This is a genomic window from Saccharopolyspora erythraea NRRL 2338 (genome assembly GCF_000062885.1).
GTDB classification, from domain to species: Bacteria; Actinomycetota; Actinomycetes; order Mycobacteriales; family Pseudonocardiaceae; genus Saccharopolyspora_D; species Saccharopolyspora_D erythraea.
In genome coordinates this window covers 2,345,752-2,402,406 of record NC_009142.1, presented here as the reverse complement: position 1 = coordinate 2,402,406, position 56,655 = coordinate 2,345,752, and the positions used below count along the sequence as shown (strand labels likewise).

52 protein-coding genes and 1 pseudogene (2 of these 53 cut by a window edge) are annotated in these 56,655 nt (G+C 71.8%); 21 read left to right on the top strand and 32 right to left on the bottom strand.

Annotated elements, in window-relative coordinates; genetic code table 11:
- Positions 1 to 357: the end of a serine hydrolase domain-containing protein gene (locus SACE_RS10815; protein WP_009942911.1), read on the top strand. The gene continues 876 nt to the left of window position 1, outside the view; the window shows 357 of its 1,233 coding nt (coding positions 877–1,233); its start codon lies off the left edge, out of view; it ends in the stop codon at positions 355 to 357.
- 218 nt (positions 358 to 575) lie between these two features.
- Here SACE_RS10815 and SACE_RS10810 read toward each other — a convergent pair whose 3' ends face one another.
- The 9 genes from SACE_RS10810 to SACE_RS10770 all read right to left on the bottom strand — a co-directional run bounded on the left by SACE_RS10810 (position 576) and on the right by SACE_RS10770 (position 9,149).
- Positions 576 to 1,958: an ADP-ribosylglycohydrolase family protein gene (locus SACE_RS10810; protein WP_231849970.1), complete on the bottom strand. Its 1,383-nt coding sequence runs from the start codon at positions 1,956 to 1,958 to the stop codon at positions 576 to 578.
- Positions 1,955 to 4,312 carry a putative T7SS-secreted protein gene (locus tag SACE_RS10805; RefSeq protein WP_009942913.1) on the bottom strand — a complete coding sequence of 786 codons (2,358 nt, stop codon included), beginning with the start codon at positions 4,310 to 4,312 and terminating at the stop codon, positions 1,955 to 1,957. The genes SACE_RS10810 and SACE_RS10805 overlap by 4 nt, the downstream gene beginning before the upstream one ends.
- A gap of 38 nt (positions 4,313 to 4,350) precedes the next feature.
- On the bottom strand, positions 4,351 to 4,713 hold the full coding sequence (locus tag SACE_RS10800) for a hypothetical protein (protein WP_009942915.1): 363 nt from the start codon (positions 4,711 to 4,713) through the stop codon (positions 4,351 to 4,353).
- Positions 4,713 to 5,219, bottom strand: a complete 507-nt coding sequence (locus tag SACE_RS10795; RefSeq protein WP_011873600.1) for an SseB family protein — start codon at positions 5,217 to 5,219, stop codon at positions 4,713 to 4,715. Before SACE_RS10795 ends, SACE_RS10800 begins: the two co-directional genes overlap by 1 nt.
- Positions 5,220 to 5,360: 141 nt before the next feature.
- Positions 5,361 to 5,876, bottom strand: coding sequence for an ATP-binding cassette domain-containing protein (locus SACE_RS10790; protein WP_009942917.1), 516 nt, complete (start codon positions 5,874 to 5,876; stop codon positions 5,361 to 5,363).
- A 28-nt stretch (positions 5,877 to 5,904) separates the two neighbouring features.
- Positions 5,905 to 6,747, bottom strand: coding sequence for an SDR family oxidoreductase (locus SACE_RS10785; RefSeq protein ID WP_009942918.1), 843 nt, complete (start codon positions 6,745 to 6,747; stop codon positions 5,905 to 5,907).
- 21 nt (positions 6,748 to 6,768) lie between these two features.
- Positions 6,769 to 7,812, bottom strand: coding sequence for an MBL fold metallo-hydrolase (locus SACE_RS10780; protein ID WP_009942919.1), 1,044 nt, complete (start codon positions 7,810 to 7,812; stop codon positions 6,769 to 6,771).
- Complete coding sequence (locus SACE_RS10775) at positions 7,782 to 8,576, bottom strand: SCO1664 family protein (RefSeq protein ID WP_009942920.1); 795 nt, start codon at positions 8,574 to 8,576, stop codon at positions 7,782 to 7,784. The genes SACE_RS10780 and SACE_RS10775 overlap by 31 nt, the downstream gene beginning before the upstream one ends.
- Positions 8,577 to 8,582: 6 nt before the next feature.
- Positions 8,583 to 9,149: a DUF3090 domain-containing protein gene (locus SACE_RS10770; RefSeq protein WP_009942921.1), complete on the bottom strand. Its 567-nt coding sequence runs from the start codon at positions 9,147 to 9,149 to the stop codon at positions 8,583 to 8,585.
- A gap of 249 nt (positions 9,150 to 9,398) precedes the next feature.
- Here SACE_RS10770 and SACE_RS10765 point away from each other — a divergent pair, with 249 nt between their 5' ends.
- On the top strand, positions 9,399 to 10,331 hold the full coding sequence (locus SACE_RS10765) for a S66 peptidase family protein (RefSeq protein ID WP_011873597.1): 933 nt from the start codon (positions 9,399 to 9,401) through the stop codon (positions 10,329 to 10,331).
- A gap of 20 nt (positions 10,332 to 10,351) precedes the next feature.
- Here the strand turns inward: SACE_RS10765 and SACE_RS10760 are convergent, their stop codons facing one another.
- Positions 10,352 to 10,936: a CGNR zinc finger domain-containing protein gene (locus tag SACE_RS10760; RefSeq protein WP_009942923.1), complete on the bottom strand. Its 585-nt coding sequence runs from the start codon at positions 10,934 to 10,936 to the stop codon at positions 10,352 to 10,354.
- A 90-nt stretch (positions 10,937 to 11,026) separates the two neighbouring features.
- Here SACE_RS10760 and SACE_RS10755 point away from each other — a divergent pair, with 90 nt between their 5' ends.
- The 4 genes and pseudogenes from SACE_RS10755 to SACE_RS39090 all read left to right on the top strand — a co-directional run.
- Positions 11,027 to 11,881: an alpha/beta fold hydrolase gene (locus SACE_RS10755; protein WP_009942924.1), complete on the top strand. Its 855-nt coding sequence runs from the start codon at positions 11,027 to 11,029 to the stop codon at positions 11,879 to 11,881.
- Positions 11,882 to 11,920: 39 nt separating this feature from the next.
- Positions 11,921 to 12,553 carry a nucleoside/nucleotide kinase family protein gene (locus tag SACE_RS10750; protein WP_009942925.1) on the top strand — a complete coding sequence of 211 codons (633 nt, stop codon included), beginning with the start codon at positions 11,921 to 11,923 and terminating at the stop codon, positions 12,551 to 12,553.
- Positions 12,550 to 12,777, top strand: coding sequence for a hypothetical protein (locus SACE_RS36205; protein WP_143538109.1), 228 nt, complete (start codon positions 12,550 to 12,552; stop codon positions 12,775 to 12,777). The genes SACE_RS10750 and SACE_RS36205 overlap by 4 nt, the downstream gene beginning before the upstream one ends.
- Positions 12,774 to 12,935: pseudogene (locus tag SACE_RS39090) on the top strand (type II toxin-antitoxin system PemK/MazF family toxin); the annotation flags it as partial. The gene SACE_RS36205 and the pseudogene SACE_RS39090, both read left to right, overlap by 4 nt.
- 188 nt (positions 12,936 to 13,123) lie before the next feature.
- On the opposite strand, the gene SACE_RS10745 reads toward SACE_RS39090, so the two are convergent.
- The 6 genes from SACE_RS10745 to SACE_RS10720 form a co-directional block, all read right to left on the bottom strand.
- The gene (locus tag SACE_RS10745) at positions 13,124 to 14,722 is read right to left on the bottom strand and encodes a dipeptide ABC transporter ATP-binding protein (protein WP_009942927.1); all 1,599 of its coding nucleotides are present in this window, start codon (positions 14,720 to 14,722) and stop codon (positions 13,124 to 13,126) included.
- Positions 14,719 to 15,615: an ABC transporter permease gene (locus SACE_RS10740; RefSeq protein WP_009942928.1), complete on the bottom strand. Its 897-nt coding sequence runs from the start codon at positions 15,613 to 15,615 to the stop codon at positions 14,719 to 14,721. Before SACE_RS10740 ends, SACE_RS10745 begins: the two co-directional genes overlap by 4 nt.
- Entirely contained in the window at positions 15,612 to 16,649 is a 1,038-nt protein-coding gene (locus tag SACE_RS10735; protein ID WP_009942929.1) for an ABC transporter permease, read from the bottom strand. The genes SACE_RS10740 and SACE_RS10735 overlap by 4 nt, the downstream gene beginning before the upstream one ends.
- 3 nt (positions 16,650 to 16,652) lie before the next feature.
- Complete coding sequence (locus SACE_RS10730) at positions 16,653 to 18,446, bottom strand: ABC transporter substrate-binding protein (RefSeq protein ID WP_009942930.1); 1,794 nt, start codon at positions 18,444 to 18,446, stop codon at positions 16,653 to 16,655.
- A gap of 240 nt (positions 18,447 to 18,686) precedes the next feature.
- Positions 18,687 to 19,403, bottom strand: coding sequence for an Imm1 family immunity protein (locus SACE_RS10725; RefSeq protein ID WP_009942931.1), 717 nt, complete (start codon positions 19,401 to 19,403; stop codon positions 18,687 to 18,689).
- Positions 19,404 to 19,599: 196 nt separating this feature from the next.
- On the bottom strand, positions 19,600 to 20,223 hold the full coding sequence (locus tag SACE_RS10720) for a TetR/AcrR family transcriptional regulator (protein WP_009942932.1): 624 nt from the start codon (positions 20,221 to 20,223) through the stop codon (positions 19,600 to 19,602).
- Between the two features lie 152 nt (positions 20,224 to 20,375).
- Here SACE_RS10720 and SACE_RS10715 point away from each other — a divergent pair, with 152 nt between their 5' ends.
- Positions 20,376 to 21,116, top strand: a complete 741-nt coding sequence (locus tag SACE_RS10715) for an SIS domain-containing protein (RefSeq protein ID WP_009942933.1) — start codon at positions 20,376 to 20,378, stop codon at positions 21,114 to 21,116.
- 61 nt (positions 21,117 to 21,177) lie between these two features.
- Here the strand turns inward: SACE_RS10715 and SACE_RS10710 are convergent, their stop codons facing one another.
- From SACE_RS10710 to SACE_RS10690, 5 genes are all read right to left on the bottom strand, one after another.
- Positions 21,178 to 21,984, bottom strand: coding sequence for an enoyl-CoA hydratase/isomerase family protein (locus SACE_RS10710; protein WP_011873594.1), 807 nt, complete (start codon positions 21,982 to 21,984; stop codon positions 21,178 to 21,180).
- A gap of 159 nt (positions 21,985 to 22,143) precedes the next feature.
- Positions 22,144 to 22,353: a helix-turn-helix domain-containing protein gene (locus tag SACE_RS10705; protein WP_009942935.1), complete on the bottom strand. Its 210-nt coding sequence runs from the start codon at positions 22,351 to 22,353 to the stop codon at positions 22,144 to 22,146.
- A 224-nt stretch (positions 22,354 to 22,577) separates the two neighbouring features.
- The gene (locus SACE_RS10700) at positions 22,578 to 24,206 is read right to left on the bottom strand and encodes an ABC-F family ATP-binding cassette domain-containing protein (RefSeq protein ID WP_009942936.1); all 1,629 of its coding nucleotides are present in this window, start codon (positions 24,204 to 24,206) and stop codon (positions 22,578 to 22,580) included.
- Between the two features lie 575 nt (positions 24,207 to 24,781).
- Positions 24,782 to 25,456 carry an acVLRF1 family peptidyl-tRNA hydrolase gene (locus SACE_RS10695; protein ID WP_011873593.1) on the bottom strand — a complete coding sequence of 225 codons (675 nt, stop codon included), beginning with the start codon at positions 25,454 to 25,456 and terminating at the stop codon, positions 24,782 to 24,784.
- Complete coding sequence (locus SACE_RS10690) at positions 25,446 to 27,026, bottom strand: deoxyguanosinetriphosphate triphosphohydrolase family protein (RefSeq protein WP_009942938.1); 1,581 nt, start codon at positions 27,024 to 27,026, stop codon at positions 25,446 to 25,448. The genes SACE_RS10695 and SACE_RS10690 overlap by 11 nt, the downstream gene beginning before the upstream one ends.
- Before the next feature lie 64 nt (positions 27,027 to 27,090).
- On the opposite strand from SACE_RS10690, the gene SACE_RS10685 reads away from it, so the two are divergent.
- The 5 genes from SACE_RS10685 to add all read left to right on the top strand — a co-directional run bounded on the left by SACE_RS10685 (position 27,091) and on the right by add (position 35,929).
- The gene (locus tag SACE_RS10685; RefSeq protein WP_231849969.1) at positions 27,091 to 28,293 is read left to right on the top strand and encodes a lycopene cyclase family protein; all 1,203 of its coding nucleotides are present in this window, start codon (positions 27,091 to 27,093) and stop codon (positions 28,291 to 28,293) included.
- Between the two features lie 646 nt (positions 28,294 to 28,939).
- Complete coding sequence (locus SACE_RS10680) at positions 28,940 to 30,736, top strand: GGDEF domain-containing protein (RefSeq protein WP_009942940.1); 1,797 nt, start codon at positions 28,940 to 28,942, stop codon at positions 30,734 to 30,736.
- Between the two features lie 527 nt (positions 30,737 to 31,263).
- Entirely contained in the window at positions 31,264 to 33,666 is a 2,403-nt protein-coding gene (locus tag SACE_RS10675; RefSeq protein ID WP_011873591.1) for a GH92 family glycosyl hydrolase, read from the top strand.
- Positions 33,667 to 33,755: 89 nt separating this feature from the next.
- On the top strand, positions 33,756 to 34,634 hold the full coding sequence (locus SACE_RS10670; RefSeq protein ID WP_011873590.1) for an MOSC domain-containing protein: 879 nt from the start codon (positions 33,756 to 33,758) through the stop codon (positions 34,632 to 34,634).
- A 233-nt stretch (positions 34,635 to 34,867) separates the two neighbouring features.
- On the top strand, positions 34,868 to 35,929 hold the full coding sequence (add, locus tag SACE_RS10665; protein WP_009942942.1) for an adenosine deaminase: 1,062 nt from the start codon (positions 34,868 to 34,870) through the stop codon (positions 35,927 to 35,929).
- Positions 35,930 to 36,163: 234 nt separating this feature from the next.
- Here the strand turns inward: add and SACE_RS10660 are convergent, their stop codons facing one another.
- The 7 genes from SACE_RS10660 to SACE_RS10630 all read right to left on the bottom strand — a co-directional run bounded on the left by SACE_RS10660 (position 36,164) and on the right by SACE_RS10630 (position 42,689).
- The gene (locus SACE_RS10660; RefSeq protein ID WP_425328973.1) at positions 36,164 to 36,517 is read right to left on the bottom strand and encodes a metal-sulfur cluster assembly factor; all 354 of its coding nucleotides are present in this window, start codon (positions 36,515 to 36,517) and stop codon (positions 36,164 to 36,166) included.
- Between the two features lie 92 nt (positions 36,518 to 36,609).
- A complete protein-coding gene (gene sufU, locus SACE_RS10655) occupies positions 36,610 to 37,068 on the bottom strand; it encodes a Fe-S cluster assembly sulfur transfer protein SufU (RefSeq protein WP_009942944.1) in 459 nt (152 codons plus the stop codon).
- Between the two features lie 10 nt (positions 37,069 to 37,078).
- Positions 37,079 to 38,401, bottom strand: a complete 1,323-nt coding sequence (locus SACE_RS10650) for a cysteine desulfurase (RefSeq protein ID WP_009942945.1) — start codon at positions 38,399 to 38,401, stop codon at positions 37,079 to 37,081.
- A complete protein-coding gene (gene sufC / locus SACE_RS10645) occupies positions 38,398 to 39,171 on the bottom strand; it encodes a Fe-S cluster assembly ATPase SufC (RefSeq protein ID WP_009942946.1) in 774 nt (257 codons plus the stop codon). The genes SACE_RS10650 and sufC overlap by 4 nt, the downstream gene beginning before the upstream one ends.
- A gap of 47 nt (positions 39,172 to 39,218) precedes the next feature.
- The gene (gene sufD / locus SACE_RS10640; protein WP_009942947.1) at positions 39,219 to 40,409 is read right to left on the bottom strand and encodes a Fe-S cluster assembly protein SufD; all 1,191 of its coding nucleotides are present in this window, start codon (positions 40,407 to 40,409) and stop codon (positions 39,219 to 39,221) included.
- 1 nt (position 40,410) lies between these two features.
- Positions 40,411 to 41,874, bottom strand: a complete 1,464-nt coding sequence (gene sufB / locus SACE_RS10635; RefSeq protein WP_009942948.1) for a Fe-S cluster assembly protein SufB — start codon at positions 41,872 to 41,874, stop codon at positions 40,411 to 40,413.
- Positions 41,871 to 42,689, bottom strand: coding sequence for a helix-turn-helix transcriptional regulator (locus SACE_RS10630; RefSeq protein WP_009942949.1), 819 nt, complete (start codon positions 42,687 to 42,689; stop codon positions 41,871 to 41,873). The genes sufB and SACE_RS10630 overlap by 4 nt, the downstream gene beginning before the upstream one ends.
- Before the next feature lie 179 nt (positions 42,690 to 42,868).
- Between SACE_RS10630 and mptB the strand changes: the two genes are divergently transcribed.
- The 5 genes from mptB (at position 42,869) to SACE_RS10605 (ending at position 48,104) form a co-directional block, all read left to right on the top strand.
- Positions 42,869 to 44,455 carry a polyprenol phosphomannose-dependent alpha 1,6 mannosyltransferase MptB gene (mptB, locus tag SACE_RS10625; protein WP_011873588.1) on the top strand — a complete coding sequence of 529 codons (1,587 nt, stop codon included), beginning with the start codon at positions 42,869 to 42,871 and terminating at the stop codon, positions 44,453 to 44,455.
- 11 nt (positions 44,456 to 44,466) lie between these two features.
- Complete coding sequence (locus SACE_RS10620; protein ID WP_011873587.1) at positions 44,467 to 45,402, top strand: ABC transporter ATP-binding protein; 936 nt, start codon at positions 44,467 to 44,469, stop codon at positions 45,400 to 45,402.
- Positions 45,403 to 45,479: 77 nt separating this feature from the next.
- Positions 45,480 to 46,196 carry an ABC transporter permease gene (locus SACE_RS10615; RefSeq protein WP_011873586.1) on the top strand — a complete coding sequence of 239 codons (717 nt, stop codon included), beginning with the start codon at positions 45,480 to 45,482 and terminating at the stop codon, positions 46,194 to 46,196.
- A gap of 29 nt (positions 46,197 to 46,225) precedes the next feature.
- Positions 46,226 to 47,077: an SCO6745 family protein gene (locus tag SACE_RS10610; protein WP_009942953.1), complete on the top strand. Its 852-nt coding sequence runs from the start codon at positions 46,226 to 46,228 to the stop codon at positions 47,075 to 47,077.
- 67 nt (positions 47,078 to 47,144) lie between these two features.
- Positions 47,145 to 48,104 (top strand): COX15/CtaA family protein, encoded by a 960-nt coding sequence (locus tag SACE_RS10605; protein ID WP_269453535.1) that lies wholly within the window; start codon positions 47,145 to 47,147, stop codon positions 48,102 to 48,104.
- 19 nt (positions 48,105 to 48,123) lie between these two features.
- Here SACE_RS10605 and SACE_RS10600 read toward each other — a convergent pair whose 3' ends face one another.
- The 3 genes from SACE_RS10600 to SACE_RS10590 form a co-directional block, all read right to left on the bottom strand.
- The gene (locus SACE_RS10600) at positions 48,124 to 48,618 is read right to left on the bottom strand and encodes a GbsR/MarR family transcriptional regulator (RefSeq protein WP_009942955.1); all 495 of its coding nucleotides are present in this window, start codon (positions 48,616 to 48,618) and stop codon (positions 48,124 to 48,126) included.
- Between the two features lie 441 nt (positions 48,619 to 49,059).
- Entirely contained in the window at positions 49,060 to 49,941 is an 882-nt protein-coding gene (locus tag SACE_RS10595; protein ID WP_009942956.1) for an ATP-grasp domain-containing protein, read from the bottom strand.
- Positions 49,938 to 50,252 (bottom strand): hypothetical protein, encoded by a 315-nt coding sequence (locus SACE_RS10590; RefSeq protein ID WP_009942957.1) that lies wholly within the window; start codon positions 50,250 to 50,252, stop codon positions 49,938 to 49,940. The genes SACE_RS10595 and SACE_RS10590 overlap by 4 nt, the downstream gene beginning before the upstream one ends.
- 141 nt (positions 50,253 to 50,393) lie before the next feature.
- Here SACE_RS10590 and SACE_RS10585 point away from each other — a divergent pair, with 141 nt between their 5' ends.
- The 3 genes from SACE_RS10585 (at position 50,394) to SACE_RS10575 (ending at position 53,414) form a co-directional block, all read left to right on the top strand.
- A complete protein-coding gene (locus SACE_RS10585; RefSeq protein WP_009942958.1) occupies positions 50,394 to 51,362 on the top strand; it encodes a quinone oxidoreductase family protein in 969 nt (322 codons plus the stop codon).
- Positions 51,363 to 51,555: 193 nt separating this feature from the next.
- Complete coding sequence (locus tag SACE_RS10580) at positions 51,556 to 52,005, top strand: hypothetical protein (protein WP_009942959.1); 450 nt, start codon at positions 51,556 to 51,558, stop codon at positions 52,003 to 52,005.
- Positions 52,006 to 52,025: 20 nt separating this feature from the next.
- Positions 52,026 to 53,414, top strand: coding sequence for an MFS transporter (locus SACE_RS10575; RefSeq protein WP_009942960.1), 1,389 nt, complete (start codon positions 52,026 to 52,028; stop codon positions 53,412 to 53,414).
- On the opposite strand, the gene SACE_RS10570 is transcribed toward SACE_RS10575, so the two are convergent.
- A complete protein-coding gene (locus tag SACE_RS10570; RefSeq protein ID WP_009942961.1) occupies positions 53,411 to 54,385 on the bottom strand; it encodes a heme o synthase in 975 nt (324 codons plus the stop codon). The genes SACE_RS10575 and SACE_RS10570 overlap by 4 nt on opposite strands.
- Positions 54,386 to 54,838: 453 nt before the next feature.
- On the opposite strand from SACE_RS10570, the gene tkt reads away from it, so the two are divergent.
- On the top strand, positions 54,839 to 56,655 hold the 5' portion of the coding sequence (gene tkt, locus SACE_RS10565; protein WP_021341286.1) for a transketolase. 283 nt of this gene lie beyond the right edge of the window; the window shows 1,817 of its 2,100 coding nt (coding positions 1–1,817); its start codon is at positions 54,839 to 54,841; the stop codon falls past the right edge of the window.

Sequence of the window (56,655 nt, the reverse complement as noted above, 5' to 3'; positions counted from 1 at the left end):
CGCGGCGGCGAGCTCGACGGCGCCCGCGTGATCGGCAGCCGCACCCTGCGGTACATGACCCGCAACCACCTGCCGGGCGGCGTCGACCTGGAGTCCATCGCCCTCGGCTCGTTCTCGGAGGTCGCCAACGCGGGCAAGGGCTTCGGCCTCGGCTTCGCCGTGATCGACGACCCGGCGGCGGCGAAGGTGCTGTCGTCGGCAGGCGAGTTCTCGTGGGGCGGAGCCGCCAGCACCGCCTTCTGGGTCGACCCGGCCGAGGAGCTCACCGTGCTGTTCCTGACCCAGCTCCTGCCCTCCAGCACCCACCCCATCCGCCCCCAGCTCCACCAGCTCGTGTACCAGGCATTGGTGGACTGAGACCGTTGCCGGTGCGGGCGGGCGGCTCGCCCCCGCTGTGCGCTCAGGCTTTGCCTTCTGGGCCGTCCTTCTCGACGGCATCGCCGGCACTTCCCTGGTGGTAGGCGCCGGCGCGAAGCCTGGGTCTCGGGACACCTGAGACACGGCGGGGCGTTGGCCGGGCGACCGCCCCGCTGTCGTCAGCGACCTCGTGGTCGCCGACCACCGCTGAGCCGCGGTCACCACCCTGGGTACCGGCGGAACCACGACTCGTCGCGAGGCGGGTTCGTGCTGTACTCGGCGATCTCGTCCTCGGCCAAGGTGTCGACGACGTCGGCGAGCGGCGCAGCGGCACGCAGGTCGGCCGGTATCGCCCGCACTCCGCACTCCGCCCCGATGAGCAGCCCGGTGACCGCCCCCACGACCGAGCGGTGCGCCGAGTAGTTCATGGCCAGTTGCAACGCCTCGCGCACGTAGTCGCTGGCCATCGCGCAGTAGAGAGCGAGCCCGAGCGCTTCGGCACCGTCGCTTCCGCCGTCTGGGAACGGCTTCCGCATGTCCTGGCGCGAGGCGGGAACCCAGTACTCCTGGTTCATGGTCAGCGCCAGATCGATCTTGCGCAGCACCCGCTCGGCCCCGCGGTGTCGCCGTAAAATCTCCTGGGCCGCGGTGATGCAGTCGTAGAAGGGCTGGTCGCGAATCTGCTGGTGCAGGATCACCGCGAGGGCACCGGCCGCCAAGCAGTCGTCCCGGCTGGTGTGCGTGAGCGCGGCGATGTTCGCCGCGCCGTAGAAGGCCGGGTCGGCGTCGTTCGAACACGCCGCCAGACCCGCGACCCTGGGCAGCACTGCGGAGCCGCGCGCTCGGGCCGTCGGTCGGCGCAATGACGACAGCTCGCCGGTGTCGGCGAAACGCTCCAGCTCGACGACCGTCGCCGGATCAGCGGCACCGTCCCTGTACAGGATCTCGGTGGCCACCAACCACCCGTCGGGCTGCGGTGCATGCGCGGCGTACGGGCCACCGCTGACGTTCCACCCCTGTCCCGTGGGGAAGCGCTGGGTGTGGAGCCAGCGCTGCATGGCGTGCTGGATCACGGGCGTGGGTGGTCCCGACTCCCCACGCATCCGAACGCCCAGCCTGATCAGCCCTTCCATGGTGAAGGCCATCAGCTGTGTGACCGCGGACGACCCACCCACGTCGTTCCCGAGGACGTACTCGGTGAGCACCTTGTCGCCCTTCAACTCCAGGTCCGGCGACCAGGGCAGCTCGTATACCGCCCCGGTATCGACCGCACGGCCCAGCGCATCCCCGGCCTCCGCTGCCAAGAGCGCACCGCGGAACCGCTCCTGGTACTCCGGCTCGGGAAGCGGCTGGCGAGTGTCCGGGTCGTAACCGAAGATCTCCTCCGCTCGACGATCGAAGTCGATCTGGGCCTCCAACGGGGCGTCCATGTCCACGTAGTGGAGGTTGTAGTCGCTGCCCTCTTTCCGGCCTTGTGGTTGGAACTGCGCTTGGTGTTCGTTGCGCTTGGTCCAGTCGGCGTGCCAACGGGAGAGCTTGCCGCTGAGCCGGCTACGAAGCGCCTTGGGCATACCCTTCGGTGCGACCCGTTCATCCCTCACAGCTTCTTCACCCCATGCCACATGACGTTTTCTCTACCCGACGGGTCCTGCAACACGTCCTTGCCAGGCCATCGCAGATCGCGTGACTCCCCGGGTTTCAGCCCCTCGGGCCGACCGAGGTTGCTGATCTCCCACGGTGTGGGGAACTTGTCCGAGCCTTCGTGGAATCGCGTCTCGATCTCGCGCGCACTGCGCAGCAGCTTCTCTTGGTGGTCGATCGCCTTCGAAAGGACACCGTGCTCCGCATCCGGCTGTCTCAACTGGTCATGGAGACCTGCGAGGTCCCGCTCCGCACGCGCGATCTCGTCGTGCAACCTCGGCAGGATGTGCTGGACGGCTTGCGCGTGGTTGGCGAACTCGTACCCTTGCCTCGCCCACGCGTAGCTGCCGACATCGATGTTGGCCTGGAGGCGGATCTCCTCGACCCCGGACTTGCGGTACCAGTCCTCAAGCTTCCCGTTGAACTCGCCGGCGAAGCCCGAACCGCGGAGCTCGGGGTCGTGGATCTCCAGCTTGTTGTGGGTCACCGACAAGCCGCCGTCGTCGAGCCTGTAGAAGTCCCGGATCGCTGTTCCCGCAGGCTGTCCGTTCGCATCGAGGATGTCGGCGACCATGCGGTACGAACCCGCGTTGCCGCTGACCTCCTTCACCGCGACGGTGAGGTCTCCGTACTGGCCGTCGAGCGCTTCCCTGAACGTGTGCAGAGCGCGTCCCTCGTCGAACGGTGCCCCTGGTTCCGGGAACAGCTCGTCGACACCTGGCCGATCGCCGTCGCCGCGCGGCGACGGGTCGTCACGACCGTGCCCGGGTGGATCATCGTGGCCGTCGTGGTGGCCCGGCTGGTCCGGTCCGTTCTCGTGGTCGCCGTTCCGGTGGGTCGGCACCTCGGGTTCGGGAATCCGGTCGAGTGGGTCGGTGGTCGGTGTGGTTGGCCGTTCGTGCGGTCCCGAAGGAGTGTTGTCGAAATCGCCCTGCCAAGGCGATGTGCGGTCGACTTTCTCGGCGTAACGGGGTGCCTGTTCGACGACCTCCTGGGCGCTGCCCATCGGGCCGAAGCCGCCGTCCGGGCGGGTCGGGTAGCTGGGTTCCGGCTGCCCCCAGGACGGTGTGGTGTCCGGGGGTGCGTGGTGTGCCGTGGAGGGCGGCAGGTCGTTGTAGTCGCCCCACGGTGTGGTCGGTGACGACGGCTGCTGTGGGGACGGTGCTTGCTGCCGCGGCTGCGCGGAGGGATGCTCCGGACGCGGCTGTTGCTGCGGCGCGGGCGGCTCCGGACGAGGCTGCGGCGCCGGCGGTTGCGGGCGCGGTGGGGGCTCGGGCGTGTGCCGGGGGACCCCGTCGACCCGGCCCGCCGTCTTGCCCAGGTCGCCCGCGACGTCGCCGACCTTGCCCACGCTGCGGCCCACGCGGCTGGCGATGCCCGCGCCGCCGACGATCGACCCGACCGCATCCGGCACCATCTCCCCGGCCGCGCGCAGCGGGTCGTTCTTCCAGCCCTCGACGTTGAGCATCGTCTTGCCGACCTGGTAGCCGAATCCCGCCGGGTCGGTGGCGGCCGCCTTGACCAGGCCGTCGACCTGGGCGTTGAACTGCGCGAACTCCTGTGGGTGGGTCATGGTCCACGCCGGGTTGCCGTAGGTGGTCATGAAGCCCACCGCGCCGACGACCGTGGTGCCGAGGCCGACCACCGCATCGACCGCGCCACCGACCAGCGAACCGACGCCCGCGCCCAGACCTTGCACCAAGTCCTCGGCGTTGGCGGCCAGCTGTGCCAGCATCCCCGGCTCCGCCGGCGCGGCCTCCATCGCACGCCCGACGATCCGCGCCGCCCGCAGATCCGCATCGGCCACCGCGGCCTTCGCCGCGGCGATCTCCCGTTCGGCCTGGGCCCGCGCCTGCGCACCCGGATCGGAGCACTCCGGCGGCGCCGCACCGGCACCGGGATCGGCGTTGTAGCGCTCCACTGCCGCGTTGTGCGCCAGACGCGCCTTCTCACTCTCGGCGTTGGCCCGATCCAGCGCCTGCTTGGCCTGCTCCGCCCGCGCCTTGGCATCGGCCAGCACCCGCGCGTAGTCCTGCACCGCCGTACCCGCCTCGGTGTGCGCGTCCGCAGCGGCCAGCCACCGCGGCGGCAGCGTGGCCGTCAGGTACTCCCGCGCGGCGTCGGCGGCCTTGCCCTCCCAACCACCGGCATCGATGCGCTTGAAACCCTCGCCGGCCTTCTCGAACGCCGCGCCCAGCTTCATCAGGTGCGCCGCCAACTCCTCGGCTACCGCCGGATCACCCGGGATCAGGTCCTCCTCGACCAGACCGGTGACCTGCCCCAGGTACTTCAGCTCGCTACCGAGCGAGTTCATGTCCTCTGAGAATGAGGACGTGTTCGTCCACGCCACCTTCAGCCCTGCCTCGCCTGGTGCACGCCCCCGAGAGCACGGATCGCCGCCTGATCAGTGGCCAGGTACTCCGCACGGACCTCGGCCAGCGCATCCGCCGCCGCCACACCGTCCTCGACGAGGAAGCGCGTCCCCCAGCTCCACTTGTCGGCGAACCCGATCAGCATCGCAGGCAACATGCCGCCGCTGCCGATCCGCGGAGCGTTGTCCATGCACTCCTGGACCAGGCCGTGCCCTGAGGCACCCATCGCGTCGCCGATCCCGCCGCCACCGGACATCTCCGCCAGCTCCTTGACCGCATCCCGCACACCCTGCTCGGCCGTGCGCATCGCCTGCAGATCCGCGGCGAAAAACCCGTACCCCATCAGCCCTTCCCCCCACGCGCGGCCGCGCCCACCGCGGGCACCACCAGGTCGCGTTCCACCGCGACCGACTCCGGGGCCAACCCCGCGAACGGCGGCATCGCCACGACGTGCTCACTGCCCGGATCCAGCACCAGGCCCGTGCCGGCGGGCAACTGCGGCCACACCTCGTCCAGCAGCTCAGCACCGCTGAGCCTGCCGTAACGCAGCCTGTCCCCGCCCCGCTGCGCAGAGCGGAAGAAAGCGGCCATGCGCGGCAACGACGAGAACACCAACGCCCACCCCATGCCTTCCGCGCTCACCACCGCCAGCTCCGGCGCGGCTCCGGCACCGGTCAGCTCGACGAAGACGATCGACTCCCGCAACACGCGCGGGATCTCACCCATGGCGAGCTCACCAGCACGCACCTCGGCCAACGCCAGCGCCAGCGACTCATCCACATCGGACGATGGGCCGACCAGCCCATCGTCCGGCAAAATTCCCGCGAAGGTCAGCACGCGACCACTCACCAGGCCCTCCCCCCGGAACACCTTCTGTCGCCTTTGTCGGGGAGGGACTTTAACCATCACTCGGAGATGCGCAGGCAGTGATCAACGAAACACCACCCGTGATCACCGTCTCACCCGATCGCCAGCGGGCGAGGTACAACCTCACGCCGCGGCGCGGGTGCGGGCGCTCCAGCGGCCGTCGGGGGTGGGGTTGATCAGCACCGGGTGGTCGAAGCAGGCGCTGATGCGGTCGGTCGTCAGGACGTCGTCGACGGGACCTGCCGCGAGGCGTTCGCCCTCGCGCAGCAGGAGGGCGTGGGTGGTGGTCGCCGGGAGTTCCTCCAGGTGGTGGGTCACCAGAACCGTTGCCAGGTCGGGGTGTTGGCGCCGCAGGGTGTCCAGGCTGGACACGAGCTGCTCGCGTGCCGCGAGGTCGAGGCCGGTCGCGGGTTCGTCGAGCAGCAGGAGCCGCGGCCACGGCATGAGCGCCCGCGCGATGAGGGCCCGGCCGCGTTCGCCCTGGGACAGGGTCGGCCACCGGGCGTCGGCTCGGGCGCTCATGCCCAGCATCGGCATCTTCTCCCCCGCCGCCCAGCGACCTTCGGCGAGCAGTTCGCGAAGGGCCCGCTCGACTTCGGGGACCACCGGTCCGCGCCGCAACCGCCGCGACTCCACCACCGCACCTCCTGATCATGCCGGTGCGACGCTAGCAGAAGTCCTCAGACGTCTGAGGTGTTCCCCTGGGGCGCCAGCGCCCGAAGCCGCCCTCGGTGTTGATCACCTGGCCGGTGATCCACCCGGCCTCGTCGGTCGCCAGCCACGCGATCAGCCGGGCGGGGTCGTCGGGCTCGCCGTAGCGGCCGGACGGGAACATCGGCCGCACGTACTCCCAGTCGCGTTCGCCCAGGTAGCCGGTGTCCACAGGGCCCGGATTGACGGTGTTGAGCGTGATTCGCGCGTCGGCGAGCTGGTCGGCCAGCGTCGTGGTGATCTCGGCGAGCGCGCCCTTGGCCGCCGCGTAGGCGACCTCCCCCGGCATCGGCCCGAGGCGCTGCCCGGAGGTCATGAAGACGATCCGGCCGCCGTCGCGCCCGTCGTGCGCGGCGGCGAACGCCTGCGCGAGCAGGACCGAGGACCGGGTGTTGACGGCCCAGTGCAGGTCCAGCATCGCCGCGTCCAGCTCGCCCAGCGCCCCGTCCGAACCGCTGAGCGCGTGGTTGCACACCAGGACGTCGACGTGGCCGAACTCGGCTGCCGCGGCGTCGAGCACCCGTCGCGGCTGCTCCGGTTCGGCGAGGTCGGCGTCAAGGTGAGCGAGGCGTGCGCCGTCGGTGAGCTCGTCGGCGACCCCGGCCACTACGGCGTCGATGTCGTCGGCGCCCCACGGCTGTTCGACGTCGTGGGCGCGGTAGTGGTGCAGGAACACGTTCGCGCCGTAGGCGGCGAGACGGCGCGCGATCGCATGGCCGATGCCCCGCCGCCGGCTGACACCGGTGACCAGGGCCGTGCGGCCGCGCAGCGGAAGTGGATCTCGTCGGAGTCCGGACATCGGCACAGGATGCCCGAACCGCTACGCGGGCAGCACTCGCGTTTCGCCGATGGCGAGGTCCCACAGCTCCGCGGGGTCGCGACCGGCCTCGCGCCACGCGGCGCGGAACCGGGTCAGCGGTTCCAGCACCGGCTCGCTGGTCAGGGCGAAGGTTCCCCAGTGCATCCCGGCGGCGCGCGCGGCCCCGAGGTCTGCCACCGCGCGGACGGCCTCCTCCGGGTCCATGTGCACCGGACGCATGAACCAGCGCGGCGCGTAGGCGCCGATCGGCACCATCGCCACGTCGATGCCCGGCAGCCGGCGGCCGATCTCGGCGAAGTGCGGGCCGTAGCCGCTGTCGCCCGCGTGGTAGAGGCGGCGCCCGTCCGGTCCGGTGATCACCCAGCCGCCCCAGAGGCTGCGGCAGGTGTCGCGCACGCCGCGCCTGCTCCAGTGCTGGGCGGGCACGAAGTCGAAGGTCAGCCCCGCGACCTCGGCGGTCTCCCACCAGTCGAGCTCGACGACCTCGCTGAAGCGCCGGCGGCGGAACCAGTCGCCGAGTCCGGCCGGGACCAGCACGGGCGTCGAGCTCGGCAGCCTCGCGATGGTCGGCGCGTCGAGGTGGTCGTAGTGGTTGTGGCTGATCACCACGGCGTCCACCGGCTGGGAGTCCTCCTCGTCGCCGTAGTCGCCCGGAACACTCGCGGTTCCGGCGGGCAGGTCGCCGAAGGCCACGCCGGGTGGGGTCAGCCTCCTCGGCACACCGGGAATCCGCGTCGACCACACCGGGTCGGTGAGCACCGAGACGCCTCCCGTGCGCACCAGGTAGGTGGCGTGCCCGACCCAGGTCAGCGCGGTGTCGGTGGACCGCACCGGCTGGAGACCGGTGCGCAGGACCGGGATGCGGTCGGCATCGCCCAGCGGCGCCCGCGACGGCACGCTCCACATCAGCCGCATGACGTCGCGGAAGCGCGGCAGCGGCGCGGCGAGGCGGTCGGCGAAGCTCGGGGGCCACTCGCGGGCGGGATGCGGCGCCGGGCGGACCGGACCGGACATCAGAACGCCGGCCAGGGAATCGCGGGCCATTCCCCGGACGGGGCCGGGAAGACGCCGGCTTCCAGCAGCTGGTCGATGCGCTGCACCACCGCCTGCACTTCCTTCGGCGTGATGTGCTCGGCGAGGTCCTGGGCCAGCGGGCCCTCCAGCAGGGCGCGCAGCTCGCTGAGGCGTCCGACCTCGGCATCGGGCAGGTCCTGCCCGATCCAGCCCCACAGCACCGTCCGCAGCTTGTCGTCGGCGTTGAGGCTCACCCCGTGGTCGACACCGAACACGCGGCCGTCCGGGGTGTGCAGGATGTGCCCGCCCTTGCGGTCGGCGTTGTTGATCACCGCGTCCAGCACCGCCATGCCGCGCAGCGAGTCGTGGTCGGCGTGGGCCAGCACCACCGGCGATCCGTGGTGGTCCTGCGCCCGCAGCACGGGCAGCCAGCCGTCGGGCACCTCGCCGGGGGCGACGATGTCGACGAGCTCGGAGTCCTCCTCCGTGTCGATCCACAGCTGCACCATGCCCGGCCCGAACGGCCCGTCGCGCAGGATCGTCGGCGGCACCAGCCCCCACCCGCCGGACTCCGACAGCAGGTGAGAGGCGATCTCCCGGCCGGCGAGCGTGCCGTCGGGGAAGTCCCACAGCGGGCGCTCGCCGCGAACCGGCTTGTAGACGCACTCGGCCGCCAGCCCGTCGAGCTCGATGCCGCAGAACAGCGTCGCGTTCGACGCCTCGACCAGCCGTCCCTGCACCTCGATCCGGCCCCGCCGCAACAGCTCACGAGCACCGGCCCCCTCGGCGGGCACCGGAGGCTATTCCTCGTCCGAGCGGCGGTAGCCGTTCTGGCGCGGGCAGATGTGCCCGGCGGGGTCCAGCGGCTCCGCGCACAGCGGACACGGCTTGCGACCGGCGTTGATGACCCGCTCGGCGCGTTCGGCGAAGGCCCGCGCGTGCCCGGGGCTGAGGAAGACCCGCACCGCGTCGGGGCCCTCCTCGGTGTCGTCGAGCACCACCGACTCGTCTATCTCCTCGTCGGTGACGGCCAGCAGCTCGACCACCACCGCCTCGGTCTCGGCGTCCCAGCCCAGGCCCATCGTGCCGACGCGGAACTCCTCCTCCACCGGCACCTGCAGCGGGTCGGTGTCGAGCAGTTCCTCGGGCGGTTCGGCGGGCAGCTCGGCGTCGAAGCGCCTGCGCACCTCGTCCAGGAGGGCGCCGATGCGTTCGGCCAGGACCGAGACCTGCTGCTTCTCCAGCTGCACGCTGACGGTGCGGACGTCCTCGGACGCCTGGAGGTAGAAAACGCGTTCGCCGGGCTCACCGACCGTTCCTGCTACGAACCGGTCGGGCTGGCGGAAGACGTGGATGACACGAGCCATGACACCTCCGACACTAGGCCACGGGGGTGGGTGCGTGCGCGGCCGTCCCCCGTTTTCCACGTCACCGGCGCCGCCCGGCGCGGTCGGCCGCATCCATCGCAACGCCGCTTGCTGGGAGATCATGCCCCTGGGCGGGCGACCGGGCGTGTTCGCCCATCGCGAACAGATCTCTTCTCCGGCGCGTCCGGGCCGCTGCGGATACCCTCACCGGCAGTGGTCAAGATCGCGCCGCCCGGACGGAGCACCGCCATGAGCATGCGTGAACTACGCCGCCCGCACCGCCTAGGCCCCGGCGACGCGGTCGCGGTGGTCGCCCCGGCGGGGCCGGTGCCCGCGGAACCGCTCGAGGCGGGCCTCGCGCAGCTCCAGGAGTGGGGCCTGCGGGTCGTGGTCGGCAAGCACGTGCGGGAGCGGCACCCGCGGCTGGACTACCTCGCTGGCGCCGACGCCGACCGCGCCGCCGACCTCCAGCAGGCGTGGTGCGACCCCGAGGTGCGCGCCGTGCTGTGCGCGCGCGGCGGCTACGGCAGCACGCGGATCCTCGACCACCTGGACTGGGACCGGATGAGCGCGGCGGGACCGAAGGTGCTGGTCGGCTCCAGCGACGTCACGGCGCTGCACCAGGCGTTCGCCACCCAGCTCGGCCTGGTCACCGTATTCGGCCCGATGCCCGCGACCGGGGCCTTCACCGACGACCCGGCCGCTCGCGAGCACCTGCGCAGAACGCTGTTCGAGCCCCAGTCCGTGACGATCGTGACCCGCTCCGGCGCGGACGCGCTGGTGCCCGGCCGGGCGCGCGGGGTGACCTACGGCGGGAACCTGAGCCTGGTTGCGAGCGCGCTCGGCGCCCCCGACGCGCCCACACCGCCCGAGCGCGGCCTTGCGCTGCTGGAAGACGTCACCGAGGACCCGTACCGGCTCGACAGATACCTGACGCAGCTGCTGCGGGCGGGCTGGTTCGACCGCGCCGGCGGCATCGCGCTGGGCTCGTGGACCGGCTGCGGGCCGCTGGAGGAGGTCCGCGCGGTCATGTCGGACCGCCTCGGTCCGCTGGGCATCCCGATCGTGTGGGAGCTCGGCTTCGGGCACTGCGACGCCCAGCGCACCATCCCGCTCGGCGTGGCCGCCGAGCTCGACACCGACGCGCGCCGACTCAGCATCCTGCAGCCCGCGCTGCTGTGACGCCCGTTCCTCCTGGCTGGTCAGGGCAGCGCTTTGCGGCGGGCGTAGTGCTGGCGGGCCTTCTCCCGGTTGCCGCAGCGGCGCATCGAGCACCACTGGCGGTTGCCGGCGGGTGAGCCGTCGAGGAACCGGATGCCGCAGCGGCCGGCCGCGCAGACGCGGACCGCGGGCGGCGGGTCCGTCGCGAGCAGGTCGACGGCGTCGGCGGCCAGCGCACCGAGCGCGGCCAGCACCGGGTCCACCGGTGGCGGAGCCCAGGACACCACCGCGCCGTCGCCGTCCTGGCGGATCTGCCGGGCGGCCAGGTGGCTGTGGCGCGCGGTGCGGTTGATCAGGTCGATGTCGGAAGGTTCGAGCCGCGCGCCGGATGCGCGGGCCCGCGCCGCGCGGTCGACCGCTTCGCGCAGCTCCAGCGCTGTGCGCAGGTGCGCCGACGACGGCCGCGCGGAGCCACCGGGCTCCGCCCCGAGCAGACCCGCCACGGCGAGCCACTCAGCGAGTTCGTCCGGCCCCAACAGCAACTCGCGCCCGTCGCGGTAGCGGTCGCGGTAGGTGTTGACCAGGTCGAGGCAGCGGCGACCGCCGTCCCACACCCACTCGTCCATCTCGCGCGCCTTCCCCGAAGCCGTTGTCATTGTCCAGCCCGCACGACGCGGTTACGATTCTAACCCTCTTTGGGAGTTAGGAGACCGTCGATGCAGGTCAGCGAAGAGGTCGCGAGCGTGAACGGGCTGCGCATGCACTACCGGCGCGCAGGCGAGGGGCCCGGGCTCGTGCTGCTGCACGGATGGCCGCAGACGGGGCACTGCTGGCGGCGGGTCGTGCCCGAGCTCGCCCGCACCCACACCGTGATCGCCCCTGACCTGCGCGGGTACGGCCGCACCGACAAGCCGCGCGGCGGCTACGACAAGCGGACCATGGCCGCCGACGTGTCGGCGCTGGTCGAGGCCCTCGGGTTCACCTCCGTCCAGGTCGTCGGCCACGACCGGGGTGCCCGCGTCGCCCACCGCTGGGGCCTGGACCGGCCCGGGCAGGTGGAACGGCTCGCCGTCCTGGACATCGTGCCGACCAGGGAGATGTGGCGGCGGCTGGACGCCGACCTCGCTCCCGGCTACTGGCACTGGCTGTTCCACCTCCAGCCGGATCTCCCCGAGCGGCTCGCGGGCGCCGACGTCGCGGGCTACCTGGGGCACTTCTTCGAGCACTGGACCTACAACCGGCACGGCCTGGAACCGGCGGCTGTCGAGGAGTACGTGCGGGCGTTCTCCGTTCCCGGCGCGCTGCGCGCCGGGTTCGACGACTACCGGGCGTCGTTCCCGCTCGACGCCGAGCACGACGACGCCGACGCCGCGGCCGGCCGTCGGCTGCCGATGCCGGTGCTGGCGCTGTGGGGCTCGACCGGTCTTCCGGCACGGCTGCCGATGCTCGACATCTGGCGCGACTACGCCGACGACGTGCGCGGCACCGGGATCGCCGAGTGCGGGCACTTCCTGGCCGAGGAGCGGCCGGAGGAGGTTCTGCGGCACCTGCGGGAGTTCCTGACGTCCTAGGGTGGGCGGTGGTCGAAGTCGCCGCGGAAGGGTCGTCGGATGCGTGTCCGTCCGGTAACGCCGGAGCTGCTGGTCTCGGAGCTGGTCGAGCGCATCGAGAAGTCGTCGGCGCGCTGGACCCGGGTCGCGGTCGACGGCGCGCCCGAGGCCGGGACCGGCGAGCTCGCCGACGCGCTGGTCGAGCCGCTGCGGGTGGCGGGCCGGGACGTGGCGCGGGTCCGCATGGCCGACTACCTGCGTCCGGCGTCGCTGCGGCTGGAGCGCGGCCGCGAGGACCCGGACTCCTACTACGAGTCGTGGTTCGACCTGGACGGGCTGCGCCGCGAGGTGCTGAACCCCTTGGCGGAAGGCGGGAACGGCGAGGTGCTGCCCGCCCTGTGGGACGCCGGGGCGGACCGCTCGCCCCGGCTCGACCGGGTGCGCCTGGCCGAGCGCGGCGTGGCCGTGGTGGACGGTCCCCTGTTGCTGGGCGCCGGACTGCCCTTCGACTTCACGGCGCACCTGTGGCTGCCTCCGGCCGCGCTGGAACGCCGGACGCCCGACGCGCGGCGCTGGACGCTGCCCGCGTACCGGCGCTACACCGACGAGGTCGGCCCGGAGCGGCTGGCGGACGTCCTCGTCCGCGTCGACCGCCCAGGGCGCCCCGCCATCGTCGACAGCCTCGACGGGTGAGCGAGGCGGAACCGCGAGCTGCGTATTGCGGAATGTATTACACCGGCACCATGGCGACACTGAACGTCCGAACGGACCAAGCCAAGGAGACCGCCCTCAAGGCACTTGCAGGAGAGCACCGCACTCGTTCGGAGGCGGTTCGATACGCGCTGCTGCGAACGTACCGGGAACTTCTGCTCGAACAGGCCGAGGTCACGAACAACAGGGCCACCGCTACGCCGTGATCATCCAGTCCGACCGGTTCTCCGCCAGCACTGCGGCAGTCGCGCTCACTTCGACGAGCGCAGGAGCGGCCATCTACCGCCCGGAGTTCGAACTCGATGGCACCAAAACACGCATCCTCACCGACCAGATCCATTCGGTCTCCCCCAACCGGTTCGGCGAGTTCAACGGGTCGCTGGAAGCTGACGAACTCGCCGATCTTGATCGTGCTCTCATGCTGCGCTTCGGCCTGATCCGACCGCATAAGAACACCGAGCCGGACCCGACTCGCGCGCACAGCGCCACCCGATCCACTGTGGAAACACTGCGCCGGAGGACGCCGACGCCGCACGGAACCCGGGGGGAGCCTCAGCCCGCGGCTTCGCGGCGGATGGCGGGCACCGCCGACAGCAGCGTCCTGGTGTACTCGTGCTCGGGGTCCAGCAGCACCTGCTCGACGTCTCCGACCTCGACGATCTCGCCCTGGTACATCACCGCCACCCGGTCGGCGATGTTCCACGCCAGGCCCAGGTCGTGGGTGATGACCAGCGTCGAAAGGCCGCGCTCGACGCGCAGGCGCAGCAGCAGGGCCAGGATCTCGCCGCGCACGGTCGCGTCCAGCGACGCCACCGGTTCGTCGGCGACCAGCACGCGCGGCTGGAGCACCAGGGCACCGGCGATGACCACGCGCTGGCGCTGACCTCCGGAGAGCTCGTGCGGCAGGCGGGAGAAGAACTTCTCCGCGGGCCGCAGCTCGGCCGCCTCCAGCGCCTGGGCGACCAGTTCCCGCTCGTCGCCCTCGATCCCGTGGATGCGCAGTCCCTCGGCGACCGCCTCGTAGACGGTGTGGCGGGGGTTGAGCGCACCGGTCGGGTCCTGCAGCACCAGCTGGACGTGCCTGCGGTAGTCGCGGAGCCCGGCGGCCGAGGTCGGCAGCCGCGAGCCGTCGTAGTGCACCGCGCCGCCGGTGGGCGCCTGCAGGCCGAGCATGGTGCGCGCCAGCGTCGTCTTGCCCGAACCGGACTGGCCGACCAGGGCGACGATCTCGTTGTCGGCGACCTCCAGGTCGACCCCGCGCACGGCCCGCACCCGCTTGCCCGCGCGGTCGGTGAAGTCCACCGAGACGCCCTTGGCCGCCAGCAGCGCCGACCCCGTCGCGGCGCTGCCGGTGAAGCGGAACTCCGGGTCTCCCACGGTGGGGAAGGCACTGGCCAGCGCGCGGCTGTGCTCGTGCCTCGGCGCGGTGATGACCTGCTGGGACGGCCCCTCCTCCACCAGCCTGCCCCCGTACATCACCGCGAGCCGGGCGCAGCTCGCCGACAGCACCGACAGGTCGTGGCTGATCATCATCAGCGCGATCTCGCGCTCGGTGACCAGCCGCCCCATCAGCTCCAGGATCTGGGCCTGCACCACCACGTCCAGCGCCGTGGTCGGCTCGTCGGCGATCACCAGCCGCGGCTCGCACGCCAGCGCCATCGCGATCATCACGCGCTGCTTCTGGCCGCCGGAGAGCTCGTGCGGGTAGGCGTCGGCGCGGGCGGCGGGCAGCTCGACCTGCTCCAGCAGCTCGGCGACGCGGCCGCGCAGCTCGGCCTTCGAGCGGCCCGGCGAGTGCAGCCTGATGGGTTCGGCGATCTGGGTGCCGATGCTCTGCACCGGGTTCAGCGCGTGCATCGCGCCCTGGAACACCACCGACGCGCTGGCCCAGCGGGCCGCGCGCAGCTCGCCGAAGGACATGGTGCGCACGTCCTTGCCGTCGAGCAGCACCTCGCCGCCGATCTCTGCGGACTTGGGCAGCAGCCGCAGCACCGACATCGCCAGCGTCGTCTTGCCGCAGCCCGACTCACCGGCCAGCCCGAGCGTGTCGCCGGCATCCAGGCTCAGGTCGACCCCCTGCACGGCGGGGACCAGCCCGTCGGCGGTGCGGTAGGACACCGAGGTGTCGCGCAGTTGCAGGATCGGACTCACCGTTGCCCCCGAAGCCTCGGATTGAACACCGCTTCCAGCGCCCGGCCGCACAGCGTGAAGCTCAGCACCACCGCCACGATGCCCAGGCCCGGCGGCAGCAGGTACCACCACGCGCCCGCGGTGACCGCGCCGGTGTCCATCGCCGACTTCAGCATCGAGCCCCACGACACCCGGCTCGGGTCGCCCAGGCCGAGGAACGACAGCGTCGACTCGGCGATGATGGCGCTGGCGACCTGCAGCGTGGTGTTGGCGAAGACCAGCGGCAGCACGGCGGGCAGCACGTGGTGGCCGATGATGTGCGCGTGACCGCCACCGAGCGCCCTGGCGCGCTCGATGTAGGGGCGCGCCTCCACGGTGAGCGTCTGCGCCCGGACCAGCCGCGCGGTCGTCGCCCACGAGGTGATGCCGATCGCCAGCACGATCGTCGGCAGCCCGCGGGCGAGCACTGTGGACAGCGCGATGGCCAGCACCAGCGACGGCAGCACGAGGAAGAAGTCGGTGACGCGCATCAGGACCGTCGAGGTCCAGCCGCCGAAGTGCGCCGCCAGCACGCCGAACACGGTGCCGATCACCACCGACAGCAGCGCCGCCGACAGCCCGACCACCAGCGACACCCGCGCGCCCCACCACGTCAGCAGCAGCACCGAGCGGCCCGACTCGTCGGTGCCGAGCCAGAACTCGGAACCCGGCGCCTGCAACGCACCGCCGGTGGCGCGCGTGACGTCCAAGCCGGTGTCGTCGGTGAGCACCGGGGCCAGCAGCGCCAGCACCACGATCAGGCCCAGCAGCACCAGCCCGGCCAGCCCGCCCCGGTCCTCCCGGAAGATCCGCCAGGTCTCGGCGGCGCGCGCCCGGCGCCGCTCCCGCGCGATCTGCTTCGCGGTGGCGGTCATGACTCGCGCACCCGCGGGTCCAGCACCCGGTAGAGCACGTCGGCCAGCACGTTCATCACGATCACACTCCCGGCCAGCACGATGAAGACTCCTTGCAGCAGCGGCAGATCCGGCACCCGCAGCGCCTCGAAGGTCAGCAGGCCCAGGCCCGGCCACGAGAAGACCGTCTCGACGGTGATGGCCCCGGCGACCACCAGCCCTAGGTGCAGGAAGACCAGCGTCACGGTCGGCAGCAGGGCGTTGGGGACCGCGTGCCTGCGGCGCACCAGGTCCTCCCGCAGTCCCTTGGCCCGCGCGGTGGTCAGGTAGTCCGCGCCCATCTCCTCCAGCAGCGACGAGCGCATGATCATCAGGTACTGGGCGTAGACCACCGCGACCATCGTCAGCGACGGCAGCACCAGGTGGTGCGCGACGTCGAGCACCTGCGGGACGAGCCCGTCGGGCACGTCGGGCGAGGAGATCCCGCCTACGGGGAACAGCCCCGGGATCGGACCGGCCCCGACGCCGAAGACCATCAGCACGATCAGGCCGAGCCAGAACGTCGGCACCGACCACAGGGTCAGCGCCACCGACGTCGAGCCCTTGTCGAACGCGCTGCCGTGCCGCCACGCCGCCTTGGTGCCGATCCACAGCCCGAGCACGACGGCGAGCACGGTCGCGGTGCCGACCAGCAGCAGCGTCGGACCGAGCCGTTCGAGGATCAGGTCGCCGACCGGACGGCTGTAGGTGTAGGAGGTGCCGAGGTCACCGCGCAGCAGGTCGCCGAGGAAGTCCACGAACTGCTTCCACAGCGGCTGGTCGAGGCCGAAGCGCGCCCGCAGCGCCGCGAGCTGCTCCTCGCTGACCGGCGCGCCGCGCGTCATCGTCCGCGCCGGATCGCCCGGCATCACCCGGAAGAGGAAGAACCCGAGCACCGCGACGAGGAACAGGCTCAGCAGCCCGCCGCCGAACTTCCCCGCCAGGTACCGGCCGAGCCGGCCGCGGGTGCCCCCGGAGCCGGTCGACTCGGGGGCACCCGCCAGTAGGTCAGCCACGCTTCACTCCCGATTGTCGGCCGTCTTGCGCCTGCGGAAGACGATCAGCACCACCATGACGCCGACGAGCACCACCACCCCACCGAGCAGCAGCGCCGCGGTGCGGTAGTCCGAACCGCTGGCGTCCTTGACGGCCAGCTCGGTGGGCTGGGCGCCGTAGTAGCCCCAGTAGCCCTGCTGTCCAGTGATAACGCCTTCTCCCTTGGGCTGCATGGCGAATCCGCTGAAGCGGTCGCTGCGGTAGGCCTCCAGGGAGTTGCCGTAGAAGAGGATCAGCCCGGCCGCTTGGTCGTAGAAGCGCTCCTGCGCCTGGTTGACCGCGGCCACCCGAGCCGCCGGGTCGAACTCGTTGAGCTGGCGGGTGTAGGCCGCGTCGTACTGCGCGTCGCACAGGTAGCTGTCGGTGTTCCCGCCGCCCTCCGGGCTCGGACGCGCGCCGCAGGTCTGCAGCCGCAGCACGTAGTCCGGGTCCGGGTTGGCCGACCAGCCGCTGATGACCATGTCGAAGTCGCCTGCCACGGTGCGGTCGTTGAGCTGGTTGTCCGACACCGGCTGGAGTTCGACGGCGATGCCCAGCTCCGACAGCCACCGCTTGACGAACTCACCCACCTGGGCGTCGGTCGACTCGTCGCCGTGGAGCACGAAGTCGAAGTTCAGCGGCTCGCCCTGCGGGGTGCGGCGGGTGCCGTCGGCACCGCGCGCGTACCCGGCCTCGTCCAGCGCCCGGTTGGCCGCGGCGATGTCGAAGGGCCTGGGCTGCGGCGGGGTCCAGTGGTAGTCGGAGAAGATCGGCGGCAGGTAGCCGCCGCCGACCTGGCCGTAGCCGCCGAGCACCCGCTCGACCAGCGCCTTCCTGTCGATGGCCATGTCGATGGCCCGCCGCACGCGAACGTCGGTGAGCGCCTGGTGGCCGGTGCCGATGCGGGCGCCGGTGCTGTTGGCGGCGCCGGGGTTGAGGATCAGCTCGTAGAAGCGCCGCCCCTGGCCCTTGACCTGCGCGATGTCTGGCTCGCCCTTGAGCGCGTCGAACTGGGCGGGCGTCAGCTTCTGCACGACGTCGACCTCGCCCTTGCGCAGGGCCTGCACCGCGGCGTCGCTGTTCTTGAAGTTGACGAACTGCAGCTCGGCGACCTTCGGCGCACCGCGCCAGAACTTCTCGTTCGCGCGCAGCGTGAGGTGGCGCTCGGCCTCGTACTCGACCGGGACGAACGGTCCGCTCGACACGATCGGCATCTGGTCGTTGGTGAAGCTCGAGACGTCGGTGACCTTCGACCACACGTGTTCGGGCACGATCGGGGCGTCGATGGCCAGCATCGTCGCCTGCGGCGTGCGGGTCTTGACCACCAGCGTGGCGTCGTCAGGCGCGGTGACGGTCTCGAAGTTCTCGACGAAGTTGCCGTTGGCCGTGCTGGCCGCCGGGTCGCTCATCATCCGGTTGAACGTGTAGGCGGCGTCCCTGGCGGTCACCGGCTTGCCATCCGACCAGGTGACACCCGGACGGATGTGGAAGGTCCAGGTGAGCTTGTCGGCAGAGGTGTCCCACCGCTCGGCCAGCTCCGGGATCGGCGAGAAGTCGTCCTGGCTGTAGGTGGTCAGCGTCGGGTAGACCAGCCGGAACACCTCGGTCGAGGCCAGCGTGTAGCCCAGGAACGGGTTCAGCGAGTCGAACTGCTGCTGCAACCCGACGCGCAGCGTCGCGCCCTGTTTCCCGCCGTCCTGAGCCGAAGCCGGCACCGAGACCGGGAACGCCAGCCCGGCCAGCAGGACCGCCCACAGCACGGCCAGTTTTCTGCCCACGTCGACCACTCCTTCGCGGTGAGTGAGAAGAAAGAACCATCAACAGGCGCTGGTCGTCAATGCTTAACAGGCCAATGTCGCCGAGTCTCGTCACGCACCTGTACCGAACCGTTACGCAGCGGGTTCCGGCCGGCCTCACCACGTGCCACGGCGAGATGCCGAAGGCGGCGGCGAAAACGCCCGCCGAAGCGCGAACGGCCCCGACCGCGCGTGCGGTCGGGGCCGTCGGGCTCACGTCGACTACACGTCACCCCACCGGGCGGACTGCCACTGGACGGCCTCCGGGCGCAGGCCGTCGCGCGAGTACTCCAGCAGCGCGGCACGCAGATCGCGGAACGGCAGGACGGAGTCGCGCGGGAAGCGCAGCGCGCTGCCCGCGTCGAACCGCAGCGCGGGAGGGTCGGGCAGCGGCTGCGGGTTGAGGGTGTGCCAGGAGCGCAGCTCGCCCTCCTCGGTCTCCTCGGTGTAGTTGAGGACGCCGACCTCGGCCTCGGGGTCGGTCACCACCCGCACCTGCTGGTAGGGCCCGGCGATCTCCTCGTTGTCGAACGGCCGGTCCCACACGAACAGGTGCGCGGCGCGCTTGGACTGCGGGCGCAGCACCCGGTTGACCAGCGTGGCCTTGTCGTCATCGGTCTGCGCGTAGTGGCGGTCTCCGTCGATCACCGCGGTCGCGACCGTGACGCCCAGCTCGGTGTTGCGGGCCCCGATCGCCTCGGCACGCAGCCCTTCGAGGCACTCGCGTGCCTCCTTCAGCGCCCGCATCGCCGCGCCCTGGTGGAAGACGAGGTCACCCCAGTACGGGTGACCGTGCACCTTGTTGAGGTCGCCGTAGACGGCGTTGGTGGTCTCGATCAGCTTGTCGACGACGTCCAGCGGAACATCCGACAGCCGCGCGAACACCGCGGCGGGGGGTTCGAGGGGACCCGACTCGTCTTGCGATGGCGGATTCGACATGCCTTCCCTACATCCAATGGCTCTTGGGACAAATCCACTGGCTCACAGGCGCCCGCGGGACGCCCCTGGACTCGTTGCGCGAAGGACTCCGCCGGTCATGATGCCAAGCCACGCCGACCGGCCGACCAGCAGCACCTGGGACGGACAAAGGCTACCGTGCGTGACATTCCGGACCCGAAGCGCCACCGCGTGCCGGTCAGCTCGCGCGACCGCGCAGCACGCCGGGCACCGGACCGCTCGTGGTCGTCATGGACAGCAGCGCCCTGGCCAGCGCTTCGGCGTCGTCGAAGCCCGTCTGGCGCAACACGTCGTCGGGCTGGCTGAGCATCGTCAGCGCCACCCCGAGCATCCCGGCCTCCAGCAGCGCACCGCCCCGCTGGCTGATGCGCTCGCCGACGGCGGCGTGCAGGTGCACCGCCGTGTCCACGTTGGCCAGTGCGATCTCGCCGAGCGCGGAGCGCACCTCGGGCCTGCGCACGCCTTCCAGGTGCAGCTCGAACAGGGCGAGGAACCTCGAGCGGGCGTCGGTGACCATGCGCCGCAGCATCGTCGCGTAGAGGGTGGCGATGTCGTTCTTGTTCAGGCCTTCGGGCATCCGTTCGCGCAGCTCGCGCAACGCGGAGGTGTGCTCGGCGGCGATGTGGCGGGCCACGGCGATGAACAGCGAACTGCGGGTCGGGTGGTAGTTCTTGGTGGTCCCCTCCGGCACCCCGGCCTCGCGGTCGATCGCGCGGTGGGTCAGCCCGCGGCCGCCCTCCCTGGCGAGCACCTCGATCGCGGACTCCGCGAGCAGTTCACGTCGGTTGCCTCTCTGCGGCATGCGTCCCCTGGCGGCTCGATCGTCATGACGTGATCAACAGCCTATCGCCGTCACGGGCCGCGCGGTGGGAGGGGTGAACGCGGTTGACCGTGTCGCGGCATTGGTATAGACCTCCTCGGAACCCTGTTGTCGCCCGCCAGGAGCGCCCGCCCATGCCCGAGAACGCGTCCGTGTCCGCACACGCCGAACACAGCCTCGCCCACCTGCGCGAGGTGGGTGAGCACAACGCCGCCGGACTGCGCGACGCCGCCGCCCGCCTGCTCGACTGCATCCGCTCCGACGGCCTGATCTACACCGCGGGCGCCGGACATTCACTCGCCGGAGTGATGGAGACCTTCTACCGGGCGGGCGGCCTGGCCGCGATCCGGCCGCTCTACCACCCCGACCTGCTGCCGCTGCACGGCGCGGTGCCCAGCACCAGGACCGAACGCCGCACCGGACTCGCCGAGCTGGTGATCACCGAGGCCGGGTTCCGCGGCGGCACCGACGCGCTGGTGGTGTTCTCCAACTCCGGGGTCAACCCCTACCCGGTCGAGCTCGCGATGACGGCGCGCTCGGCGGGCTCGCCGGTCGTCGCGGTCACCTCCCCCACCGCCAGCGCCGAGGCACCCAAGCGCGCCGGGACGACGCTTGCCGAACAGGCCACCATCGTGCTGGACACGCTGGTCCCCGGCGGTGACGCGAGCTACCCGCCGCACGCCCCGGTCACCGCCCCGCTGTCCTCGCTGACCAACGTCCACGTGTGGAACCTGCTGCTGGTGGAGCTGCACGAAGCGGCCCGCGAGGCGGGCGTCGACCTGCCGGTCTGGCGCAGCTCCAACACCATCGGCGGCGACGAGGCCAACGCCGCCAACCTGGCGCACTACGGCGAGCGCGTGCCCGGTCTCCAGTAGCCCGCACACGCACGCCGAAGGGCCCGGTGGTCAGTGACCACCGGGCCCCTCGCACATCGGGTCAGACTTCGTGCAGCTCGATCATCTCGGTGATGCGCCGCAGCTGCGCCGAGCGCTCCGCGGCCAGCTGCTGCTCCAGCTCCACGGCCTCCTCGGCCTGGGCGAGCAGCGCGAGCGTCTCGCGGGTGGCGCCGGCCGGCGGCGCGGCCACGGCCTCGGCGAGCTGGTCGACGGCGCTGTCCAGCTCCTCGGCGGGCACCACCGAGTTGGCCAGGCCGATCCGCTCCGCCTCCTCGGCCGTCACCTCGCGACCGCTCAGGCAGATCTCCACCGCCTTGGCGTAGCCCACGGCCCGGACCAGCGGCAACGTGCCGCCCAGGTCCGGCACCAGACCCAGCGTCGTCTCGGCCATCCGCAGCCGCGCGTCGGTGGCCAGCACCCGCATGTCGCAGGCCAGCGCGAGCTGGAACCCCGCGCCGATGGCGTGGCCCTGCACGGCCGCGATGGTCACGCGGTCGGGATCGCGCAGCCAGCTGAAGCCCTGCTGGAAACCGGCGATCTCGGCGTCGGCCTGCTCCGTGGGCCGCCTGCCCAGCGACATCACGCCGGGCGAACCCTCGACCTCGTCGAAACCGAACAGCCTGCGGTCCAGTCCCGCGGAGAAGGCCCTGCCCTCACCGCGCACGACCACGACCCGGATGTCGGAATCCAGGCTCTGACCGATCTCCCGCAGCGCGTACCAGGTCTGCGGGGTCTGCGCGTTGAGCTTGTCCGGACGATTCAGAGTGATCGTGGCACGCCGACCCTGGATCGTGAGCCCCACACCGCCACGATCCAGCAGGTCGGCGTCCACTGTCGACTCCGCCACGCGACCCTCCGATGCAGATTTGCGTTGATCGGTCGGCGCCAAGCGTACCTGCCGATCAAGGAGCTGCCGCGTGAGCAGGACATCGACCTCACCGGGCGGCTCGGCGCGCGATCACGCCCCGTCCGGCCTTGCGCGGTCGGCGACAGGTGTCGCTCGTACTCACTTCTTCTTGGTCCGGGTCGCGCCACCGCGGCCCCGGAGCTGCACACCGGATTCGCTCAGAACCCGGTGGACGAATCCGTAGGACCGGCCGGTCGCCTCCGCCAGAGCGCGGATGCTGGCCCCCTTCTCGTACTTCTTCTTCAGGTCACTGGCAAGCTTGTCCCGTGCGCTTCCGGTGATACGCGCACCTTTCTTCAGGTCAGCCACAGTGTCCCCGCCTTCCCTCCGAGCAGGTCGGGCCGCTCGCGACCCCTGTCAGCGCAATGATCGAACAGGAAAGCCGCAAACGCCAGGCGATCATGAAAAAAGATCTGCCGCCGGCCGAGGTTCACACCCCGTCGATCACCGGAATGCACTAATCCATACGTAGTAGCCCCGGGACTCTGCTTGCTCGTGGTATTGGCACCCGATTCGGGGGTCCCACGCCTCGCTCAGGCGAGCTGGACCAGCTCCAGGTAGTCCGCTGACCAGTGGTCCTCGGTACCGTCCGGGAGGAGGATCACCCGTTCCGGTTGCAATGCCTCAACCGCTCCGGGGTCGTGCGTGACCAGCACGACCGCGCCCGTGAAGCTGCGCAGCGCGTCCAGCACCTGCTCGCGGCTGGCGGGGTCGAGGTTGTTCGTCGGCTCGTCGAGCAGCAGGACGTTGGCGGCGCTGGAAACCAGGCCCGCCAGCGCGAGCCGGGTCTTCTCGCCACCGGAAAGCGTGCCCGCGGGCTGCTGGAGCTGCTCACCGCTGAACAGGAACGCGCCCAGCAGCGTGCGAAGCTGCTGCTCGGGGGTGTCCGGTGCCGCGCTGCGCACGTTCTCCCACACGGACGCGTCGTGGTCCAGCGTCTCGTGCTCCTGGGCGTAGTAACCCAACCGGAGCCCGTGACCAGGGACGATGGCACCGGAGTCGGGCTTTTCCATCCCGCCCAGCAGCCGCAGCAGGGTCGTCTTGCCCGCACCGTTGAGGCCGAGCACCACGACCTTGGAGCCGCGGTCGACGGCAAGATCGACGCCGGTGAAGATCTCCAGGGAGCCGTAGGACTTCGACAGCCCGTCAGCGGTCAGCGGCGTGCGACCGCAGGGAGCCGGGTCGGGGAAGCGGATCTTGGCGACCTTCTCCTGCGCCTGCTCGGCGTCCAGGCCCGCGACCAGCTTCTCGGCGCGGCGCGCCATGTTCTGGGCGGCGACCGCCTTGGTCGCCTTGGCGCGCATCTTGTCGGCCTGGGCCATCAGCGCCGACGCCTTCTTCTCGGCGTTGGCGCGCTCGCGCCTGCGGCGCTTCTCGTCCGCGGCCCGCGCCTCCTGGTAGCGCTTCCAGTCCATGTTGTAGACGTCGGCCTCGCCGCGGATCGCGTCGAGGAACCACACCTTGTTCACCACGGCGGCCAGCAGGTCGACGTCGTGGCTGATGACCACGAGCCCGCCGTCGTGGGCCTTGAGGAAGTCGCGCAGCCAGTTGATCGAGTCGGCGTCGAGGTGGTTGGTCGGCTCGTCCAGCAGCAGCGTGGTCGCCGACCTGCCGCCCGGTCCCGCCTCGGAGGCGGCGAACAGGATGCGGGCGAGCTCGACGCGGCGCCGCTGCCCCCCGGAGAGCGTGCGCAGCGGCTGGCTGAGCACCCGGTCGGCCAGGCCGAGGTTGCTGCAGATCCGGCCCGCCTCGCTCTCGGCCGCGTAGCCGCCGCGGGCGGCGAAGCGCTCCTCCAGCCGCCCGTAGCGGGCGACCGCCTTGTCCCGCTGGCGGTCGTCGGCCAGCTCGGCCATCTCCGACTGCGCCTTCTCCATGTCGCGCAGGAGCTGGTCGAGGCCCCGGGCGGAGAGCACCCGGTCCTTGGCGGTGACCGACAGGTCGCCCTCGCGGGGGTCCTGCGGCAGGTAGCCGAGCTCCCCGCGGCGCAGCACCTCACCCGCGTACGGCTGGCCCTCGCCGGCGAGCACTCGCAGCGTGGTCGTCTTGCCCGCGCCGTTGCGGCCCACCAGGCCGATGCGGTCGCCCGGCTGGACGCGCAGCGTCGCTTCGGACAGCAGGATGCGGGAGCCCGCACGCAGTTCCAGGCCGGTGGCAGAGATCAAGGAAAACTCCGGAAGTCGGTGGTCGAGCGTTCACACACGAACGCCCACCGGTCGGGCCCGGACCAGGCTCGAGACCGGTGAGCGCAGTCGCCGCTAATAGGCTTGCCGGGTTCTTCTGGTAACCCGAACCCGGACTACGGGGCGCTCACGAACCACCCGTCGAGTGTACCGGTGGCCGTCCAGCGGATTTCCGGCCACCTGAATCGGCTTGCTCACATCGCGCGGTGGCGGCGCGGGGCGTGCCGAGGTCGGCGGGTGGACGTGCAGGACATCGCGGCGCGGCGATCCGGGCGCGGGAGGGCGGGGCACGGTGGGGTGTCGACTGTCCGTGCAAGCAGGTCGGCGTCGTGCCGATCTGCCGCGCGTGCAGATCGGCGTCGTGCCTGGTGAAAACCGCGGCAACTGTCCGTCCGGGCGCTCACTTCGGCGGCACTCCGTGTTGCATGACCCGCGTGCCGGACGGCCACCGGTGACTGCCCGCACGCGGTTTCCCATCAACTTCCCCGTCAACGACCGTCACCGGCAGTGGCGGTGTCACCACCCTCCGAGACCTCGTCGCCGTATGCGAGTGCCGCTCACGCGTCGTGGATCTGGACCTCGACCGCGATGGCTCGGCGGGCCGCCTCGTCGAGGACGGTCCGCCGCGGCTCGGGCACGTCGAGCACGCGCGGCTCGGCCGAGGCCAGCAGGGTCGTGAGCCTGGGGTCCGCGCGCAGCGCGTCCAGGGCCTGGCGGTCGCCGCCGAGGACGACGGCGTCGAGCTCGTCGCGCTCGGGCAGCAGCACGCGGGCCACCGCGTCGGCGGCCGCCTCGAGCGCGCGCCGCGACTGGCCCTCCCGGCGCCGGGCGAACCGCTGCTGCGACCAGCCGCCCGCCTTGTTCCTGCCGTGGACCAGGTGCCGGTCGGTGCTCGAGCGCTCCACCCGGCCGCCCCTGCTGACCCCCACGCTGTGCGCTCCGAGCCGGACCAGCACGAGGCCGACCGTGCGCGGGGTGGTCACGTGCTCGACCAGTGAAGCCACCTCCAGCCCCTCGGCATCGCCGTGCGGCGGGGCCAGCGGAGCGAACGGGACGTCGACGGCCGCGCGGGCACCGTCGGCCGCACGGACTTCGACCCGCTGCGGCGCGACGCGGGTGCCCACCGCACCGCCGTGGCCGTCGGCGAAGCGCCGGAACCAGCCCTCCAGCCGTTCCGGCGCCACCTCCACCGCGCGGCCACCGCCCGGGAGCTGCCTCGACTTAGAGGACAAACGTGTCGCTCCACAACTGCGTCGTGCGACCGGACAGCGCCTCCAGCAGCGCGGCGGCCTGGTCGTCGGTCAGCGACGCGATGAAGTCGACCACCGCCCGCCCGCGGGCCATCCGTTCGAGGTGCTGCTCGCCCTCGCTGCCGGTCGGCAGCGCCTCACCGGGCCGGACCAGCAGCTCCGGCTCCTCGGCCCGCAGCTCCTCGAACTCGGCGCGGGCCCCGTCGAACAGGTCGCGCAGCCGGTGCGGGAGCCGGGCCGCCTCGCTGCGGTCGATGAGCCAGTTGTCCAGCGCCTCGACCAGCTTGCTCAGCAGCCTGTCCTGGCCGCGCTGGTGCAGCGCGAGGTCGGGGCGCTGGAGGACGAAGTGGCGGTGCACGAACTTGAGCACCTGCACCTCGTGCCACTGGTCGACCGCGAGGGCGACGTGGCCGGACCGGGTCGTCGGGTGTTCGTGCAGCTCGATGCCCTCCACGAGCCGCTGCGTCCATTCACCCGAGAACGCCGCGACCGACTGCTCGGCCTGCTTGGAGCGGTCGAACGGGACCTCCAGCAGCTTGGTGACCAGGTTGGCCACGACCTTTTTCACCGCGCTGACGAACGCCTCGTCGTCGGCGATCCACGAGTCCTTGGCGTGCAGCCTGCGCCGCAGCCACTCCAGCGACCGGCCCTGCCGCTGGCCGGAGCCCGCGAGCTCGGCGTCGGTCAGCGTGGCCAGCTCGGTGAACTGCCCCAGCCACGAGGTCAGCTCCTGCGAGACGGTGGTGTGCTGGAGGATGCCGACGCGGTGGAAGTCCTCGAGGTCGTGGATCGCGTAGGCGATGTCGTCGGCGGTGTCCATGATCGACGCCTCGATCGTCTGCTGCCACTCGGCGATGCGGCCGGCGAAGGCGGCCCGGCAGTCCCGCATGTCGCCCAGTTCGGTGACGTAGCAGGAGAACTTCGCCGAGCCGGTGCCCGGCGCGTCCTCGGGTTCGGACGCGCCACGCGGCGGCGACGGCATGTCGCGGGGGTGCGGCTGCGGGCGGGAGAGCCGCGTCCACGGGTACTTCAGCAGCGCCGCCCGGACGGCCGCGGTCAGGTCGAGGCCCTCGGCGCCGACGCCGCGCACGTCTATCCGGCTGACGATGCGGAACGACTGCGCGTTGCCCTCGAAGCCGTCGGGCAGGTCGAAGCGCTGCCTGGCCAGCCGGTCCAGGACGCTCTCCCCGAGGTGCCCGAACGGCGGGTGGCCGAGGTCGTGCCCGAGCGCGGCGGCCTCCACCACGTCGACGTCGCACCCGCCGAGGCGCTCCAGCAGCTCGACTTCGCGCCTGCCGGCCGAAAGCCGCTCGGCCAGGGCGCGGGCGACGTTGGCGACCTTGAGGCTGTGGGTCAGCCGGTTGTGCAGCAGCAGCCCGGAACCGCTCGGGCTGACGACCTGGGTGACCCCGCCCAGTCGGGCGAAGAACGCCGAGCTCGACACCCGGTCGCGGTCGGCGCGGAACGGGCTCGCCGCGAGGTCGCCCGCCGGGTGCAGGTGTCCGGTTCGTTCGCTTCGACGGCTTGTCCTGTCGGTTTCCGGCTGGTGCATGGCCACACGTTATAGAACGCCGGTCGGAAGGCACGCACCGCGACGGGCGTGATCTGATGCTCACGTGGTGGATGTCGTAGTCGTGGGTGCTGGACCCGCCGGCCGCGCCGTCGCGGCGGCCGCCAGCGATACCGGCCTGCAGGTCGCCCTGATCGACCCGAACCCGCGGCGGGTTTGGCCGCAGACCTACGCCGCCTGGTGCGACGAGCTCCCGGCCTCGGTGCCGCAGTCGGCGCTGTCGGAGGTCATGGGGCGGATGCGCGCCTTCGGCACGACCATGCACGAGTGGCCGCGGGCGTATGCGGTCATCGACAACGCGGTGCTGTGGAAGCACCTCTGGCGCGACGACGTCACCGAGATCTCGGGCCGCGTGGTCTCCGCCGAGCACGGGCCGACCGGTTCGACGGTTCACCTCAAGGACGGTCGCCGCATCGCCTCGGCCGTCGTCGTCGACGCCTCGGGCGCGGCGCGCGTCCTCTCCGGCGGCAGACCGCCGCGCACCTCCGCCCAGCAGACCGCGGTCGGCGTCGTGCTGGAGGAGCACGAGGCGGCCGGGCTGTGCCCGCCGGGCACCGGCCTGTTCATGGACTGGCGGGCCGCGCCGGACACGCGAGGCGGATGGCCGACGTTCCTGTACGGCGTGCGGCTGGGCGCCGAGCAGGTGCTGCTGGAGGAGACCTCACTTGCCAGGCGCCCCGCGCTGCCGCTGGCCCTGCTGCGGCGGCGCCTGCGTAGCCGGCTCGGCGAGGTAGGGATAGAGGTCCCGGAGGGCGCGGTCGAGGAACGCGTGCGCTTCCCCGTCGACGACCCGCTGCCCCGCCCTGGCCGCGTGATCCCGTTCGGCGCGTCGGCCGGCCTGGTCCACCCGGCCACCGGCTTCAGCGTCGCGACCTCGCTGCGCAAGGCCCCGTGGATCGCCTCGGCCATCACCGCAGGCCTACCCGCCGGGCCCGCGGCGGCGGCGAGGGCGGCGTGGTCGATCCTGTGGCCGCCGCGGGCGCTCGCCGCGCACGCGCTGCGCCGGCGCGCGTTGCAGGCGCTGCTGACGTTCCCACCGCACCTCGTCCCGGAGTTCTTCGAGTCGTTCTTCGCGCTGCCGCCGCACCACCAGTCGGCCTTCCTCTCGGTCGACCACGACCCCGCCGCCACGGCGGCGGCCATGACGGTGCTGTTCCGCCGCGCCCCCTGGCCGATCCGGCGGCAACTGGTCACCGGCGGCCTGTCCCTCGGCCGTCCGCACGCCCACCACGGCCTGGGCGGCCTGTAGGTAGGCGGGGCGGACGGACGCGGCGGCGCCTGGGACCGGGCGCGCACCCCGCGGATCGGTTGGGCAGGCGGATCGGGTGAGCAGGCGGAGCGGGCTGGGGCATGGTCTGGACCCCGGACCCTGCTGGGGTTTGGCGCTCCAGACGGCGACTCGTGGTTTGGCTGAGGCCGGCAGTCTGGCCTGGGGTCTCGTCCGGGTGGAGCGTGGCGGTCCGGCAGCGATCTGGCCGAGGATCTGGCGGTCAACCGGTGGTGGTTCCGCGTGCTGGAGCGCGGGCGGGTGTTCGGTCGGTGGCAGGTCGATCGCGGATCTTGGGCGGCCGGCCGAAGAATCCAACCAAGATCATTTTCGAAGAAATGGAATTTGATCTGCACGCCCGTTCCGGAAATTGGTCGCACATTTCATGGCGTGATTCGTTTGTTGTTCACCAAAATAGCGCCCGAACGGCGGCCGCGTTCGGGCGAACTGCCACACAACGTGGCGGAACAAACGCGTTTCGTTGTGCCGCCGGACACAGTTCCGGGGGGCTTGTGCTGTTCCTGGCTGGTCAAGCGCGTTAGTTTGGCACACTGGGCCCGGCGTCCTCGGAAACGAGGAGGAGCTGAGATGTCGGTGAACAGGTCGTGAACAAGCTCGATGGAACAGCATGAGTACGGGCAACATCGACTCCGTGCTTGCGCTGGTGGACGAAGTACGCTTCGCATTCCAGCCGTTGATCAATGTGAAGACCGGTGCGATCGTGGCGGTGGAAGCACTCGCCAGGCCGGCCGGTGCGCATGTGCATGACCTCTTCCGGGAGGCCGCGCGGCAGCGCAGGCTCACAGAGCTGGACGTCCAGCTCGCGGTCGCGGCCCTGAAGTCGGCATCCGAGTTCGAGACCCTCCTCCCGCTGCACCTGAACGTCTTCGGCGGCACGGTCGCCCACGACCTCGCCCGGCTCGACGTGCTCGGCGAGGACCTGCGCCGCGTCGGCAGGCGCCCGCAGGAGCTCACGATCGAGATCGGGCCCCCGTTCGCACGGCTCGACCCCGCCCAGCTCGTCGCCGGCGTGGAGAAGCTGCGGGCAGACGGCTACCAGGTCGCGCTCGACGGAGTGGGCGAAGGCGACGTGCCGCTCACGCTGATCGCCGACATGCGCCCGAGCATGGTCAAGCTCGACCGCGGTGTCGTGCAGGGCCTGCCCGACACCCAGGCGCGGCTGCCGGTGCTGGAGGCGGTGCGCCACCTCTGCGAGGCCACCGAGTCGCTGCTGGTCGCCGAGGGCGTGGAGAACGAACGGCAGCTCACGGCGCTGCGCCGCAACGGGGTGCGGCTGGTGCAGGGCAACCTGCTCGCACCCGCGGCGAGACGGCCGCCGACCGTGCTGACGATCCCCGGCGTGGCCGCGGAGATCACCGACCCGCACGCACCCTCGGTCACCACGCTGGCGGCCGGGCCGCGCGTGACGGAGTTCCTCGCCCCCGCCACGACGCTGCCGACCGACGTCACCGCCGACCAGGTCCGGCAGGTCCTCGCCGACCACCCCGAGATCAGCGGGGTGGTGCTGGTCGACGAGCAGAACCACCCGCACTGGACCATCGACCGCAACCGCTTCCTGCTCGCCGTCACCGGCCCGTACGGGCACGCACTGCACGCCAGGCGCCCGGCTTCCCGGCTCGCCGACGAACCGCGGGTCGTCACCACCGCGACGACGGCGATGGAGGCGCTGGGGCTGATCACCGGTTCGGACCAGTACCGGATGTACGACGACGCGATCGTCGTCGACGAGTCCGGTCGCTGCCTGGGGATCGTGCGCGCCGGACAGCTGATCCGCGGCATGGCCGACCTCAAGGTGGAGGAGGCCGCGGCACTCAACCCGCTCACCCGGCTGCCCGGCAGCGACGCGATCGCCCGCGACGTGGCCCGCAGGCTGGCCGCCGACGAGGTGTTCGCGGTGAGCTGGCTGGACATCGACGGCTTCAAGACCGTCAACGACACGGCCGGGTTCTCCGCCGGTGACGACCTCATCCGCTCGATCGGCCGCACCCTGACCGACTCCGCCGCGGGGATGAGCTCGGTGCAGGTGGGCCACGTCGGCGGGGACGACTTCCTGATCGTCTCCGATCTCGACGACCTGGTGCCGCTGTCGGAGATCCTCCTCGACCCGCCCCGCACCGCGGGCGGCGTCGACGTGAGCCTCTCGCTGGCGACGTTCGTGTGCGCGCGGGGCACGGCGACCACCTACGACGAGGTCTCTCGGCAGCTGGCCCCGCTGAAGCGGCACGCGAAGTCGCTGCACGGGTCGAGCTGGGTGATGTCGCGCCCCGGATCGGACCGCATCGACGTGTTGCGGGGCACGCCCACGGCTCCCGAGTTCCCCGCTCAGGACTTCCCGGCGCCCCACTTCCCGACGCACGAACCGGACGCGCGGCCGACGGGCGGCTTCCCGCCGCCTCCGCAGTAAGCACAGCCGCAGGCACGGTGCTCCGGGGACACCATTCCAGCGGCGCCGGGGAGACCCTTCCAAGGGAGCGGAGGACGCCGGGTGGCGCGAGCGCCCGAAGCGTCGCGGGTGGCGCGTGCGCCCGAAACATCGGGGGTGCCACGGGCGGTGGCCTCCACGCGGCGAACGCCCGAACGAGCGCGGTTAGCAGCAGAGCGCCGGCGGCCGGGAGAGCAGCCGCAAGCAGCGGCGGCGCGGCGAGCAGGAACGGAGCGTTGATCAATCCGGTCATACCACCGATGCTCCCGAGTCGAACTGGCGTTCGCCATAGCTGGATCCGGTGAACCGCCGAGAACTGAACGACGGCCCGAGCGTGGCCCGCCCCGCCGCCACCGCAATGGCCCCGGATCGATCGGCGCACCGCCCTGGTCCGATCAGCCGTCGAGCGGCCGTCGATCACTCGTCCTGCGCATTGCCGCCTCGTGCGGGCGCCTCTTACGTTGAAGGGGTTCAGACCCATGACAACGTTGTCGAACGGGAGCCAGCCCATGCCGCAGCGCCCGCGCCGAGCCTCCACGATCGCCGTCGCGTCCCTGATCGCGCTGGTCGCCGCGGGCGCTCCCGCCATCGCGCGGCCGGTCGACCCGGTGGAGGCGGTCAACACCTTCATCGGCACCCGGGACGAGGGCAACACCTTCCCCGGCGCGTCGGCTCCGTTCGGCATGACGCAGGTCAGCCCCATCGGCACGCACTACGCGGGCTGGCGCTACGACGACGCGCGCATCCGCGGCTTCGGCCACTTCTTCCTCTCCGGAGCCGGGTGCTGGGAGCAGGGCGGCCTGATCTCCACGCTGCCCACCACGGGCACGGTCGGCCCCGGTGCGGGCAACGACTTCGACACCACCAGGCCCGAGGAGTTCGACCACGAGAACTACGCGGCGGGCTACACCCACGAGGGCGAGGTGGGCGACGCGGGCTACTACCGCACCAGGCTCACCGACTACGACGGCATCGACGTCGAGGCCACCGCCGACACCCGGGTCGGGGTCGAGCGCTACACCTTCGGCGACGCCGCGCCCGCGAACGTCTTCATCAACGTCGGACAGGCCAACAAGGACAACCCGATCAGCGGCAGCGGCGTCGAGGTCGTCGACGACCACACGGTGCGCGGCTGGGTCCGCAGCAAGGGCTTCTGCGGCGGCCGCGAGTACACGGTGTGGTTCACGACCAGGTTCGACCGCCCGATCTCGTCGTTCGGCACGTGGCAGCCCGACGGCGGGCAGCCCGGCCGCCGCGCGGTCTCCGGCGAGCGCGGCCTGCGCGGCGCGTGGCTGTCCTTCGGCGACCGCCAGGTCACCGCGACCACCGCCATCTCCCACGTCGACCAGCAGGGCGCGGACACGAACCTGGCGGCGGAGGGCCTGGACGAGTCCGGCCGGCCGCGGGGCTTCGACGAGATCCGCGAGCGCACCCAGGACCGCTGGCGGCGCGAGCTGGACCGGATCCGGGTCCAGGGCGGCAGCGCCGACGACACGGCGGTCTTCACCACGTCGCTGTACCACGTGCTGCTGCAACCGCTGACCGGCAACGACGCCGACGGCCGCTACCGCGGCTCCGACGAGCGCATCCACGTCGCCGAGGACTGGACCTACTACCAGTTCTTCTCGCTGTGGGACACCTACCGGACGCAGAACCAGCTGCTGGCGATGCTGGTGCCCGACCGCGCCCGCGACATCGCGCGCTCGGTGCTCACCATCGACGAGCAGGGCGGCTGGCTGCCCCGGTGGGCCTACGCCAACTACGAGACCAACACCATGACCGGCGACCCGGTCACCCCGTTCCTGGTCGACCTGTGGCGGTTCGGCGCGCTGGCCGGCAACGAGCAGCGGGCATACGAGGCGCTGCTGCGCAACGCCGACGGGGTGCCGCCTGCGGAGTCGCCGTACGAGGGCCGCGCGGGCAACGAGTCGTACCTGTCGCAGGGGTTCGTGCAGCACGACCCGGACTTCCCGAAGAAGGGCCAGGACGTCGACCCGCACCACGGCGGTTCGGCGACGATGGAGTACGCGCTGGCGGACTGCTCGCTGTCCATCATGGCCGCCGCGCTGGGCAGGCAGCAGGACGCGGCGGCGTTCGCCGAACGCGGGCGGTCGTGGCGCAACGTGTGGGACGGCACCGTGCACGACCCCGAACGCGGGTTCACCGGGTTCCCGCGTCCACGCAACCTCGACGGGTCCTGGGTGGCGCCCTACGAACCGGTCTCCGACGACGGGTTCCACGAAGGCACCGCGTGGCAGTACCAGTGGCTGACGCAGCAGGACGTTCCGGGCCTGCTGGAGGCCGTCGGCGGCCCGGAGCAGGCCGAGAAGCGGCTCGACACGTTCTTCGCCTACGACAAGCTGCTCACCGACCCGGCGCGGACCGCCCGCGAGGAGTGGGTCATCGACCCCTACGACTACTACGGGCAGTTCCGCTACAACCCCAACAACGAGCCCGACCTGCACTCGCCGTGGATGTACGCGCTGGTCGGCCACCCGGACAAGACCTCCGCGGTGGCGCGGGCGCAGCAGACGCTGTTCACCAACGCCCCCGACGGCGTGACGGGCAACGACGACCTGGGCACGATGTCGGCCTGGTACGTCTTCAGCGCGCTCGGGCTGTACCCGGCGGTCCCGGGCACCGGGCAGTTCGTCCTGAACGCACCGCGGTTCGAGCGCGCTGTGGTGGAGCTCCCGGGTCGGCGGCCGCTGACCATCACCGCGCCCGGTGCGGACGGCGGCAGGCTGCAGTACGACGCCGGCGTGCGGGTGTCCGGGCAACCGCGCGATCAGGTGTGGGTCGGATGGGAGCAGTTGCGCGACGGTGGCTCGGTCGACCACACCCTGTCGGACCGTCCGTCGGGCTGGGGCACCGGCCCGGATGCGGCGCCGGCTTCGCCTTGCGCCGGTTAGGCAATGCCGCACGACGACTCTCGAGCAGCGCGGTCGGTGGTGCCCGCTAGCGTGTCGGCCGGGTGTTCACCGGCCGAGGAGTCCCGCACATGCCAGCAAGTCACGTCGGCGCCGTATCGGTGCTGCGCCGCTACCCCGTCAAGTCGATGCTCGGCGAGGTCGTCGAGTCCTGCGAGGTGACCGAGCGCGGGGTCGCCGGCGACCGGGCCTACGCGCTGCTCGACGTCGAGACGGGCCGCATCGCCAGTGCGAAGAATCCGCGGCTGTGGCGGGCGCTCCCCACCATCCGGGCCGACCACGACGGCGACCACGTCGCGATGACGCTGCCCGGCGCGGGCGCGCCGGAGACGAGCCTGTCGACCGCCGATCCGGCCCGGGCCGGCGCCGCGCTCAGCGCCTACCTCGGCCGCGAGGTAGCGCTCGTCAGCCGCAAGCCGGGCGGGGCGACGCTGCAGCGCTCCGACCCGGACGAGGTGCTGGCGAGCGGTCTGGACGCCGAGGTGCACATCGAGGAAAACGAGTTCGGTTCCCTCGCACCGCCGGGCACTCTGGTCGACGCCGCACCGGTGCACCTGATCACCACCGCGACGCTCGCCGCGATCGACGAGCACGCCGGCGCGCCGGTGGATCCGGTGCGGTACCGGCCGAACATCGTCGTCGACACGCCGGAGCTGGGCGGTTTCGCGGAGAACGACTGGTCGCAGCGGTACGCGCGCATCGGTGCCGAGGTGGTGCTGCGCGTCATCGTGGGCACTCCGCGCTGCGCGATCCCGACGCTGGCCCACGGCGACCTGCCGGTCAACCGCGAGGCGCTGCGGATTCCCGCGCGGCACAACACCATCACGACCGAGCGCTACGGCCGGGGCGCGGTCGCCGGGGTCTACGCCGAGGTGGTGCGCCCCGGGCGGATCCGGCGCGGCGACCGGGTGGAGCTGGACTCCGGCTTCGACGCCGCCGAACGGGTGTGACGCGGCGGATTCGTTGCCGGGGCGGGGAATGCGGCATACAGTCATCTGCGTGGTCGCGCCCGTGCTCCGGAACCCGGTTCCGCGCAGGCGCACGCCCGCTCTCCCGCTCTACGGCCAGGACCACAGGCGCGGTGATCTCGCCTGGTAGCCGGTGACGCGCGTTTCTCCCGTCACCTCACCAGCCAGCACGCCGGCGCGTTCCGCCGGCGGTCACCGTCGAAAGGCCGTTCCCGGTGTCCTCAGCATCGATCGACCAGTTCATCGCCGCGCTGCCGAAGGTGGAGCTGCACGTCCACCTCGAAGGTTCCATGCAGCCCCCGCTGCTGCTCGCACTCGCCGAGAAGCACGCCGTCGCCGGGTTTTCCCGTTCGCTGCGGGAGATCCGCGAGTGGTACGAGTACCGCGACTTCCCCCACTTCCTCGACGTCTACCGGCGGGCGGTGGAGGTGCTGCGCGACGAGGAGGACTTCGCCGCGCTGGCGTTCGACACCGCGCGCAACCTCGCCGCGCAGAACGTGCGCTACGCCGAGGTGCACTTCAGCCTCTCCGACCACCTGCTGCGCGACATCCCCGCGCCGGTCGTCTTCGCCGGGATCGAGCACGGCAGGAAGCGGGCCGAACGCGAGAGCGGCATCCGGATCCGCTGGATACCCGACTTCGCCGGGGATTACGGCGCCGAGGCCGGCGAGCGCACGCTCGACGCCGTCCTCGCGCACGGCCCGCAGACGGTGCTGGGCTTCGGTGTCGGCGGCCTGGAGGTCGAGCGGGACCAGTTCCGCGAGGTCTTCGCCCGGGCCAGGGCCGCCGGGCTGCACAGCCTGCCGCACGCCGGTGAGACCCGCGGCCCGGACCGGGTGTGGTCGGCGATCCGCGCGCTGGGCGCGGAACGCATCGGCCACGGCATCGGGAGCGTGGCCGACGCCGAGCTCATCGCCCATCTGCGGGACACGCAGCTCCCGGTGGACGTCTCCCCCACCTCGAACCTGCGCACGGGCGCGGTGCGGGCGCTGACGCAGGAGTCCTCCGGGGCGCCGTGGCAGTCCAGGGGAACCGAGCACCCGCTGCCGTGGATGCTCGAGGAAGGGCTGCTCGTCACGCTCAACTCCGACGATCCGCCGATGTTCGGCACCGACCTGAACGGCGAGTACCGGGCCGCGCACCGCATGGGGCTCGACCGGGCGGCGCTGACGCGGCTGGCCCGCAACGGCGTGCGGGCGTCGTTCCTTCCCGAACGTGACAAGACCGCGCTGCTCGCCGAGATCGACGCGGTGGACCCGCGGCAGTCGCAGCGCTGAGTGCCTGTTTGAAGCGGCACAGCCGCTTCAAACAGGCACCGCCGCGGGTGCTCAGGCGTTCTCCGGCGAGGACAGCCTTTTCGCGGCGTATGGGTGGATACGTGAGAAAAAGATCCCGGAGCCCGGTTCCGCCACCGGAACCGCCGAGCAAGGTGCGTTCAAAGACAGCCTATGGGAAACGCGAGGGGCGCCCCTGCCCGTCCGGCAGGAGCGCCCCTCGACCGCATGCGATCGTCAGACCGTGAAACCGAGCGCCCGCAGCTGCTCGCGGCCTTCCTCGGTGATCTTCTCCGGTCCCCACGGCGGCATCCACACCCAGTTGATGCGGAAGTCGTTCACCAGCCCGCCACCGGGACCACCGGTCAGCGCGGCCCGCGCCTGGTCCTCGATGACGTCGGTGAGCGGGCAGGCCGCCGAGGTCAGCGTCATGTCCACGGTCGCGGAGTTGTCCTCCTCGACGCGGACGTCGTAGACCAGTCCGAGGTCCACGACGTTGATGCCGAGCTCGGGGTCGACCACGTCCCGCAGGGCTTCCTCGACGTCCTCCACCGCGGCGAGGTCGGCCTTGGGAGCCGCCGGCTCCGGCATGCCTTCCACGCCGCGCTGGACGTCGTCCTCGGTCCGGACCTGGGTCTCGTCGGTCATGACGTTCCCACCCTCTGTGTTGGCACGAGTGTCGCTCATGACGCCTCCTCCACGCCGACGCTGGAGACTGCGTCCTTGAAAGCCATCCAACCCAGCAGCGCGCACTTCACGCGCATCGGGTACTTGGCCACCCCGGCGAAGGCGATGCCGTCCTCCAGGACGTCCTCGTCGGGCTCGACCTGCCCGCGACCCTGCATCATCTCCCCGAAGGCGGCCTGCGTCTTGAACGCCTCCCCGACGGTGCGACCGACGACCAGGTCGGTCAGCACCGACGCCGAGGCCTGGCTGATCGAGCAGCCCTGCCCGGCGTAGGAGACGTCCTCGACGATCGCGTCCGAGCCCTCGCCGTCCAGCCGGACCCGGAGCGTGATCTCGTCCCCGCAGGTCGGGTTGACCTGGAAGGACTCCGCATCGTAGGGCTCGCGCAGCCCGTGCCGGTGCGGGTTCTTGTAGTGGTCCAGGATGATCTCCTGGTACATCTGCTCCAGTTGCACAGCGCTCCCCTCACGCCACGCCGAAGAACCGCTGCGCCTCGCGCACCGCGTCCACCAGCGCCTTCACCTCGTCGAGCTCGTTGTAGAGGTAGAAGCTGGCCCGGACGGTGGCCGGGACCCCCATAGCGCGGTGCAGCGGCCACGCGCAGTGGTGGCCGACGCGGACCTCGACACCCCGGTCGTCCAGCACCTGGCCGACGTCGTGCGGGTGCACGCCCTCGACCACGAAGGACACCGTACCGCCGCGGTCCTCGGTGCTCAGCGGGCCGATGATCCGCACGCCCTCGACCGCCGAGAGCTCCCGCAGCGCCGGTTCGGTGAGCCGGCGCTCGTGCTCGGCGATGCGTTCCATGCCGACCACCGACAGGTAGTCCACGGCCGTGCCCAGTCCGATGACCTGGGACGTCATCGGCACCCCGGCCTCGAAGCGCTGGGGCGGTTCGGCGTAGGTGGCGCGGTCGATGTGCACCATCTCGATCATCGAGCCGCCGGTGATGAACGGCGGCATCGCCGCCAGCAGCTCCTTGCGGCCGTAGAGCACGCCGACGCCGGAGGGGCCGAGCATCTTGTGCCCGGAGAACACCGCGAAGTCCACGTCCAGCGCGCCGAAGTCGACCGGCTTGTGCGGCACCGACTGGCAGGCGTCGAGCACGGTGAGCGCGCCGACCTGCTTGGCCCGCGCCACCAGCGGCTCGACCGGGTTGACCGTGCCCAGCACGTTGGACTGGTGGGCGAAGGCCACCACCTTGGCCCGCTCGGTGATCACCCCGTCGACGTCGGACAGGTCGAGCCTGCCCTCCGGGGTGACGCCGAACCAGCGCAGCGTGGCGCCGGTGCGGCGGCACAGCTCCTGCCACGGCACCAGGTTGGCGTGGTGCTCCATCTCGGTCACCACGACCTCGTCGCCCGGCCCGAGGCGGAAGCGCTCGGCCTCCGCCCCGGACGTGGCGGCGTTGCTCATGGCGTAGGCGACCAGGTTGACGCCCTCGGTGGCGTTCTTGACGAACACCACCTCGTCGACGCCGGCGCCGATGAAGCGGGCGATCTTGGCGCGCGCGCCCTCGTAGGCGTCCGTGGCCTCCTCGGCGAGCTGGTGCGCGCCGCGGTGCACCGCGGCGTTGGAGGTCTCCACGTAGGAGCGCTCCGCGTCGAGCACCTGGCGGGGACGCTGCGAGGTCGCGCCCGAGTCCAGGTAGACGAGCGGACGGTTGTCCCGCACCGTGCGTCCCAGGATCGGGAAATCCGAGCGGATCGCCGCGACGTCCAGGGGCGTGGCGGTGTCCCGTGCGTTCGTGGTGCTCGCACCAGTGGTGCGAGGAGGCTGAACGGTCATGACTGCGCGGCTGCCTCCTTCTTGCCGGTGAAGCGCACGTAGCCGGTGGTCTCCAGCTCTTCGGCCAGCTCCGGCCCACCGGACTCCACGACCTTGCCGTCGGAGAAGACGTGCACGAAGTCGGGCGTGATGTGCTTGAGGATCCGCGTGTAGTGCGTGATCAGCAGGACGCCCCGGTCACCCTCGGCGGTGTAGCGGTTGACGCCCTCGGACACCACGCGCAGCGCGTCGACGTCCAGACCGGAGTCGGTCTCGTCGAGGATGGCGAACTTCGGCTTGAGCAGGTCGAGCTGCAGGATCTCGTGACGCTTCTTCTCACCGCCGGAGAAGCCCTCGTTGACGCTGCGCTCGGCGAAGGCCGGGTCGATGTCCAGGTCGCTCATGGCCTGCTTGACTTCCTTGACCCAGTGCCGGATCTGCGGCGCCTCACCGCGCACGGCGGTGGCGGCGGTGCGCAGGAAGTTCGACATCGACACGCCCGGCACCTCGACCGGGTACTGCATCGCGAGGAACAGGCCCGCGCGGGCGCGCTCGTCGACGCTCATCTCCAGCACGTCCTCGCCGTCGAGCAGGACCTGGCCGGAGTCGATCTGGTACTTCGGGTGCCCGGCGATGGCGTAGGCCAGCGTCGACTTGCCCGAGCCGTTGGGGCCCATGATGGCGTGGATCTGGCCGGAGTTCACGGTCAGGTCGACGCCCTTGAGGATCGGCTTGGCGCCTTCGTCGGTCACGACCGAGCCGTGCAGGTCCTTGATCTCCAGGGTGGCCATTTGTTTCGTTTCTCCTGGTGTGTGGAAGCTTCGTGGGTGGGCCGGGCTCAGGCGCCGACCACGGCGAGTTCGGCCTCGATGGCGGCCTCCAGCCGCTCGCGGACCTCGGGCACGGTGATCTTCTGCAGGATCTCGCCGAAGAACCCGCGCACCACCAGGCGTCGCGCCTGCTCCTGCGGGATGCCCCTGGCCTGCAGGTAGAACAGCTGCTCGTCGTCGAACCGGCCGGTGGCGCTGGCGTGGCCGGCGCCCTCGATCTCGCCGGTCTCGATCTCCAGGTTCGGCACCGAGTCGGCCCGGGCGCCCTGGGTGAGCACCAGGTTCCGGTTCAGCTCGAAGGTCTCGGTGCCCTCGGCCGCGGCCCGGATCAGCACGTCGCCGATCCACACCGAATGCGCGCCGTCGCCCTGCAGCGCGCCCTTGTAGAGCACGTTGCTGCGGCAGTTGGGCATCGAGTGGTCGACCAGCATGCGGTGTTCGAGGTGCTGGCCGGCGTCGGCGAAGTACAGGCCGAGCAGCTCGGCGTCGCCGCCCTTGTCGCCGTAGTTGACGGTGGTGTTGACCCGGACCAGGTCGCCGCCCAGGGTGACGGCCAGGTGCCGGAACACCGAGTCGCGGCCGAGGCCGGCGTGCTCGGAGCTGACCTGGGTGGCGTCGTCGGCCCAGTCGTGGATCGAGACGACCGACAGCCGCGCGGAGTCCTCGACGACGAACTCGACGTTGTCGCCGAGCACGCCCGAACCGCGGTAGTCGATGACGACGGTGGCCTCGGCGAACCGCTCGGCGCGCACCTGGAGGTGGCCGAAGGCGGTCTGCCCCTCGCCCGGGCCCTCCACGGTGATGCTGATCGGCGCGGCCGGCTGGGTGTCCTTGGGAACGGTGACGACGGTGGCCTCGGTGAACGAGCTCCACGCCTGCGCGGCGATGCGGTCGGCGGGCACGCCGCCGTCGCCGAGCCGGGAGTCGTCGCGACCCACGGTCTCGACCTTGGCGGCGTCACCCGAGTCGACCGCGACCTTGATGGAGCCGGTCGCGGTGGCCGTGCCGTCGTGCAGGCCCTTCAGACGCTTGGTCGGCGTGAACCGCCAGTCCTCCTCGCGGCCGCCAGGGACCTCGAAGGCCTCGACGTCGTAGGAGGTGAAGCGCTGCCCGCGGGAGGACTGCGGAACCACAGTCCCCCCGTGGGAGTGCTCGGTCAGGCCGTGCTGGGCACCGTCGGTGGTGGTGGTACTCGTCATCTCAGCCGACGGCCCCTTCCATCTGCAGCTCGATCAGGCGGTTCAGTTCCAGTGCGTACTCCATCGGCAGCTCGCGCGCGATCGGCTCGACGAAGCCGCGCACGATCATCGCCATCGCCTCGTCCTCGGTCAGGCCGCGCTGCATCAGGTAGAACAGCTGGTCGTCGCTGACCTTGGAGACGGTGGCCTCGTGGCCCATGGACACGTCGTCGACGCGGACGTCGACGTACGGGTATGTGTCGGAGCGGCTGATGGTGTCGACCAGCAGCGCGTCGCACTTGACCGTGGAGGCCGAGTGGTTGGCGCGCTTGGCGACCTTGACCAGACCGCGGTAGGAGGTGCGGCCGCCGCCCCTGGCGATCGACTTGGACACGATCGTCGAGGACGTGTGCGGAGCCAGGTGCTCCATCTTCGCGCCCGCGTCCTGGTGCTGGCCCTCACCGGCGAAGGCCACCGAGAGCACCTCGCCCTTGGCGTGCTCGCCCATCAGGAACACCGACGGGTACTTCATGGTCACCTTGGAGCCGAGGTTGCCGTCGACCCACTCCATGGTCGCGCCCTCTTCGGCCTTGGCGCGCTTGGTGACCAGGTTGTAGACGTTGTTCGACCAGTTCTGGATGGTCGTGTAGCGGCAGCGGGCGCCCTTCTTGACCACGATCTCCACGACCGCCGAGTGCAGCGAGTCGCTGGAGTAGATCGGCGCGGTGCAGCCCTCGACGTAGTGGACGTAGGCGTCCTCGTCCACCACGATCAGCGTCCGCTCGAACTGGCCCATGTTCTCGGTGTTGATCCGGAAGTAGGCCTGCAGCGGGATGTCGACGTGCACGCCCTTGGGGACGTAGATGAACGAGCCGCCGGACCACACCGCGGTGTTGAGCGCGGAGAACTTGTTGTCACCGGCCGGGATGACCGAGCCGAAGTACTCCTTGAAGGTCTCCGGGTGCTCCCTGAGCGCGGTGTCGGTGTCCAGGAACTGCACGCCCTGGGCCTCGAGGTCCTCGCGGATCTTGTGGTAGACGACCTCGGACTCGTACTGGGCGGCGACACCGGCGACCAGGCGCTGCTTCTCCGCCTCCGGGATGCCCAGCTTGTCGTAGGTGTTCTTGATGTCCTCCGGCAGGTCCTCCCAGGTCTGGGCCTGCTTCTCGGTGGAGCGCACGAAGTACTTGATGTTGTCGAAGTCGATGCCGGACAGGTCGGCACCCCAGTTGGGCATCGGCTTGCGCTCGAAGAGCTTCAGAGCCTTGAGCCGGGTCTCCAGCATCCACTCCGGCTCGCCCTTCTTGGCCGAGATCTCCCGGACGACGTCCTCGTTGAGACCGCGTCGAGCGCTCGCGCCCGCGGTGTCCGGGTCGGCCCAGCCGTACTCGTAGTTGCCCAGCGTCGCCAGGGTCTCCTCCTGGCTGAGCTGGCCAGAGGCGTTCGGCACCGTGGTGGGTGTGCGCTGCTCCGCAGCGGCAGTCATACGGGCTCCCCTCCATCAGGAATCGGGGCGGTCTCCTGCCGGTCCTTCGGGACCGGGCCGGCAGTCTTCGGATCGGTTCGCGCACTGCTCTCGCCGCGCTCGGAACGAGCGAGCGGGACGTGCGTCGTGCAGACCGCATCGCCGTTGGCGATGGTGGCCAACCGCTGCACGTGGGTGCCGAGGACTTCGGCGAACGCCGCCGTCTCGGCTTCGCACAGCTGCGGGAAGTCCGCAGCCACGTGCGCCACCGGGCAATGGTGCTGGCAGAGCTGCTCACCGCTGCCCACGCGGCGCGTCGAGGCAGCGTAGCCCTCCCTGGTGAGCGCGTTGGCCAGCACCTCGGCCCGTTCGGCCGGGCTGCCGCTGGCCGCCAGCGCCTCGTGGTGGTTGGCCACCAGGGCGGCCATCCTGCGCTCGGCGAAGGCGCGCACCGCCTGCTCCCCGTCGGTCTCGGCGATGAACCGTAGCGCCGCGACCGCCAGGTCGTCGTAGGCGTGCCCGAAGCGCGCCCTGCCCACCTCGGTGAGCAGGAACAGCTTCGCAGGCCTGCCCCGACCGCGCCGACCGCGAGCGGAAGCGTCCCTCGTGTACGCCTCGCCCTCGGCGAGCAGCACGTCGAGATGCCTGCGCACCGCGGTGGGGCTGACGCCGAGCTCGTCGGCGACCGCCGCCGCGGTGATCGGCCCGCGTTCCAGCAGCAACCGTGCGACCGCGTGCCGGGTACGCCCGTCGGCGTGCTGCCCGGGCGCGACCTGGTGGGCCGCGGGGCCCTGGTCGGCCGCCGCAGCCCGCTGAGGCGTTCCGGCGTTTTTCACAACACAAATGTTACCTATTTAGTCGGCGGGCACCAGAGGGCGGAGCCACCACGTGATTCGTCTCACCATCGGCGGCCCCCGCCGTGAACGGCGCCACGCGCGGCCCGGCGCGCCGTGGCCGGCGCCTCCCGGACGGTGCCCGGCGGATGGGACCGGTCGCCCGATTACGCTTCGTCATCGTGGTGGCAGGTGAGGCAACCGGAGAGACCGCGCCCGGCAGCGCCCCGGCGTCGGAGCAGGCAGACCAGGCGGGAGCGCCCCAGCCGCTGGACCGCACCGAACGGCGGCGGCTCGACGTCGTGCGCCGCTTCGGCACGACCGGCTCGCTGGTGCTGGCCGTCGGCGCGATCGGCGCGGGCGCGGCCCCGGTGGACAACCCGCTCTCCGGCGTCCGGCTGATCGGGCTGCCCGCCCGCATGCCGACCGTGGCGATGGCCTGCGCCTGGCTGGGCATGCTGATGATCGTGATGGCCTGGGTGTGGCTGGGCAGGCTGTCGTGGCCGGGCAGCACCCGGCTGGTCTCGGTGACGCAGCTGGCCCGCACCGTCGCGATGTGGGCGCTGCCGCTGGCGCTGGCGCCGCCGCTGTTCAGCCGCGACATGTACGCCTACCTCGCGCAGAGCGAGATCGCCCACCGCGGCCTGGACCCCTACGTGCTCAGCCCGCTGACCGGGCTCGGCGTGGACCACCCGCTGACCAGCAACGTCAACAACATCTGGCGGGACACCCCGGCGCCCTACGGCCCGCTGTTCCTGATGTTCGGCCGCGTCATCTCCTCGATCGTCGGCGACAACGTCATCCTCGGCGTCCTGCTGTGGCGGGTGGTGATGCTGTCCGGGCTGGCGCTGGCGATCTGGGCCATCCCCCGGCTGGCCCGCCGCTGCGGCGTGCACCCGGTGAGCGCGCTGTGGCTGAGCGCGGCGAACCCGATCGTGCTGTTCCACGTCGTCAGCGGCATGCACAACGAGGCGCTGCTGGTCGGCATCATGCTGGCCGCCATCGAGCTGGGCCTGCGCTGGAAGCGAGTGCTCGGCGTGGTCGTCGCCGGGGTGCTGCTGACCGTCGGCGGTGCGATCAAACCGCCGGGCTTCATCGCGCTGGGCTTCTTCGGCGTCTACGTGGCGCGCCGCTGGGGCGGGCGCTACGCCGACCTGTTCAAGGCCGCCGCCCTGCTGACCGCGGTGTTCCTGGTGACCATGACGGTGATCACGGTCTCCAGCGGCTGGGGCCTGGGCTGGATCGAGACCTACGACGTGCCCAACCGGCTCAAGACCTGGCTGGCACCGATGTCGGCGATCGGCATGACCGGCGGCGGCATCTCGATGCTGCTCGGGCTGGGCAACCACACCGACGCGCTGCTGGCCATCACCAAGATCCTCGGCTACGGCGTCGCGGCCACGGTGTGCCTGCGGATGCTGTGGCTGTCCTTCCGCGGCCGGATCGAACCGCTGGCCGGGCTGGGCATCACCTTCGGCGCGCTGGCGCTGTTCGGACCGGTGGTGCACCCCTGGTACCTGCTGTGGGCGCTGGTGCCGCTGGCGCTGTCGACCAACGACAACCGGTTCCGCATCGCCGCAGCGGTGATCAGCCTGCCGCTGGCGCTGTTCGTGCCCCCGACCGGTTCGGGCTTCGAACTGCGGATCTACCAGATCCCGCTGGCCGTGGCCGCCGCGCTGGTGGTCTTCGGGCTCATGGTGTGGCTGGTGCGCGGGAGGGTGCCGTGGCCGGGCCCCACCCGCGGCGGTGTTCGCCGCGTCACGGCATAGGCTTGGATTTCGTGAGCAACGCCGACAGTCCGGCCGTCGAGCTGCGTGGGCTGAGGAAGCGCTTCGGCGGCACGGTCGCCGTCGACGGCCTCGACCTGCGCCTGGAACGCGGCCACGTGCTGGCGCTCCTGGGCCCCAACGGTGCGGGCAAGACCACCACCGTGGAGATCTGCGAGGGCTTCCAGCGACCCGACGACGGGTCGGTCCGCGTGCTCGGCCTCGATCCCGCCGCGCAGGGCGAGGCGCTGCGCCCCCGCATCGGCGTGATGCCGCAGGGCGGCGGCGCCTACCCGGGCGTGCGGGCCGACGAGATGCTGCGGCTGGTCGCCTCCTGCACGGCCGACCCGCTGGACCCGGCGTGGCTGCTGGAGACCCTCGGCCTCGGATCGGTGGGCCGGACCCCCTACAAGCGGCTCTCCGGCGGTCAGCAGCAGCGGCTGTCGCTGGCGTGCGCCCTGGTCGGCCGCCCGGAGCTGGTGTTCCTGGACGAGCCCACCGCCGGTATGGACCCGCAGGCGCGGCGGCTGGTGTGGGAGCTGGTGTCGGCGCTGCGGCGCGACGGCGTGAGCGTGCTGCTGACCACGCACCTGATGGACGAGGCCGAGGCGCTGGCCGACCGGGTCGTCATCGTCGACCACGGCCGGGCGGTGGCCGAGGGCACCGCGGCCGAGCTGACCGCGCCCGAGGACGGCCTGCAGGAGCTGCGGTTCCGCTCGCAGTCGTCGCTGGAGCTGGACCTGCTGCTCTCGGCGCTGCCGGAGGGCTGCCAGGCCACCGAGCCGCGCGCCGGCGAGTACGTCATCCGCGGCGTCATCGACCCGCAGGTGGTCTCCACCGTGACCGCCTGGTGCGCCCGCCACGGCGTGCTCGCCCAGGAGCTGCGCGTCGGCAAGCGCAGCCTGGAGGACGTTTTCCTGGAACTGACCGGACGGGAGCTCCGATCGTGAGCGCCGAGACCGACAGCGCACCGCGCTTCCCCGCGGGGACCTTCCGGCCCTCGCCGGGGCGGGGCCGCCCCGGGCGGATGCTGGCCGCGCACACCCGCATCGAGGCGCTGCTCATCCTGCGCCACGGCGAGCAGGCGCTACTGACGCTGATCATCCCGCTGGCGCTGCTGATCGGCCTGAGCACGCTGCACATCGGCACGGTGCCGGAGCCGCGCGTCGACTCGGTGATGCCGCGCATCCTCGCGCTGGCGGTCATGTCGACGGCGTTCACCGGCCAGGCGATCGCGCTGGGCTTCGACCGCCGCTACGGGGTGATCAAGCGGCTGTCGGCCACCGCGCTGCCCCGCTGGGTGCTGATCTCCGGTCGCGTGCTGGCGACGCTGGTGGTCGTCGCGCTGCAGGCGGTGGTGCTCGGGGTCGCCGCCGCGCTGCTGGGCTGGACGCCCTCGCCGGTCGGGCTGCTGGCCGCGGTGCCGCTGCTGGTCCTGGGAACGCTGGCCTTCGGCGCGGCCGGGGTGCTGGTAGGCGGGACGCTGCGGGCCGAGATCGTGCTCGCGCTGGCCAACGCGGTCTGGTTCGTGCTGCTGCTCGCGGGCGGCCTGGCGCTGCCCGCGTCGGACCTGCCCGGGCCGCTGTCGGCGATCGCCGGGCTGCTGCCCTCGGGCGCGCTCGCCGAGTCGCTGGACGCCGCGCTCGTGCACGGTGCCCTGCCCGGCCCGCAGCCGGTCGTCGTCCTCCTCGTCTGGGGCGCGGTGGCGGGCTGGGTCGCGAGCCGGACCACGAAGCTCACCTGATTGAGTTACCGCGCAGTAGGGTGAGTCGCATGACGACGCTCGCCCGCCAGGGCAAAGCCGCCCTGGAACTCGTGCACTCGATGATCTACTTCGCCCCCGAGGCCGCCGACGCCTTCGCAGGTCTCGGCCTCGAACGCGGCCGGATGTCCTACTTCGCGGGCCGCTCGGCCCCGATGGGCGCGGTCGGCCCCGGCGTGGTCAGCGCCACCTTCTACAACTTCAGCCCCACCAGCATCGCCACGGCGATCCCCCGCGCCTGGGAGATCACCACGCCCGCCGAGGTCGTGGCCGCCCGCTTCGGCGCCGCCGACGGCGCGCTCCGGCGGATGCTCGGCGACGAGGAGCTGGAGTCGGAGGCGGTCGCCGAGACCGCCGAACTGGCCCGCAAGGCGTCGGCGGCGTGTTCTCCCGACGGCAAGCCGCTCTTCGCCGCGCACGCCGACCTGGAGTGGCCGCAGGAGCCGCACCTGCGGCTCTGGCACGCGGTCTCGCTGCTGCGGGAGTTCCGCGGCGACGCCCACATCGCCGCCCTCCAGCGCGGCGGGCTGACCGGGCTGCAGGCCCTCGTCCTGCACGTCGCCACCGGCCAGTCGTTCACCGAGCAGGCCGCGCTCAAGACGCGCGGCTGGACCGAGGACGAATGGGCGGCCGCTCGCCGGGAGCTTCGGGAGCGCGGCCTGATCGACGCCGACGGCGCGATCACCGACCGAGGAACGGCCCTGCGCGAGGACATCGAGGCCGACACCGACGCCATGTCCACCGCGCCGTGGGCGGCGCTTTCCGAGGACGAGGCCCAGACCCTGCTGCAGAACGGCAGCCGGCTCAGCAAGGCGCTTTCCCAGGCCGGTGCGCTGCCGCAGGGAGTCTTCGCGAAGCGCTGAGTACGTGCCCCCGGGTTGTCAAGCCCTGCGCAGAACGTGAACGGGGCTTGCGCTTACCATCGAACGCGTGCCGACGGCGTCTTCTGTTCCCGCAGTTCCGCGCAACGCGACCTTCTGGGTCCGCGTGCTCGCCCTGGCCGTGATGGTGACGCAAGCCCTCATCTCGGTGACCGGATCGGTCGTGCGGGTGACCGGTTCCGGACTCGGTTGCCCGACCTGGCCGGAGTGCTTCCCGGGCAGCATGGTCCCGGTCGCCCACCCCGAGGTCGCGACGCTGCACCAGGTGATCGAGTTCGGCAACCGCACGCTCACCGGCGTGATCGGCTTCATCGCCCTCGGCTGCTTCGTCGCCGCGTGGCGGGTCCGGCCGCGCAGGCCGCGCCTGGTGCGGCTGGCGCTGGTGATGCCGCTCGGCGTGGTCGCGCAGGCGATCATCGGCGGGCTGACCGTGCGGGTCGACCTCGCCTGGTGGAGCGTGTCGGTGCACTACATGGCCTCGGCGGTGCTGATCTGGCTGGCCGCCCACCTGTACAAGGCCGCCCGCGAGGGAGACCGCGAGCCGGTCCTGGTCATCACCCCGGCGATGCGGCGGCTGCTGGTGGCGCTGACGGCGGTGACCGCCGCGATGCTGGTCGCTGGCACGCTGGTCACCGCGGCCGGACCGCACGGCGGCGACCCGGACACCCCGCGCCTGGACCTGCCCATCCCGCGGCTGGTCGAGGTGCACGGACTGCTGGTGATGGCCTACGTGTGCCTGCTCGCCGTCTTCGGCGTGTGGCTGCGCAGCGCACGCCCCACCAAGGGGCTGCTGCGGGCCTACATCGCGGCCTGCGTGCTGGTGCTCGCCCAGGGCGCGCTCGGCTCGGTGCAGTACGCGATCGGCGTTCCCGCCGTCCTGGTCGTCCTGCACGTCACCGGCTCGACGCTGGTGATCATCGTGACCGCGCTGCTGTGGGGCGAGTCGCGCTACCGCGGCCCGGTTCCTGCCGAGTCCGCGCCGACCGCGAAGGCACCGGTCGCCGCCTGACTCCCGCTCCGGGAGCGCGTCAGAAGCGCAGCCTGCCCTTGCCCTCGCGCTCCCAGCGCCGCCACAGCTCGGGCATCTCCGCGGAGAGCCACCGGTAGAACTCGTGGACGGTGCGCAGCCGTCGCGCGCGTTCGCCCTGACCGCTGAACATCCGAAGGCCCGACTCGGTGAGCTGTTCCAGCTCGGTCACGCGCTGCATGCGGTGGCGCACGAGCTGCGGCCAGCGGTCCTCCTCCACCCGGTACAGCGCGGCCTCGCGGCCCTGGCGGGTGGTCTTGGAGATGATGCCCAGCCGCAGCAGGAGCCGGACGTTGGTGCTCACCGAGCCGGTGCTGGCGCTGAGCGCGTGGGACAGCTCGGCCGCGGTGCGCTCCGGCGGGTCGCAGATCAGCAGGAACGCCAGGATGCGCCCGGCGATCAGCGGCATCGCCTCGGTCGCCTCGAAGTGCGCCGCCATCTGCTCGATCCACTCCGGCATCGCCGGGCGGTCGGTGCGGTGCTCGTACTCGGCCACGCTCGCCCTCCAGGGTCCGTGCCAGGCGCGGCGCCGCGCCCTGAGATCGACTTTAGTCTTCGCTGAAAAGATAGGCGAAGGCGAACGGCGATGCCAGCACCCGAACGCCGCAAGTCGGTGGCGATCGGGTGGAGGGGCCGGTCCCGCGCAGCGGAGGAGACGGCCGACCAGGTCAGCAGCGGGTCCCGACGGCCCGGGCGGCTCAGCGCCCGGTGTCCGACGGCGCGGCGACTCAGCGACGGGCGCCCGGGTGCGGGCGATCAGCGGCGGGTGCCCGACGGCACGGGTGGCTCGACGGCGGGTCCCCGGCGGCACGGGGACTCGACGGCGGGCGTCCGAAGGCACGGGCATCAGCGGCGCCCATCCGACGGCACGGGCATCAGCGGCGCCCATCCGACGGCGCGGGTGGCTCAACGCCTGGCATCCGACGGCACAGGTAGCTCAGCGGCGGGCGAGCGCGCTGCGGACGGCGGAGGCGAACCGGTGCCGGGCCCCGGCGTCGGTCTGGCGGAAGCCCAGCGACGGCTCGGCCAGCTCCAGCTCCAGCAGCAACGGCCTGCCGTCGGCGCCGCGCACGAGGTCGACGCGGGCGTAGAGCAGCTCCGCGCGGTCGACCTTGAGCAGCGCCGAAGCCGCGTCCATGGCGTCCTCGGCAGCCCGGCGCAGCGCCGGGTCCGCATCGGCAGGGCGCAGTCCTTCGGTGACGAACAGCCCCGAGGAGTCCATCGCCGCCGAGTCCGACAGCATCGCGCCCTTGACGAAGGCGTGCGAGAAGACGCCTCCGATGAACACCATCGCGGTCTCGCCCTCGGCGTCCACCGTCGCCTGGTAGGGCTGGAGCACCGCCACCCCGCCGTCGGCGTGCAGGATCTCCAGGTGCGCCCGGGCGGCGTCGTGGTCGTCGGCGTCGAAGCGGGCCGCGCCGCGCGAGCCCGCGCCCACCGCCGGCTTCAGCACGAAGTCGCCTTCCGGCCACACCGGGCGCTCCCCCGGCCTGACCAGCCGGGTCGGGACCACTCCCACCCCGGCGTCGCCGAGCTCGGCCAGGTAGGACTTGTCGGTGTTCCACCGCACCACCGGAGCCGGGTTGGCCAGCGCGGGCACCGAGTCGCACCACGCCAGGAACTCGTCGCGGCGTGGCGCGTAGTCCCACGTCGCGCGCAGCACGACGAGATCGGCCTCGGCGAACGGCGCGGCCGGGTCGTCCCACGGCGCCCACGCCGCGTCGACGCCCAGTTCCGCGAGCGCGCCGGTCAGCGGCGTGTCGTCACCGTCGGACTCCGGCAGCTCGGCGCAGCTCGCGAGCAGTACCCGCGGCATCATCGGGCGCGCGGCCCGGCCATCTTCCTGCGGTGGGCGGCACCGATCTTCAGCGCCGCGGTGGTCTCGCCGTCCCACTCCGCGGCGGTGAGCCCGTCGACGGCCTCCACCACGGCCTCACCGGTGGCGACGTCGGGCACCATCACATCGCCCAGCGCGCCGTCCTCGCCGATCAGGACCACGCGGGCGCCGGCGCGGCCCAGGTTCTCCACCACGGCGCGCCCGGACTCGCCGTGCTCGCGCACGAACGCGCTGGCGGTCGCGACCGCCTTGGGCGACGCTTTGGTCTCGGCCTGCTTCTCGGGTGCGGTCATGCCCGGATCCTAGACGCGGTCCCGGCCCGGCCGAGACGGTTTCGTGAGCCAGCCCTCGGCGATCTCCCGGTCCGCACGGGAAGATCACGAGCAGACGCCGGGTTGCACGGAGCAACAGGCGCAGATCGACAGGAGGCAGGCATGCGCGCAATCCGGGTACAGGCCAACGGCGGGCCGGAGGTCCTGGAACTCGCCGAGATCGAGGACCCGAGCCCGGGCCCGCGTGAGGTGCTGGTCGACGTCGCCGCCGCGGGTGTCAACTTCATCGACACCTACCAGCGCTCGGGCGTCTACGACCTGGCTCTGCCGTTCACGCCCGGGTCCGAAGGCGCGGGAACGGTGGCCGAGGTCGGTCCGGAGGTCACCGGCTTCGCCGTCGGCGACCGCGTGGCCTGGGCGATGGTCCCCGGCGGATACGCCGAGCGCGCCGTGATCCCGGCCGACAAGCTGGTGCGGGTGCCCGACGGCGTGGACGACCGGACGGCCGCGGCCGCGCTGCTGCAGGGCATGACCGCCCACTACCTGGTCACCTCGACCTACCCGGTCAAGACCGGCGACTCCGCGCTGGTGCACGCCGCCGCGGGCGGCATGGGGCTGCTGCTGACGCAGCTGGTCAAGGCGCGCGGCGGCAACGTCATCGGCACCGTGTCCACGCCGGAGAAGGAGAAGCTCGCCCGCGAGGCCGGTGCCGACGAGATCATCCGCTACACCGAGGCCGACGTCGCCGAGGAGGTCCGCGACCTGACCGACGGGCGCGGTGTGGACGTGGTCTACGACGGTGTCGGCAAGTCCACCTTCGACGCGAGCCTGGCCAGCCTCCGGCCGCGCGGGATGCTGGTGCTTTTCGGCGCCTCGAGCGGCCCGGTGCCGCCGCAGGACCCGCAGCGGCTGAACTCCGCGGGCTCGGTGTTCCTGACCCGCCCGAGCCTGGCGCACCACATCCTCACCGCCGAGGAGCTGGCCTGGCGTTCCGGCGAGCTGTTCGAGTGGATCGGCAGCGGCACCCTGCGGATCACCGTCGGAGGCACCTATCCGCTGGCCGACGCCCGCCGCGCGCACGAGGACCTCGAAGGTCGCCGCACGACCGGCAAGCTGCTGCTGATCCCGTGACCGCCGCGCCGCCGGGGTGCCGCTGCGGCGCCCCGGCGGCCGCTTCCACCCAGGGCGAACGCCGCGTACGCGGCGTCCCTCCTGGTGCTGTGATGGCGGCGAGGAGGGTGATCGGCATGCGCGTGCTCGTCGTCGGCGGAACCTGTTCATCGGCCGCAGGATCACCGAGGAGCTGGCCGCCCGTGGCGACGAGGTGCTCGTCGCGCACCGGGGCAGGCACACCCCCGAGAACCGGGTCGCGGTGCGGCAGCTGCACGTGGGCCGCGCGGACTTCGCGAGCGCCGCGGAGCGGATCCGCGAGTTCGCCCCCGCCGCCGTCGTGGACACCCTCGCAATGACCAGGGCCGACGCCGAAGCGGTGCTGCCTCACCTTCCCGACGGGCCGATCGTCGTGCTCACGTGTACAGCGCGTACGAACTGGCCCTCGCCGGTGGCGGCGGCATCCCGGTACCGATCACCGAGGACTCCCCGCTTCGGCAGGGGCGCTACCCGCACCGGGGCGCGCCGGGCGTCTATGGCTACGACGTCGACATGGACGCCTGCGAAAAGCTCGACGTGGAACCGCCATCCCGGCCGCATCGACTTCGACCTCGTCCGCGACCTGCTCAGGGCCACCGCCGCCACCACCGGCGAGGTGTGCTGAGCGCAACGACACTACGTCGGGTGGCCCGTACGAACGAGTGGCGAGCGCTCGACAAGCGGCAGCGGCACGTGCTCATGTGCACGCTGACCGTCAACATGCTGCTGTTCTTCGACCAGACCTCGGTCGCGGTCGCGCTGTCGGCGCTGCAGCGCGAGTTCGGCGCCTCGGCGACCCGGTTGCAGTGGACGATCACCGCCTACCTGCTGGCGCTTTCGGTGCTGATGGTCGCGGCGGGGCGGCTCGCCGACCGGTTCGGCCGCAGGCGGATGCTGCTGGCCGGTCTCGCCGTGTTCGGTCTCGCCTCCGCCGCCTGTGCCGCGGCACCCGGCCTCGATTTCCTCATCGGCGCCCGGTTCGCCCAGGGTGTCGGCGGGGCGATCATGCAGCCGCTGGCGCTGGCGGCCACTTCCAGGGACGTCGGTGCGCGGCACCGCGGCTGGGCCGTGGGGCTGCTGTCCACCGGCGGCACCACGTTCCTCACTGCGGGCCCGCTGATCTCCGGAGCGCTGCTGGAGGTGGCGAGCTGGCGTTGGCTGTTCGTGATGAACCTGCCCGTCGTGGTGTTCGCCTTCCACCAGGGGCGCCGCTGGCTGCTTCCGTCCCGCGAACCCGACCCGCGGCCGGTCGAGGCCGGCGCGCTGGTGCTGCTGTCGTCCGGCCTCGCGACGCTGGTCGTGGGGGTCGCTCAGTTCACCGACTGGGGATGGGCGGCGCTCGTGCCGGTGCTGGCCGGAGTGCTGCTGCTGGGGCTGCTGGTCCGGTACGAGCTGCGGTCGCCGCACCCGCTGGTCCCGGTCGCGCTGATGGTCCGCAACCGCGCGTTGGTCGCCTCGCTGGTCGCTTTGTTCGCCATCCAGTTCGCGGTCCTGGGCAACGCCGTCTACCTGGTGCTCTTCCTCCAGCACGGACTGGGCGAGAGCGCGTTCACCGCCGGTCTGGTGCTCGCGCTGGCCGGGATCTTCACCCCGCTGCTGTCGCTGACCACGGGAACGCTGACCGACCGGCACGGGCCGTGGAAGCTGGTCGTGGGCGGACTCGTCCTGGCCACCGCGGGGCTGTGCTGGTTGGGGATGCTCGCGCCACGCGCCGGACTGCTCGCGCTGGTGCCCGGACTGCTCGCGTTCAGCCTCTCGCGGCCCGCGGTGTTCACCCCGGCCAGCACGGGCGCCTTCACGACCACCCCGGTGGAGCGGCGCGGCCTGGCCAGCGGGCTGGTGACCGAGGCCCGCCAGCTGGGCGGGCTGTTCGGCGTCGCGGTCTGCGGTGCGGTGTTCATCGCCGTGCACGGCACCGACCTCACCGAACCGGCGAGACTCGCGGGCGGCTTCGAGGCCGCGATGCTGCTGGCCTCGGCAGTCACGGCCGTCGCAGCGCTGGCGGTGACCGCGGTGCTGCGGAAAGGGCGCTAGAACGGCCAGCCGAGCACCGGCAGGCTCAGCGCCGAGTCCACCGCCAGCGCCACGCACACGATCATCAGGTACGTGTTCGACAGGTGGAACAGCTTCAGCGGCTTGGTCGGCTCGCCGCGGCGGGTCTGAGCGTGGAGGCGGTGCGCGAGGACGAGGAACCAGGCACCCGCGGCAATCGCGAACGCCGTGTAGAGCCAGCCGGTCGCCGGGGCCAGCAGCAGCGTCCACAGCACCATCAGCCAGGTGAACACCACGATCTGGCGGGAGACGTAGGTCGGGCGGGCGACCACCGGCAGCATCGGCACCCCGGCGCGCTCGTAGTCGTCGCGGTACTTCATCGCCAGCGACCAGGTGTGCGGCGGCGTCCAGAAGAAGATGATCCCGAACATCACCAGCGCGGGCCAGTCCACCCGCCCGGTCACCCCGGCCCAGCCGATGACCACCGGCATGCAGCCCGCGGCCCCGCCCCAGACGATGTTCTGGGCCGTGCGGCGCTTGAGCACCAGCGTGTAGACGAAGACGTAGAACAGGATCGTGGCGACCGCCAGCACCGCCGACAGCAGGTTCGTGGTCGCCCACAGCCAGCCGAAGGAGCCCGCGCCGAGCGCGATGCCGAAGACCAGCGCGTGCCGGTTCGACACGGTGTGGCGCACCAGCGGCCGGGCGCGCGTGCGCTTCATCACCTGGTCGATGTCGGCGTCGGCGACGCAGTTGAGCGCGTTGGCGCTGCCCGCGGCCATCGTGCCGCCGACCAGCGTGGCGATCACCAGCCACGGCGACGGGATGCCGCGCGCCGCCAGCAGCATGGCCGGGATCGTGGTCACCAGCAGCAGCTCGATGACGCGCGGCTTGATCAGCCCGGCGTAGGCCTTCAGCAGCTCGGCGGGGCGCCGGGCGTGCCGGGCCTGGGGGGCGTCGACGGCGGTGGTCACGACGCTGCGCTCACCGACGGCATGGAACTCCTTGGTCACTTCGGCGGAGGTTCGCGCCGGAGCGGGGGCGCAGTGGGCACCTGCGGCGCGGACCCAATGAATAGTAGGCGCGCTACCTGAGCGCGCCTCGATCGGGTGGCACGCGGTGGCTACCCTGCCACCGGCGCGAGAACCGGTGGCACCGGTCACGGCTGCTCGCTGGGTATTCTCGACGCCGTTCCCGCTGCCGGCACCAGGTGCGGGGCGCGGCACGGACGGCGGCCGGGTTCCCCGCACGGCGGGTCCGCACGGCCGCGTCCGCGTTCGGGGCGCGAGCAGGGGCGAGCTGCGCTGCACGTTCGGCGACGCGGGAGACGACATCAATCCAGACGGGTCGCCAGGTCCCTGATCGGACATGACTAGGCTGCCCGTCGGACGAGGGATAACAGCGGTTCGGATCGGTCAAGTCAAGCGACCGCATTCGCCGCGCCGAGGGAAACTGGAGCTGCGTCCGTGTCCGTCACCGACGATCTTGCCCGCTTGACCACCAAGCGACTCCCCGAAGACTGGACCGAGTTGGACCAGCGCGCCGTGGACACGGCCCGGGTGCTGGCCGCCGACGCGGTCGAGAACTGCGGGAGCGGGCACCCAGGCACCGCGATGAGCCTGGCCCCCGCCGCCTACGCGCTGTTCCAGCGCGTCATGAGGCACGACCCCAGCGACGCCGAGTGGATCGGCCGCGACCGGTTCGTGCTCTCCGCCGGGCACTCGAGCCTCACCCTGTACGTGCAGCTCTTCCTCTCCGGCTACGGCCTGGAGCTGGACGACCTCAAGGCGCTGCGCAAGTGGGACTCGAAGACCCCGGGCCACCCCGAGTACGGCCACACCACGGGCGTGGAGACCACCACCGGCCCGCTCGGCCAGGGCCTGGCGACCGCGGTCGGCATGGCGATGGCCTCCCGCCGCGAGCGCGGGCTCTTCGACCCCGAAGCCGCTGCGGGTGAGAGCGTCTTCGACCACCACATCTACGTCATCGCCTCCGACGGCGACATCGAGGAGGGCGTGACCTCCGAGGCGTCGTCGCTGGCGGGCACCCAGCAGCTCGGCAACCTCACGGTGATCTACGACGCCAACGAGATCTCCATCGAGGACGACACCCGCATCGCGCTGTCGGAGGACACCGCCAAGCGCTACGAGGCCTACGGCTGGCAGGTCCTGACCGTGCACGGCGGCGAGGACGTGACCGGTCTGCTCGAGGCGATCGAGACCGCCAAGGCCGAGACCAGCCGCCCGACGCTGATCGTGCTGCGCACGGTGATCGGCTACCCGGCGCCGACCAAGATGAACACCGGCAAGGCCCACGGCGCCGCGCTCGGTGCCGAGGAGGTCGCCGGGGTCAAGCAGGCGCTGGGCTTCGACCCGGAGCAGTCCTTCGAGGTCGCCCCCGAGGTGCTCGAGCACGCCCGCAAGGTCGCCGAGCGCGGCAAGGCCGCCCACGAGAAGTGGCAGGTCGAGTTCGAGGCGTGGGCGCAGGCCAACCCGGAGCGCAAGGCGCTGCTGGACCGCCTGAGCAAGCGCGAACTGCCCGCGGGCTGGCAGGAGAAGCTGCCCACCTACGAGGTCGGCGGCAAGGCCGTCGCCACCCGCAAGGCCTCCGGTGAGGTCCTGGCGGCGCTGGCCGACGTGCTGCCCGAGCTGTGGGGCGGTTCGGCCGACCTCGCCGAGAGCAACAACACCACCATGAAGGGCGTGGAGTCCTTCGGCCCCGCCGAGATCTCCACCGGCACCTGGACCGCCCAGCCCTACGGCCGGACGCTGCACTTCGGCATCCGCGAGCACGCGATGGGCTCGATCCTCAACGGCATCGCGCTGCACGGCGGCACCCGTCCCTACGGCGGCACCTTCCTCATCTTCAGCGACTACATGCGGCCCGCGGTGCGGCTCGCGGCGCTGATGAAGACCCCGGTCGTCTACGTGTGGACCCACGACTCGATCGGCCTGGGCGAGGACGGCCCGACCCACCAGCCGATCGAGCAGCTCGCCTCGCTGCGCGCCATCCCCGGCCTGTCGGTGGTCCGCCCGGCCGACGCCAACGAGACCGCCGCGGCCTGGAAGGCGATCCTGGAGGACACCAGCGGCCCCGCCGGCCTGGCGCTGACCCGCCAGGGCGTGCCGACCCTGGAGGGCACCGACGCCGAGGGCGTGGCCCGCGGCGGCTACGTGCTGGCCGAGGCCGGCTCGGGCGAGCCCGACCTGGTGATCATCGCCACCGGTTCCGAGGTCGAGCTGGCCGTGGCGGCCAGGAAGACCCTGGAGGCCGACGGCGTTGC

What these genes read in the sequence shown, in the direction of transcription:
- SACE_RS10720 (WP_009942932.1), bottom strand. Translation starts at nt 20,223, where the DNA reads ATGCCGCAGAGAGGCAACCGACGTGAACTGCTCGCGGAGTCCGCGATC.
- SACE_RS10750 (WP_009942925.1), top strand. Translation starts at nt 11,921, where the DNA reads ATGCGTGTCCGTCCGGTAACGCCGGAGCTGCTGGTCTCGGAGCTGGTC.
- SACE_RS10595 (WP_009942956.1), bottom strand. Translation starts at nt 49,941, where the DNA reads ATGATGCCGCGGGTACTGCTCGCGAGCTGCGCCGAGCTGCCGGAGTCC.
- SACE_RS10755 (WP_009942924.1), top strand. Translation starts at nt 11,027, where the DNA reads ATGCAGGTCAGCGAAGAGGTCGCGAGCGTGAACGGGCTGCGCATGCAC.
- SACE_RS10725 (WP_009942931.1), bottom strand. Translation starts at nt 19,403, where the DNA reads ATGTCGAATCCGCCATCGCAAGACGAGTCGGGTCCCCTCGAACCCCCC.
- SACE_RS10740 (WP_009942928.1), bottom strand. Translation starts at nt 15,615, where the DNA reads ATGACCGCCACCGCGAAGCAGATCGCGCGGGAGCGGCGCCGGGCGCGC.
- SACE_RS10660 (WP_425328973.1), bottom strand. Translation starts at nt 36,517, where the DNA reads ATGCCGGAGCCGGCGGCTCCCAAGGCCGACCTCGCCGCGGTGGAGGAC.
- SACE_RS10670 (WP_011873590.1), top strand. Translation starts at nt 33,756, where the DNA reads ATGCCAGCAAGTCACGTCGGCGCCGTATCGGTGCTGCGCCGCTACCCC.
- SACE_RS10785 (WP_009942918.1), bottom strand. Translation starts at nt 6,747, where the DNA reads ATGTCCGGACTCCGACGAGATCCACTTCCGCTGCGCGGCCGCACGGCC.
- SACE_RS10585 (WP_009942958.1), top strand. Translation starts at nt 50,394, where the DNA reads ATGCGCGCAATCCGGGTACAGGCCAACGGCGGGCCGGAGGTCCTGGAA.
- SACE_RS10680 (WP_009942940.1), top strand. Translation starts at nt 28,940, where the DNA reads ATGAGTACGGGCAACATCGACTCCGTGCTTGCGCTGGTGGACGAAGTA.
- SACE_RS10770 (WP_009942921.1), bottom strand. Translation starts at nt 9,149, where the DNA reads ATGGCTCGTGTCATCCACGTCTTCCGCCAGCCCGACCGGTTCGTAGCA.
- SACE_RS10590 (WP_009942957.1), bottom strand. Translation starts at nt 50,252, where the DNA reads ATGACCGCACCCGAGAAGCAGGCCGAGACCAAAGCGTCGCCCAAGGCG.
- sufD (WP_009942947.1), bottom strand. Translation starts at nt 40,409, where the DNA reads ATGACGAGTACCACCACCACCGACGGTGCCCAGCACGGCCTGACCGAG.
- SACE_RS10610 (WP_009942953.1), top strand. Translation starts at nt 46,226, where the DNA reads ATGACGACGCTCGCCCGCCAGGGCAAAGCCGCCCTGGAACTCGTGCAC.
- SACE_RS10760 (WP_009942923.1), bottom strand. Translation starts at nt 10,936, where the DNA reads ATGGACGAGTGGGTGTGGGACGGCGGTCGCCGCTGCCTCGACCTGGTC.
- SACE_RS10780 (WP_009942919.1), bottom strand. Translation starts at nt 7,812, where the DNA reads ATGGCCCGCGATTCCCTGGCCGGCGTTCTGATGTCCGGTCCGGTCCGC.
- sufB (WP_009942948.1), bottom strand. Translation starts at nt 41,874, where the DNA reads ATGACTGCCGCTGCGGAGCAGCGCACACCCACCACGGTGCCGAACGCC.
- SACE_RS10800 (WP_009942915.1), bottom strand. Translation starts at nt 4,713, where the DNA reads ATGGGGTACGGGTTTTTCGCCGCGGATCTGCAGGCGATGCGCACGGCC.
- SACE_RS10715 (WP_009942933.1), top strand. Translation starts at nt 20,376, where the DNA reads ATGCCCGAGAACGCGTCCGTGTCCGCACACGCCGAACACAGCCTCGCC.
- SACE_RS10615 (WP_011873586.1), top strand. Translation starts at nt 45,480, where the DNA reads ATGCTGGCCGCGCACACCCGCATCGAGGCGCTGCTCATCCTGCGCCAC.
- SACE_RS10765 (WP_011873597.1), top strand. Translation starts at nt 9,399, where the DNA reads ATGAGCATGCGTGAACTACGCCGCCCGCACCGCCTAGGCCCCGGCGAC.
- SACE_RS10650 (WP_009942945.1), bottom strand. Translation starts at nt 38,401, where the DNA reads ATGACCGTTCAGCCTCCTCGCACCACTGGTGCGAGCACCACGAACGCA.
- SACE_RS10675 (WP_011873591.1), top strand. Translation starts at nt 31,264, where the DNA reads ATGCCGCAGCGCCCGCGCCGAGCCTCCACGATCGCCGTCGCGTCCCTG.
- SACE_RS10805 (WP_009942913.1), bottom strand. Translation starts at nt 4,312, where the DNA reads ATGAACTCGCTCGGTAGCGAGCTGAAGTACCTGGGGCAGGTCACCGGT.
- SACE_RS10690 (WP_009942938.1), bottom strand. Translation starts at nt 27,026, where the DNA reads ATGCACCAGCCGGAAACCGACAGGACAAGCCGTCGAAGCGAACGAACC.
- sufC (WP_009942946.1), bottom strand. Translation starts at nt 39,171, where the DNA reads ATGGCCACCCTGGAGATCAAGGACCTGCACGGCTCGGTCGTGACCGAC.